The 57,671-nt window shown below is 60.6% G+C and carries 52 protein-coding genes and 1 pseudogene (1 of these 53 cut by a window edge); 29 read left to right on the top strand and 24 right to left on the bottom strand.

The window, feature by feature from the left end; translation table 11 throughout:
* The 3 genes from rsxB to BFP89_RS13700 all read left to right on the top strand — a co-directional run.
* Positions 1-164: the final stretch of an electron transport complex subunit RsxB gene (rsxB, locus tag BFP89_RS13710; protein WP_065886005.1), read on the top strand. 823 nt of this gene lie to the left of the window's left edge; 164 of the gene's 987 nt are visible here — the last part of the coding sequence; the start codon falls outside the window, past its left edge; the stop codon is at positions 162-164.
* Between the two features lie 69 nt (positions 165-233).
* Positions 234-872, top strand: a complete 639-nt coding sequence (gene nth / locus BFP89_RS13705) for an endonuclease III (protein ID WP_065886004.1) — start codon at positions 234-236, stop codon at positions 870-872.
* A gap of 107 nt (positions 873-979) precedes the next feature.
* Complete coding sequence (locus tag BFP89_RS13700) at positions 980-1,162, top strand: PA3496 family putative envelope integrity protein (RefSeq protein WP_065886003.1); 183 nt, start codon at positions 980-982, stop codon at positions 1,160-1,162.
* Between the two features lie 92 nt (positions 1,163-1,254).
* On the opposite strand, the gene BFP89_RS13695 is transcribed toward BFP89_RS13700, so the two are convergent.
* From BFP89_RS13695 to BFP89_RS13685, 3 genes are all read right to left on the bottom strand, one after another.
* A complete protein-coding gene (locus BFP89_RS13695; RefSeq protein ID WP_003188986.1) occupies positions 1,255-1,887 on the bottom strand; it encodes a response regulator transcription factor in 633 nt (210 codons plus the stop codon).
* A 628-nt stretch (positions 1,888-2,515) separates the two neighbouring features.
* A complete protein-coding gene (locus BFP89_RS13690) occupies positions 2,516-3,733 on the bottom strand; it encodes an argininosuccinate synthase (protein WP_065886002.1) in 1,218 nt (405 codons plus the stop codon).
* Positions 3,734-3,862: 129 nt separating this feature from the next.
* A complete protein-coding gene (locus tag BFP89_RS13685; RefSeq protein ID WP_065886001.1) occupies positions 3,863-4,771 on the bottom strand; it encodes a flagellar protein MotY in 909 nt (302 codons plus the stop codon).
* Positions 4,772-4,927: 156 nt separating this feature from the next.
* Here BFP89_RS13685 and pyrC point away from each other — a divergent pair, with 156 nt between their 5' ends.
* Complete coding sequence (gene pyrC, locus BFP89_RS13680) at positions 4,928-5,974, top strand: dihydroorotase (protein WP_065886000.1); 1,047 nt, start codon at positions 4,928-4,930, stop codon at positions 5,972-5,974.
* Positions 5,971-6,645, top strand: a complete 675-nt coding sequence (gene rnt / locus BFP89_RS13675; RefSeq protein WP_065885999.1) for a ribonuclease T — start codon at positions 5,971-5,973, stop codon at positions 6,643-6,645. The genes pyrC and rnt overlap by 4 nt, the downstream gene beginning before the upstream one ends.
* Before the next feature lie 258 nt (positions 6,646-6,903).
* Here rnt and BFP89_RS13670 read toward each other — a convergent pair whose 3' ends face one another.
* Complete coding sequence (locus BFP89_RS13670; RefSeq protein WP_057724790.1) at positions 6,904-7,506, bottom strand: peroxiredoxin; 603 nt, start codon at positions 7,504-7,506, stop codon at positions 6,904-6,906.
* A gap of 244 nt (positions 7,507-7,750) precedes the next feature.
* Here BFP89_RS13670 and BFP89_RS27490 point away from each other — a divergent pair, with 244 nt between their 5' ends.
* Positions 7,751-7,969 carry a bacterioferritin-associated ferredoxin gene (locus BFP89_RS27490; protein WP_083203330.1) on the top strand — a complete coding sequence of 73 codons (219 nt, stop codon included), beginning with the start codon at positions 7,751-7,753 and terminating at the stop codon, positions 7,967-7,969.
* Between the two features lie 200 nt (positions 7,970-8,169).
* Positions 8,170-8,640: a bacterioferritin gene (gene bfr, locus BFP89_RS13665; RefSeq protein ID WP_065885998.1), complete on the top strand. Its 471-nt coding sequence runs from the start codon at positions 8,170-8,172 to the stop codon at positions 8,638-8,640.
* 68 nt (positions 8,641-8,708) lie between these two features.
* Here the strand turns inward: bfr and grxD are convergent, their stop codons facing one another.
* Together grxD and BFP89_RS13655 are read right to left on the bottom strand one after the other, a co-directional pair.
* On the bottom strand, positions 8,709-9,047 hold the full coding sequence (grxD, locus tag BFP89_RS13660) for a Grx4 family monothiol glutaredoxin (protein WP_027604591.1): 339 nt from the start codon (positions 9,045-9,047) through the stop codon (positions 8,709-8,711).
* 99 nt (positions 9,048-9,146) lie between these two features.
* Entirely contained in the window at positions 9,147-11,255 is a 2,109-nt protein-coding gene (locus BFP89_RS13655; RefSeq protein WP_065885997.1) for a molybdopterin oxidoreductase family protein, read from the bottom strand.
* 362 nt (positions 11,256-11,617) lie between these two features.
* Here BFP89_RS13655 and BFP89_RS13650 point away from each other — a divergent pair, with 362 nt between their 5' ends.
* The 4 genes and pseudogenes from BFP89_RS13650 to BFP89_RS13640 all read left to right on the top strand — a co-directional run bounded on the left by BFP89_RS13650 (position 11,618) and on the right by BFP89_RS13640 (position 14,935).
* Positions 11,618-12,514 carry a methionyl-tRNA formyltransferase gene (locus tag BFP89_RS13650; protein ID WP_083208059.1) on the top strand — a complete coding sequence of 299 codons (897 nt, stop codon included), beginning with the start codon at positions 11,618-11,620 and terminating at the stop codon, positions 12,512-12,514.
* 103 nt (positions 12,515-12,617) lie between these two features.
* A pseudogene (locus BFP89_RS29350) lies at positions 12,618-12,809 on the top strand (hypothetical protein); the annotation flags it as partial.
* Positions 12,810-12,974: 165 nt separating this feature from the next.
* Positions 12,975-13,895: an ornithine carbamoyltransferase gene (gene argF / locus BFP89_RS13645; RefSeq protein WP_065885995.1), complete on the top strand. Its 921-nt coding sequence runs from the start codon at positions 12,975-12,977 to the stop codon at positions 13,893-13,895.
* A complete protein-coding gene (locus BFP89_RS13640; protein WP_065885994.1) occupies positions 13,892-14,935 on the top strand; it encodes an ABC transporter ATP-binding protein in 1,044 nt (347 codons plus the stop codon). The genes argF and BFP89_RS13640 overlap by 4 nt, the downstream gene beginning before the upstream one ends.
* Before the next feature lie 147 nt (positions 14,936-15,082).
* Here the strand turns inward: BFP89_RS13640 and ybaK are convergent, their stop codons facing one another.
* The gene (gene ybaK / locus BFP89_RS13635) at positions 15,083-15,553 is read right to left on the bottom strand and encodes a Cys-tRNA(Pro) deacylase (RefSeq protein ID WP_065885993.1); all 471 of its coding nucleotides are present in this window, start codon (positions 15,551-15,553) and stop codon (positions 15,083-15,085) included.
* Positions 15,554-15,878: 325 nt separating this feature from the next.
* On the opposite strand from ybaK, the gene BFP89_RS13630 reads away from it, so the two are divergent.
* From BFP89_RS13630 to BFP89_RS13580, 11 genes are all read left to right on the top strand, one after another.
* The gene (locus BFP89_RS13630; protein ID WP_065885992.1) at positions 15,879-16,733 is read left to right on the top strand and encodes an MIP/aquaporin family protein; all 855 of its coding nucleotides are present in this window, start codon (positions 15,879-15,881) and stop codon (positions 16,731-16,733) included.
* A gap of 76 nt (positions 16,734-16,809) precedes the next feature.
* Positions 16,810-18,315, top strand: a complete 1,506-nt coding sequence (gene glpK, locus BFP89_RS13625; protein ID WP_065885991.1) for a glycerol kinase GlpK — start codon at positions 16,810-16,812, stop codon at positions 18,313-18,315.
* 83 nt (positions 18,316-18,398) lie between these two features.
* Complete coding sequence (locus tag BFP89_RS13620; protein ID WP_057724781.1) at positions 18,399-19,154, top strand: DeoR/GlpR family transcriptional regulator; 756 nt, start codon at positions 18,399-18,401, stop codon at positions 19,152-19,154.
* Between the two features lie 277 nt (positions 19,155-19,431).
* Positions 19,432-20,970, top strand: a complete 1,539-nt coding sequence (glpD, locus tag BFP89_RS13615) for a glycerol-3-phosphate dehydrogenase (RefSeq protein WP_065885990.1) — start codon at positions 19,432-19,434, stop codon at positions 20,968-20,970.
* A 378-nt stretch (positions 20,971-21,348) separates the two neighbouring features.
* Positions 21,349-22,275, top strand: coding sequence for a glutamate/aspartate ABC transporter substrate-binding protein (locus tag BFP89_RS13610; RefSeq protein ID WP_065885989.1), 927 nt, complete (start codon positions 21,349-21,351; stop codon positions 22,273-22,275).
* A gap of 193 nt (positions 22,276-22,468) precedes the next feature.
* Positions 22,469-23,215 (top strand): amino acid ABC transporter permease, encoded by a 747-nt coding sequence (locus BFP89_RS13605; RefSeq protein ID WP_065885988.1) that lies wholly within the window; start codon positions 22,469-22,471, stop codon positions 23,213-23,215.
* Positions 23,215-23,886 (top strand): amino acid ABC transporter permease, encoded by a 672-nt coding sequence (locus BFP89_RS13600; protein ID WP_046071144.1) that lies wholly within the window; start codon positions 23,215-23,217, stop codon positions 23,884-23,886. Before BFP89_RS13605 ends, BFP89_RS13600 begins: the two co-directional genes overlap by 1 nt.
* On the top strand, positions 23,883-24,617 hold the full coding sequence (locus BFP89_RS13595) for an amino acid ABC transporter ATP-binding protein (RefSeq protein ID WP_065885987.1): 735 nt from the start codon (positions 23,883-23,885) through the stop codon (positions 24,615-24,617). The genes BFP89_RS13600 and BFP89_RS13595 overlap by 4 nt, the downstream gene beginning before the upstream one ends.
* A 165-nt stretch (positions 24,618-24,782) precedes the next feature.
* A complete protein-coding gene (locus tag BFP89_RS13590; RefSeq protein ID WP_065885986.1) occupies positions 24,783-26,684 on the top strand; it encodes a sensor histidine kinase in 1,902 nt (633 codons plus the stop codon).
* On the top strand, positions 26,681-28,018 hold the full coding sequence (locus BFP89_RS13585) for a sigma-54-dependent transcriptional regulator (protein WP_065885985.1): 1,338 nt from the start codon (positions 26,681-26,683) through the stop codon (positions 28,016-28,018). The genes BFP89_RS13590 and BFP89_RS13585 overlap by 4 nt, the downstream gene beginning before the upstream one ends.
* Positions 28,018-28,356 carry a GlpM family protein gene (locus tag BFP89_RS13580; protein WP_065885984.1) on the top strand — a complete coding sequence of 113 codons (339 nt, stop codon included), beginning with the start codon at positions 28,018-28,020 and terminating at the stop codon, positions 28,354-28,356. Before BFP89_RS13585 ends, BFP89_RS13580 begins: the two co-directional genes overlap by 1 nt.
* Positions 28,357-28,477: 121 nt before the next feature.
* On the opposite strand, the gene BFP89_RS13575 is transcribed toward BFP89_RS13580, so the two are convergent.
* From BFP89_RS13575 to BFP89_RS13550, 6 genes are all read right to left on the bottom strand, one after another.
* Positions 28,478-29,875 carry a sigma-54-dependent transcriptional regulator gene (locus tag BFP89_RS13575; RefSeq protein ID WP_065885983.1) on the bottom strand — a complete coding sequence of 466 codons (1,398 nt, stop codon included), beginning with the start codon at positions 29,873-29,875 and terminating at the stop codon, positions 28,478-28,480.
* Entirely contained in the window at positions 29,865-31,643 is a 1,779-nt protein-coding gene (locus tag BFP89_RS13570; RefSeq protein WP_065885982.1) for a sensor histidine kinase, read from the bottom strand. The genes BFP89_RS13575 and BFP89_RS13570 overlap by 11 nt, the downstream gene beginning before the upstream one ends.
* Positions 31,643-32,767 (bottom strand): GNAT family N-acetyltransferase, encoded by a 1,125-nt coding sequence (locus BFP89_RS13565; RefSeq protein WP_065885981.1) that lies wholly within the window; start codon positions 32,765-32,767, stop codon positions 31,643-31,645. Before BFP89_RS13565 ends, BFP89_RS13570 begins: the two co-directional genes overlap by 1 nt.
* 138 nt (positions 32,768-32,905) lie before the next feature.
* Positions 32,906-33,754: an alpha/beta hydrolase gene (locus BFP89_RS13560; protein ID WP_065885980.1), complete on the bottom strand. Its 849-nt coding sequence runs from the start codon at positions 33,752-33,754 to the stop codon at positions 32,906-32,908.
* Positions 33,751-35,145: an aspartate aminotransferase family protein gene (locus tag BFP89_RS13555; RefSeq protein ID WP_065885979.1), complete on the bottom strand. Its 1,395-nt coding sequence runs from the start codon at positions 35,143-35,145 to the stop codon at positions 33,751-33,753. Before BFP89_RS13555 ends, BFP89_RS13560 begins: the two co-directional genes overlap by 4 nt.
* Complete coding sequence (locus BFP89_RS13550) at positions 35,138-35,842, bottom strand: HAD-IB family phosphatase (protein WP_065885978.1); 705 nt, start codon at positions 35,840-35,842, stop codon at positions 35,138-35,140. Before BFP89_RS13550 ends, BFP89_RS13555 begins: the two co-directional genes overlap by 8 nt.
* 229 nt (positions 35,843-36,071) lie before the next feature.
* Between BFP89_RS13550 and BFP89_RS13545 the strand changes: the two genes are divergently transcribed.
* Positions 36,072-36,842, top strand: coding sequence for a MipA/OmpV family protein (locus tag BFP89_RS13545; RefSeq protein WP_065885977.1), 771 nt, complete (start codon positions 36,072-36,074; stop codon positions 36,840-36,842).
* A gap of 147 nt (positions 36,843-36,989) precedes the next feature.
* Here the strand turns inward: BFP89_RS13545 and BFP89_RS13540 are convergent, their stop codons facing one another.
* The 5 genes from BFP89_RS13540 to BFP89_RS13520 all read right to left on the bottom strand — a co-directional run bounded on the left by BFP89_RS13540 (position 36,990) and on the right by BFP89_RS13520 (position 41,050).
* Positions 36,990-37,394, bottom strand: coding sequence for an EamA family transporter (locus tag BFP89_RS13540; protein WP_065885976.1), 405 nt, complete (start codon positions 37,392-37,394; stop codon positions 36,990-36,992).
* Positions 37,391-37,771, bottom strand: coding sequence for an EamA family transporter (locus BFP89_RS13535; RefSeq protein ID WP_065885975.1), 381 nt, complete (start codon positions 37,769-37,771; stop codon positions 37,391-37,393). Before BFP89_RS13535 ends, BFP89_RS13540 begins: the two co-directional genes overlap by 4 nt.
* Positions 37,768-38,688, bottom strand: coding sequence for an arginase (locus tag BFP89_RS13530; protein WP_065885974.1), 921 nt, complete (start codon positions 38,686-38,688; stop codon positions 37,768-37,770). The genes BFP89_RS13535 and BFP89_RS13530 overlap by 4 nt, the downstream gene beginning before the upstream one ends.
* Before the next feature lie 634 nt (positions 38,689-39,322).
* Complete coding sequence (locus tag BFP89_RS13525; RefSeq protein WP_065885973.1) at positions 39,323-39,976, bottom strand: DsbA family oxidoreductase; 654 nt, start codon at positions 39,974-39,976, stop codon at positions 39,323-39,325.
* 54 nt (positions 39,977-40,030) lie between these two features.
* Positions 40,031-41,050, bottom strand: coding sequence for an alpha/beta fold hydrolase (locus BFP89_RS13520; protein WP_065885972.1), 1,020 nt, complete (start codon positions 41,048-41,050; stop codon positions 40,031-40,033).
* A 185-nt stretch (positions 41,051-41,235) separates the two neighbouring features.
* Between BFP89_RS13520 and BFP89_RS13515 the strand changes: the two genes are divergently transcribed.
* Together BFP89_RS13515 and metR are read left to right on the top strand one after the other, a co-directional pair.
* Positions 41,236-46,806, top strand: a complete 5,571-nt coding sequence (locus BFP89_RS13515; protein ID WP_256097351.1) for a dermonecrotic toxin domain-containing protein — start codon at positions 41,236-41,238, stop codon at positions 46,804-46,806.
* Positions 46,807-46,884: 78 nt separating this feature from the next.
* Positions 46,885-47,802, top strand: a complete 918-nt coding sequence (metR, locus tag BFP89_RS13510; protein ID WP_065886448.1) for a transcriptional regulator MetR — start codon at positions 46,885-46,887, stop codon at positions 47,800-47,802.
* 143 nt (positions 47,803-47,945) lie between these two features.
* On the opposite strand, the gene BFP89_RS13505 is transcribed toward metR, so the two are convergent.
* Genes BFP89_RS13505 through BFP89_RS13495 form a run of 3 tightly spaced genes read right to left on the bottom strand, consistent with a single transcriptional unit; the run spans position 47,946 to position 50,172 of the window.
* Complete coding sequence (locus tag BFP89_RS13505; RefSeq protein ID WP_065885971.1) at positions 47,946-48,452, bottom strand: GNAT family N-acetyltransferase; 507 nt, start codon at positions 48,450-48,452, stop codon at positions 47,946-47,948.
* Positions 48,449-48,862 (bottom strand): NUDIX hydrolase, encoded by a 414-nt coding sequence (locus BFP89_RS13500; RefSeq protein ID WP_065885970.1) that lies wholly within the window; start codon positions 48,860-48,862, stop codon positions 48,449-48,451. The genes BFP89_RS13505 and BFP89_RS13500 overlap by 4 nt, the downstream gene beginning before the upstream one ends.
* Positions 48,859-50,172: an HD domain-containing phosphohydrolase gene (locus tag BFP89_RS13495; protein WP_065885969.1), complete on the bottom strand. Its 1,314-nt coding sequence runs from the start codon at positions 50,170-50,172 to the stop codon at positions 48,859-48,861. Before BFP89_RS13495 ends, BFP89_RS13500 begins: the two co-directional genes overlap by 4 nt.
* A 224-nt stretch (positions 50,173-50,396) precedes the next feature.
* Here BFP89_RS13495 and BFP89_RS13490 point away from each other — a divergent pair, with 224 nt between their 5' ends.
* Together BFP89_RS13490 and BFP89_RS13485 are read left to right on the top strand one after the other, a co-directional pair.
* Entirely contained in the window at positions 50,397-51,365 is a 969-nt protein-coding gene (locus BFP89_RS13490) for a cytochrome-c peroxidase (RefSeq protein ID WP_065885968.1), read from the top strand.
* A complete protein-coding gene (locus BFP89_RS13485; protein WP_083208057.1) occupies positions 51,362-53,164 on the top strand; it encodes a DAHL domain-containing protein in 1,803 nt (600 codons plus the stop codon). The genes BFP89_RS13490 and BFP89_RS13485 overlap by 4 nt, the downstream gene beginning before the upstream one ends.
* Before the next feature lie 58 nt (positions 53,165-53,222).
* Here BFP89_RS13485 and BFP89_RS13480 read toward each other — a convergent pair whose 3' ends face one another.
* The 3 genes from BFP89_RS13480 to BFP89_RS13475 form a co-directional block, all read right to left on the bottom strand.
* The gene (locus BFP89_RS13480; protein WP_065885967.1) at positions 53,223-53,528 is read right to left on the bottom strand and encodes a HigA family addiction module antitoxin; all 306 of its coding nucleotides are present in this window, start codon (positions 53,526-53,528) and stop codon (positions 53,223-53,225) included.
* A gap of 8 nt (positions 53,529-53,536) precedes the next feature.
* Complete coding sequence (locus BFP89_RS27470; RefSeq protein ID WP_083208056.1) at positions 53,537-53,815, bottom strand: type II toxin-antitoxin system RelE/ParE family toxin; 279 nt, start codon at positions 53,813-53,815, stop codon at positions 53,537-53,539.
* Positions 53,816-53,986: 171 nt separating this feature from the next.
* Complete coding sequence (locus BFP89_RS13475) at positions 53,987-54,451, bottom strand: hypothetical protein (protein ID WP_065885966.1); 465 nt, start codon at positions 54,449-54,451, stop codon at positions 53,987-53,989.
* A 179-nt stretch (positions 54,452-54,630) separates the two neighbouring features.
* Here BFP89_RS13475 and BFP89_RS13470 point away from each other — a divergent pair, with 179 nt between their 5' ends.
* Both BFP89_RS13470 and BFP89_RS13465 read left to right on the top strand, forming a co-directional pair.
* Complete coding sequence (locus BFP89_RS13470; RefSeq protein ID WP_065885965.1) at positions 54,631-56,250, top strand: FMN-binding glutamate synthase family protein; 1,620 nt, start codon at positions 54,631-54,633, stop codon at positions 56,248-56,250.
* Between the two features lie 173 nt (positions 56,251-56,423).
* A complete protein-coding gene (locus BFP89_RS13465) occupies positions 56,424-57,554 on the top strand; it encodes an OpgC family protein (RefSeq protein WP_065885964.1) in 1,131 nt (376 codons plus the stop codon).
* The last annotated feature ends 117 nt before the right edge of the window (positions 57,555-57,671 follow it).

The following is a 57,671-nucleotide window of genomic DNA, read 5'->3' as shown; positions in this document are numbered from 1 at the left end:
CGAAGATCCAACTGGCAATGCGCCGGGCCGCATTGAAAAAGGCCCAGGATCAACGGGCTGACGAACAGCAACTGGCAAACTTGAGTGCCGCGCTGGACGCCGCCGAGCAGACGCTGCATGACGCCCAGGCCACTTGCGACGCCAGCGCCAACGGTAACGCCTGACCCACAACCGACGCTGCGCTGTGTATTGCTACAATTAAGTCGATAGCCTGCAAGGAAACGTCCCTCCCTATGAACGCTGCAAAACGCCTGGAAATTTTCCGCAGGTTTCACGAAGACAATCCGGAACCCAAGACCGAATTGGCCTACTCCTCGCCGTTCGAGCTGCTGATCGCCGTGATCCTGTCGGCCCAATCCACGGACGTCGGCGTCAACAAGGCCACGGCCAAGCTGTTTCCGGTGGCCAATACGCCGGAGACGATTTACGCCCTGGGTGTGGAAGGGTTATCGGCGTACATCAAGACCATCGGCTTGTACAACAGCAAGGCCAAGAACGTGATCGAGACGTGCCGCCTGCTCATGGAGCTGCACGCCAGCGAAGTACCGCAAACCCGCGAAGCCCTCGAAGCATTACCCGGCGTGGGCCGCAAGACCGCCAACGTCGTACTCAATACGGCGTTCCGGCAGCTCACCATGGCGGTGGATACGCATATTTTTCGCGTCAGCAACCGTACCGGCATCGCTCGCGGAAAAAATGTGGTGGAGGTCGAGAAACAGCTGATGAAGTTCGTGCCCAAACCCTATCTGCTCGATTCCCATCACTGGCTGATTCTTCACGGGCGCTATGTTTGCCAGGCGCGCAAGCCTCGGTGCGGCAGCTGCCGGATCGAAGATCTATGTGAATACAAGGACAAGACCTACGACGATTGAGGGTTGTCGGGTTTTGCCTATGAATCGATTGAAAAAATCTTTTTTACGCGTCCGTGGTTTATCGCTATAAGGAGCGCCAATGGCAGTCTTAGCCTGGAGTGAACCTTATGAGCACTGGCAAAGAACAACTGGAAGTAGATGACGAACCGGTGGAGCTGGAAGACGATGACGCGCCAGCGCCCGTCCCGGAGGTGGCCAAGACCAATTTGAGCAAACGCCTGATTATCGACAATCTCCTGGAAGAGCGACGCTTGCAAAAACAATTGGCCGATTACGACTTCGACCTCTGACCATCCGACAGCCAGCCGGAAGCCTCCCTGACGGAGGCTTTTTTTGTGCCGGATTTTACAGCGGTGTCAGAAGGGTGAACGCCCCCTCCTCCTCACACCAAGCCATTGCGCTGGGCCAGCTCTATCAGGTCGACGAGTGACCGGGCATTGAGCTTCAGCAGCAGGCGCGTCTTATAGGTGCTCACGGTCTTGTTGCTCAGGAACATACCGTCGGCAATCTCCTTGTTGGTTTTGCCACGGGCCAGCTGTTGCAGCACCATCATCTCCCGCCCCGATAAACGTTCCACCATGTCAGCCTCACTGGCGTTGCCCATGGTGGACCGCACCGAGTTGAGCGCCTGGTTCGGGAAGTAGCTGTAGCCGGAAAGCACCGCCTTGATGGCGCTCAACAACTCGGTCAGGTCCTGTTGCTTGCACACGTAGCCGGCGGCACCGGCCTGCATGCAACGCATGGAAAAATGACCAGGTGCCTGGGACGTCAGCACCAGCACCTTGAACGACACGGCTTGCTTGGTCGAGGCCAGCCGGCAAATAACTTCAAGGCCATCGAGTTTGGGGATTCCAATATCCAATATGACAATATCCGGCATATGTTCCCGCGCAAGTTGCAGCGCATCGACACCGTTATCAGTCTCGGCAACAACCTCATAACCATGACGCTCCATTAGCATGCGCACAGCTAGCCGAATGACGGGATGATCATCCACGATCAGCACTTTATTCATGAGAAAGTCCAATTTCGCTGTTCGAATTATTTAGAGAAAGCACAATAGCCTAGTCGCCTGCTAGTTGGCATAGCGTGCCCCCCCGAGCAACAGCAGGCAGAGACCCAACCCACAACAAGAAAGGAATTAGCCTACAAAAATTCGCCAACTTTAGTGTATTGGGCTTTATGGAACCCTTCAGACCTTTCCCTGCTCGTACATATTTTGAGTGAAATATCCTCATCCCGAGGCCTATGCCGTAAACGTTGCGCACAGCGCTCTCAGGAAATACCCCTTGCTTACCGTTGCGGCTTATACAAAGGGCTGAAAAAACCCCGTCAGCTTCAGTTCCATTTAACATATTTATATACATCCAATTTTCCTACAGAAAATTCCACAAATTACAGATCCTTTGCGCCTATATGAGTGAATTTTCTGTAAGACATGGTTCCTGTCTAGATGTAAAAAACCTTTCCGCAGGAGAGTGGATTTCTGAAGCTGAAAAAATCTCGAAAGACTTGAATAAAACGCTTAAACACATACCAAACATTTTTAAACGTTGCCCACGCCTGATTAATGTTTGTATGGGTATATTCAGGGCAAAAAAAAGCCCCTTGCATAAGGGGCTTTCTCACAACAGGCAAAACACTCAGAACAACTTGCGTCCCTTGTTGGCCGCGATGCGCATGCGCAAGGCGTTCAACTTGATGAAGCCGGCCGCGTCCGCCTGGTTGTAGGCACCGCCATCTTCCTCGAAGGTCGCGATGTTGGCGTCAAACAGTGACTCATCGGACTTGCGACCGGTCACGATCACATTGCCCTTGTACAGCTTCAGGCGCACCACGCCGTTCACGTGGGCCTGGGAGGCGTCGATCATCTGCTGCAGCATCAGGCGCTCAGGGCTCCACCAATAGCCGGTATAGATCAGGCTGGCATACTTGGGCATCAGCTCATCTTTAAGGTGGGCTACCTCACGGTCCAGGGTAATGGACTCGATGGCGCGGTGAGCACGCAACATGATGGTGCCGCCCGGTGTTTCGTAGCAGCCACGGGACTTCATGCCGACGTAGCGGTTCTCGACGATGTCGAGACGACCGATGCCGTGTTCGCCCCCGATGCGGTTCAGGGTCGCCAGCACGGTGGCGGGTGTCATCTCGACACCATCCAGCGCGACGATGTCGCCGTTGCGGTAGGTCAGTTCCAGATACTGCGGCTTGTCTGGAGCATTCTCCGGGGAGACGGTCCATTTCCACATGTCTTCTTCGTGCTCGGTCCAGGTGTCTTCCAGCACGCCGCCTTCATAGGAAATGTGCAGCAAGTTGGCATCCATCGAGTACGGGGACTTCTTCTTGCCGTGACGCTCGATCGGGATCGCGTGCTTTTCAGCGTAATCCATCAGCTTTTCACGGGACAGCAGGTCCCATTCACGCCAGGGCGCAATCACTTTCACGCCGGGCTTGAGGGCGTAGGCGCCCAATTCGAAACGCACCTGGTCGTTGCCCTTGCCGGTGGCGCCATGGGAAATGGCATCGGCGCCGGTTTCGTTGGCGATTTCGATCAGGCGCTTGGCGATCAGCGGACGTGCAATGGAGGTGCCGAGCAGGTACTCGCCTTCATAGACGGTATTGGCGCGAAACATCGGATAAACGAAATCGCGGACGAACTCTTCGCGCAGGTCGTCAATGTAGATCTCTTTCACGCCCATGGCTTGCGCCTTGGCACGTGCAGGTTCGACCTCTTCGCCCTGACCCAGGTCAGCGGTGAATGTCACCACTTCACAGTTATAAGTATCCTGCAGCCACTTGAGGATCACCGAAGTGTCCAGGCCGCCGGAATACGCGAGAACGACCTTGTTTACGTCGGCCATGCCATCACTCCACGGGGTTGTACGGAAAGGCAACGATTCTACCGATCAAAACCGCGAATTTACAGGGGCGCGACAGCAAATGAAGATAAAGCGACAGATTATGTCGAACGAGCGACCGATGACCGCGCCTTACGAGGTCGCAGCAGGGTTGCTCGGAGTTGCGGCCTGGGGTGCCGGTTTCTCGGGCGCCGCCACGCGTTCGAGCTGCACGTTGACCCGACGGTTGCGCGCTCGATTGGCGGCGTTGGTGTTGGGCGCCAAGGGGTAGCTTTCACCATGGAAACGCATCGTGATCTGGGATTCAGGGATGCCGTTGGCCTTGAAGTAGTCCACTACCGCCAAGGCACGGCGTCGTGAGACATCACGGTTGGTCAGGCGGTTGCCGCTGTTATCCGAATGGCCGTTCAGCTCGATATGGTTGACCGTAGGGTCGGCTTTCATGAACGCGACAATGACCGACAGTTTCTTCCGGGCCGCTGCATCCAGTTCGATGCCACCACCGGGGAAACCGACTTCCGTCTGTTTAACCTGATCGTAGTTCATCGGCAACAGCTTGGTAGTACACAACTGATAGTCGTTGTAGGCCTTGGAGAATTTCACCGGCAGCAGGCGAATTTCCGAATAACCGCCTTCGCGTCCGTAGTGCCGCACGGTCGGGCTGCGGCCTTCGAGCAAACCGGTGAACAGACGCCCGGCCTGGGCCTGAGAGCTGTTAAACAGCACATCACCACTGCCGACGCGTACCGCACCGAGGTTGATGTCGCCACGGCCCGGTTGCCAGGGCGCGGCGGCGGCCAGCAACGTGGCGGAGCCGGCACCGAGCGAACCACTGTAGGCTTTCAGGCGAAAGGTCGCCTGCTCGCCCGCCCGGCGCACAAACTCACCCGAGCCGAAATCGGTGATCGGCTGGGTCAGGCGGCACTCGAACTGATCGCCCTCCACTTTCCACTCAATATTCTCCAGGCGTGTCTGGAACGTGAGGGCCATCGCGGGCAGGCTGGCGAACACACTGAGCAGGGCTAGATAATGCTGGCGCACGGGAGGCTCCACTGGTTTCTACAACACTTCAAGGCGTCATACATCGTTAAGGCATACCCAGTGCTATCGGTTGCATCCTGCAAAACTTGATAGCGAGTGCCTGCACGAGTCTTTTCCGGTAGCATTCCCACCAGATTGACCCGCCTGGAATCCCCAATGTCCGACCGCCTGACCCTGCTGCGTCCCGACGACTGGCATATACATCTTCGTGATGGTGCTGTGTTACCCCACACCGTGGCCGATGTCGCGCGCACCTTTGGCCGCGCCATCATCATGCCTAACCTGGTACCTCCGGTGCGTAACGCCGAGCAAGCCGATGCCTATCGCCAGCGTATCCTCGCTGCACGACCGGCCGGCAGCCGCTTCGAACCGCTGATGGTGCTCTATCTCACCGACCGCACCCAGCCTTCGGAGATTCGCGAGGCCAAGGCCAGCGGTTTCGTGCACGCCGCCAAGCTGTACCCGGCCGGCGCGACCACCAACTCCGACTCCGGCGTGACCAGCATCGACAAGATACTGCCGGCCATCGAAGCCATGGCCGATGTGGGCATGCCGCTGTTGATCCACGGTGAAGTCACCCGTGGCGATGTCGACGTGTTCGATCGCGAAAAGATCTTCATCGACGAACATATGCGCCGCGTGGTCGAGTTGTTCCCGACCCTCAAGGTGGTGTTCGAACACATCACCACCGCAGACGCCGTGCAGTTCGTCACCGAGGCTTCGGCCAACGTCGGCGCGACCATCACCGCACACCACCTGTTGTACAACCGCAACCACATGTTGGTGGGCGGTATTCGGCCGCACTTCTATTGCCTGCCGATCCTCAAGCGCAACACCCACCAGGTGGCGTTGCTGGATGCCGCGACCAGCGGCAACCCGAAGTTCTTCCTCGGCACCGATTCCGCGCCCCACGCCCAGCACGCCAAGGAAGCCGCCTGCGGTTGCGCGGGATGCTACACCGCGTTTGCCGCCATCGAGCTGTACGCTGAAGCGTTCGAACAACGCAACGCCCTGGACAAGCTTGAAGGTTTCGCCAGCCTCAACGGCCCGCGCTTCTATGGCCTGCCGGCCAATACCGACCGCATCACCCTGGTTCGTGAAGACTGGACCGCCCCCGCCAGCCTGCCGTTTGGCGAGCTGACCGTTATCCCGCTGCGCGCCGGTGAAACACTGCGCTGGCGCCTGCTGGAGGAAAGCAAGTGAGTGAAGACCATTACGATGAAGACCAGGAACACGGCGGTGGCGGCGGTTCGCGCCACCCGATGGCCGAGCGTTTCCGCGGCTACCTGCCTGTCGTTATCGATGTAGAAACCGGCGGTTTCAATTGCGCCACCGACGCGTTGCTGGAAATTGCCGCGACCACCATCGGCATGGACGAGCAGGGCTTTGTGTACCCGGATCACACCCACTTCTTCCGCGTCGAGCCGTTTGAAGGGGCCAACATCGAAGCAGCGGCCCTGGAGTTCACCGGCATCAAGCTCGATCACCCGCTGCGCATGGCGGTGAGTGAAGAAGCGGCGCTGACCGACATCTTCCGTGGCGTACGCAAGGCGCTGAAGGCCAACGGCTGCAAGCGCGCGATCCTGGTGGGGCACAACAGCAGTTTCGACCTGGGCTTCCTGAACGCCGCCGTGGCGCGGCTGGACATGAAACGCAACCCGTTTCATCCGTTCTCCAGTTTCGACACCGCCACGCTCGCCGGCCTGGCCTATGGCCAGACCGTGCTGGCGAAAGCCTGCCAGGCCGCCGGCATCGACTTTGACGGCCGCGAAGCTCATTCGGCGCGCTACGACACCGAAAAGACCGCCGAGCTGTTCTGCGGCATCGTCAATCGCTGGAAACAGATGGGTGGCTGGGAAGACTTCAGCGACTGAGACTCGTCCCGCCAGGTCTATAGGAGCGAGCTTGCTCGCGAAAAACGTCAACGATAACGCGTGCTTGCTGAATGAACACGGTGCCTGTGAGGTTTTCGCGAGCAAGCTCGCTCCTACATGGGTTTAGGGCTTGCGGCGTTTCAGTGACGTATTTATGGGCTGATACAGCGCAATCACGCGCAAGTCGAATCGTCGCACCGCCCCGCCCATAAAAAAACCGGCCCTCACAGGCCGGTTTTTTTCTACCTTGAATCCGGCTTACAGCTTGCCGGCGTTCTCGGTCAGGTAAGCCGCCACACCTTCGGTGGAAGCGGTCATGCCTTTGTCGCCTTTTTTCCAGTTGGCAGGGCAGACTTCGCCGTGCTCTTCGTGGAACTGCAGCGCGTCGACCAGGCGAATCAGCTCTTCCATGTTACGGCCCAGCGGCAGGTCGTTGATGATCTGCGAACGCACAACGCCCTTGTCGTCGATCAGGAACGCGCCACGGAAAGCCACACCGCCTTCGGACTCTACGTCGTAGGCCTTGGCGATATCGTGCTTCATATCGGCAGCCATGGTGTATTTGACTTTACCGATGCCGCCATCGTTGATGGCCGTGTTGCGCCAGGCATTGTGGGTGAAGTGGGAGTCGATGGAAACGGCGACCACTTCAACGTTGCGTGCCTTGAAATCGTCCATGCGGTGATCCAGAGCAATCAGCTCGGATGGGCAGACGAAGGTGAAGTCCAGCGGGTAGAAGAACACCAGGCCGTATTTGCCTTTGATGGCTTCAGACAGTTTGAAGCTGTCTACGATTTCGCCATTGCCGAGGACGGCAGGTACGTCGAAATCCGGGGCTTGTTTGCCGACGAGTACGCTCATTGGATATCTCCTGATGAAGGGGTGACGATTGAAGTAACAGGACCAGCGTCGAGTCTGCCGTGTATTGGCGACAGACCTGTGACGCGGTCACGCTTCGTGAAGATCGACCATCATACACCGAAAAAACCGTTCGTCAGCGCGCAGGCAATACCCAAGGGACAGTCGACGAAACTACTTTGACAATCATTCTCGTTAACATTAAGATCCATCGCACTTAAGCCCTAAACCCGCGACGGTTCTCCTTATGTATGTGTGCCTCTGTACTGGCGTCACCGACGGACAAATCCGCGAAGCAATCTATGAAGGTTGCTGCAGCTACAAGGAAGTGCGTGAAACCACCGGCGTTGCCAGCCAGTGTGGAAAATGCGCATGCCTCGCCAAGCAAGTGGTGCGGGAAACCCTTACGCAGTTGCAGACAGCTCAGGCTGCGGCACCGTATTCAGTAGAATTTACACACGCTTAAATAGGCGTGTTTTAAAGAACCGGACCCTGGGTCCGGTTTTTTTATGCCTGCAATTCAATTAGTTAGCGTCAAGACGCGGAACACAAACATTCTTATTCCGATTAATTTTCATTTATTATTCAATAACTTAGGTTTGACACCGGGATTGTCGCCGCTCAAACTCCGCCCATACACAGCTATTACAGGGCAGGACCCCAGTCATGAAAGGCGACATCTCAGTCATCCAGCAACTCAACAAAATCCTTGCCAATGAACTGGTCGCGATCAATCAGTACTTTCTGCATGCACGCATGTACGACGATTGGGGCCTGGAAAAGCTCGGCAAGCGCGAATACAAAGAATCGATCAAGGCCATGAAGGACGCCGATGCGCTGATCAAACGTATCCTGTTCCTGGAAGGCCTGCCGAATGTGCAGGACCTGGGCAAGCTGAATATCGGCGAGCACACCCAGGAAATGATCAGCAGCGACCTGGGCTTTGAACGCAAGAGCCACAGCGACCTCAAGGCCGCCATCGCTCACTGCGAAGCCACGGGCGACTATGGCAGCCGCGAATTGCTGGAAGATATCCTTGAAGACCAGGAAGAACACATCGACTGGCTGGAAACCCAACTGGGCCTGATCGACAGAGTCAGCCTGGAAAACTACCTGCAATCGCAGATGGGCGAATAACCCCAAGCGTTCAGGTACAAAAAAGCCCCGCTCTCTCACGAGAAGCGGGGCTTTTTATTGCAAGCCAATCAAGCGTCGGTCTTGGCTGCCGCGTTTGCTGCTGCGTCTTTGATCAGCGCCTGCAACGAGCCATCAGCTGCCATTTCAGTGATGATGTCGCTACCGCCGACCAGTTCACCGGCTACCCACAGCTGCGGGAACGTCGGCCAGTTGGCGTACTTTGGCAGGTTCGCGCGGATTTCAGGGTTTTGCAGGATATCCACGTAAGCGAACTTCTCGCCACACTGCATCACAGCCTGGGAAGCCTTCGCGGAAAAACCGCACTGGGGAGCGTTTGGCGCGCCTTTCATGTAAAGCAGAATGGTGTTGTTGGCAATCTGCTCTTTGATCGTTTCGATGATATCCATGGAACACCTCTGCAGGAACTTTGCGACTCACGGGTCGGCACGGTGGCGCATTGTAACGCAAAAAACCTGCAGGATGCTCGGGCGCGCCGACAGCCAACCTCAAGCAGCCGAAACGTTCACCGGTACGCCGTTGAGCGCCGCATTGCCCGACAGCTCGTCCAATTGCCGCTCGTCGGTCAAGTCGTTGGCACTCGCCCCGGGCTGGCCGCTGGCGATGCTCATCTGCACACCCGGGCGCCCGTGCCCCCAGCCGTGGGGCAGGCTGACCACGCCAGGCATCATATCGGTGCTGGCCACCACCTCGATTTCGACCATGCCGATGCGCGAACTGACCCGCACCCGCTGACCGTCGCTCAATTGCCGACTGGCAAGGTCGTCGGGGTGCATCAGCAGTTGATGGCGCGGCTTGCCCTTCACCAGCCGGTGATAGTTATGCATCCAGGAATTGTTACTGCGCACATGGCGACGGCCAATCAGCAGCAGTTCGTCAGCCACCGGTTGCGGTTGCGCGGCAAAGCGCGCCAGGTCAGCCAGGATCACAGCCGGCGCCGCCTGCACCTTGCCGTCGACGGTTTTCAGCCGCTCGGCCAGGTTGGGCTTGAGCGGCCCCAAGTCCACGCCATGGGGATGATCGGCCAGCATCGCCACTGACAGCTTGTGCGCAGAGGCATCGCCGTAAGTCCCGGCGCGCAGTCCAAAGTCGATCATCTGCGCGGGCGGCATCGTCGGTTTGAGCACCACGCCGGTATGCGCCGCAAACGCCTTGGCCAGGCCGACGAAAATTTCCCAGTCGTGCAGCGCACCGTCAGGCTTGGGCAGGATCGCGCGGTTGAAGCGCGTGACATTGCGCACCGCGAACATATTGAAAGTGGTGTCGTAGTGATCGTTCTCCAATGCCGATGTGGACGGCAGGATCAGGTCGGCATAGCGCGTGGTCTCGTTGATGTAGAGATCGACGCTGACCATGAACTCCAACCCCTCCAGCGCCTGCTCCAACTGACGGCCGTTGGGCGTCGACAATACCGGGTTGCCGGCCACCGTCACCAGGGCGCGGATTTGCCCTTCACCTTCGGTGAGCATTTCCTCGGCCAAGGCAGACACCGGCAGCTCGCCGCCGTATTCAGGTCGCCCGGATACGCGGCTTTGCCAGCGGTTGAAATGCCCGCCTCCGGTCGACGCCACCAGGTCCACCGCCGGCGTGGTACACAAGGCGCCGCCCACGCGATCCAGATTGCCGGTGACCAGATTGATCAACTGCACCAGCCAATGACACAGCGTGCCGAATGCCTGGGTCGAGACGCCCATACGCCCATAACACACAGCCTTGTCCGCTGCGGCGAAGTCACGCGCCAACTGGCGGATCTGCTCGGCAGGCACCGCGCACTGACGGCTCATGGCCTCGGCGGTAAACCCGGCGATCGCCTGGCGCACGCTTTGAAGCCCCTCAACCGGCAAATGGCTGTCGCGGGTCAACCCTTCTGCAAACAGCGTGTTGAGCAGCCCGAACAACAAAGCGGCATCGCCGCCGGGGCGCACGAACAGATGCTGATCGGCAATCGCCGCCGTTTCACTGCGTCGCGGGTCGACGACCACCACTTTTCCGCCCCGGGCCTGAATCGCCTTGAGACGTTTCTCAACATCGGGCACGGTCATGATGCTGCCATTGGAGGCGAGCGGGTTACCGCCCAGGATCAGCATGAAGTCGGTGTGGTCAATGTCCGGAATGGGCAGCAACAGGCCATGGCCGTACATCAGGTGACTGGAGAGGTGATGGGGCAGTTGGTCCACCGAGGTTGCGGAGTACCGGTTACGAGTCTTCAGCAGGCCAAGAAAGTAGTTGCTGTGGGTCATCAGCCCGTAGTTGTGCACGCTGGGGTTGCCTTGATACACGGCTACCGCATTCTGCCCATGCCTGGCCTGGATGCCCGCAAGGCGTTCGGCGACCAGCGCAAACGCGTCTTCCCACGGGATCGGTTGCCACTCGCTGCCCACGCGCAACATGGGCTGGTGCAGGCGGTCCGGATCATTCTGGATATCCTGCAATGCCACGGCTTTGGGACAGATGTGCCCGCGACTGAAGGTGTCCAGCGGGTCACCCTTGATTGAGGTGATCGACAGGCCGCCGTCGTCGTCTCGGGTGGTTTCCAGAGTCAGGCCGCAGATGGCTTCGCACAGGTGGCAGGCACGGTGATGGAGAGTCTTGGTCATGGCCAGTCTCTTTTATAAGGGCTTTGTTCAACTATGGGCCGCGCCTGCGCGGTGCGCCAGCAACGTTCGCGCGGTGAATCGACAGCTATAGGCAAGCGCATGGCTAAGCGTGAGCAAATGCTTCAGAAACTTCCCATAGGCGCCCCTGCGCATTGCCTTGCGCTGCTTGCGACGCAGAAGGCTTTCGAGCCGATCCCCCCGTCGCCCCCCCCCCATCCCCGCTATCAAAATTCATCCCTGGCCCAAGAATTGGCCCAGGTATCTACGGCGTCCTGCCGAAACGAACGAACGCAACTAACTTTGCCAATGCTAAAAATTGTGGCTATCTTCGCCGCCTACCCTATCCCCGTGGAAGGATTGCAATGATAGCCACAACTCTTACACCAATGCTGACCCTGTTTGTCATGACTGAAAAAGGGCTGGCTTTTACCGAACAGGCTGTTTCCCAGTTCAAAAGTATTATCGCCGAGGTGGTCATCGGACAAGATTCGGCACTCACCAACGATTACTCCGCTGAAATCGCCGGTGTATGCGATAGAGCTGGCGTCAAACACACCCAGCGCAAAGACTTTCAAGGACTCTCCACTGAATACGCCATGGCCATATCTTGGCGATGGCTAATAGATCACCCAGCACAGAAGCTGATCGTTTTCCATGACTCACTGCTCCCGAAATACCGAGGGTTTGCGCCATTGGTCAATGCGCTGATCAACGGAGAAAGCAGGATCGGGGTGTCGGCAATCTTCGGCGCCAGCGAATATGATCGTGGCGACATCATCCATCAGACATCCGTGCCTATCCGTTACCCGATCACCATTGCTGAGGCGATCACAGCTGTAAACGAATGCTACCTGCATTCAGGTCTGGCGGTGCTGGAAGCGTTGTCCAGTGGAGAGCCATTGAAGGCTAAAGCACAGGACCATAGCGAGGCGAGCTATAGCCTGTGGCGAGACGACGAGGATTATCAAATTGACTGGACCCAGTCGGCCAGACGAATTCGACGCATGATCGATGCAGTCGGCAACCCCTATCGCGGCGCGTTCTGCCGGGTAGATGGTGTCCCGGCTCGCATCCTTGCAGCTGAAGAGTTGGACGATGTGCAGATAGAGAATCGAACAGCCGGGAAAGTGATATTCGTTGAAAATGGCACGCCTGTTGTCGTTTGCGGAACCGGCCTCCTAAGAGTTACCGCTTGCGTATCCGACGATGGTGGCGCGCCCCTGATACCACTTGCCAAGTTTCGTGCGCGGTTCAGTTGATAGGTGTTATCACACAATCCGCACCTTACCGCTGTCGTTACTGATGCCTGCGTCCAGTGGTATCAGCCCTAGAATGGGAGTCGACCGGCGTTCGCCGCAATGCCACGCCACGATGTGCTTGATGGCGAACATGGATACCGCGTTCATTGCAAACCAGCTTGGTCACAGTGTACAAATGTTGCTCTCGACCTACGCGAAGTGGATCAACTGCGCATCCGACTGGGCCGAACTGAACAAGCTGAGAATGTACAAATTGGCCCGGTTGTGGCCCATCGCACCAAAGGCGTCTGGCTAGAGCCCCTAAAAATAAGCCTCCTATTGGTAAGACGCGACATTTAATGTCAATATCGCGCCTTCCCCTATTTCGTCGCCCCGTGCGGCTTTCGCCGCAGGTCTCGCCCGTTGTCACAATAAACAAGGCTTTGAGTATCTGCGGTCTGTTGCAAAAAGGTAGTTAATGATGAGCGCAAGGCACTTTCTCTCCCTGATGGATTGCACGCCCGAAGAGCTGGTCAGCGTGATCCGTCGAGGCATTGAGCTTAAAGACCTGCGTAACCGCGGCGTACTGTTTGAGCCTTTGAAAAATCGCGTGCTCGGGATGATTTTCGAGAAGTCCTCGACCCGCACCCGCCTGTCCTTCGAAGCCGGCATGATTCAGCTGGGTGGCCAGGCTATCTTCCTGTCGCCACGCGATACCCAATTGGGCCGTGGCGAGCCGATCAGCGATTGCGCCATCGTGATGTCGCGCATGCTCGACGCCGTGATGATCCGTACCTTCGCCCACAGCACCCTGACCGAATTTGCCGCCAACTCGCGCGTGCCGGTGATCAACGGCCTGTCCGATGACCTGCACCCGTGCCAGTTGCTGGCCGACATGCAAACCTTCCTCGAACACCGCGGCTCGATCCAGGGCAAGACCGTGGCCTGGGTCGGCGACGGCAACAATATGTGCAACAGCTATATAGAAGCGGCCATCCAGTTCGACTTCCACCTGCGCATCGCCTGCCCCGAGGGTTACGAACCCAGCGCCGAGTTCATGGCCAAGGCCGATGGCCGTGTGCAACTGCTGCGCGATCCGAAAGACGCGGTGGTCGGCGCCCATCTGGTCAGCACCGACGTCTGGACCTCCATGGGCCAGGAAGACGAAACCGCCAGGCGCCTGGCCCTGTTCGCGCCATTCCAGGTGACCCGCGCCCTGCTCGACCTGGCCGCGCCGGACGTGTTGTTCATGCACTGCCTGCCCGCCCACCGTGGCGAGGAAATCAGCCTGGACCTGCTCGACGATCCGCGCTCGGTCGCCTGGGACCAGGCCGAAAACCGCCTGCATGCGCAAAAGGCCCTGCTCGAATTCCTCGTGCCGCCGTCGTACCACCACGCATGAGCCAGCCATTACTGCTGAGCCTGCGCAATCTGGCATGCGGCTATCAAGATCAACGGGTGGTGCAGAACCTCAACCTGCACCTCAACGCGGGCGACATTGGCTGCCTGCTCGGCTCCTCGGGCTGCGGCAAGACCACCACCCTGCGCGCCATTGCCGGGTTCGAGCCGGTGCACGAAGGCGAAATCAGCCTGGCGGGCGAAGTGATCTCCAGTGCCGGTTTCACGCTGGCACCGGAGAAACGTCGTATCGGCATGGTGTTCCAGGATTACGCGTTGTTTCCTCATCTGAGCGTGGCCGACAACATCGCCTTCGGCATCCGCAAGCACCCGCACAAAGAGCGTGTGGTCGCCGAGTTGCTGGAACTGGTCAACCTCAAAAACCTGGGCAAACGCTTCCCCCACGAGCTTTCCGGTGGCCAGCAACAACGCGTCGCCCTCGCCCGCGCCCTGGCGCCGGAACCGCAATTGCTGCTGCTGGACGAACCCTTTTCCAACCTGGATGGCGAACTGCGGCGCAAGCTCAGCCATGAAGTGCGCGACATTCTCAAGGCGCGCGGCACCAGTGCGATCCTGGTCACCCATGATCAGGAGGAAGCCTTTGCCGTCAGCGACCATGTGGGCGTTTTCAAGGAGGGTCGTCTTGAACAATGGGATACGCCCTACAACCTCTATCACGAGCCGCAGACGCCGTATGTGGCCAGCTTTATCGGCCAGGGCTATTTCATTCGCGGCCAGTTGAGCTCGCCCGAGTCCGTCAGCACCGAGCTGGGCGAGCTGCGTGGCAACCGTGCCTATACCTGGCCGACCGGTGGCGCGGTGGATGTATTGCTGCGACCGGATGACATCGTCTACGCGCCGGACAGTGCGCTGAAAGCGCGGATTGTCGGCAAGACCTTCCTCGGCGCGTCAACGCTATACCGCCTGCAACTTGCGACCGGCGCGCAGCTGGAGTCGATTTTTCCCAGCCATGTCGATCAGCAGGTCGGCGCGGATGTGGGCATTCGAGTGGCTGCCGAGCATCTGGTGCTGTTCCAGGCGTAAGCAGCTACCTGAAAAAACCGGGTTAATCCTGTAGGAGCGAGCTTGCTCGCGAAAAACTCACAGGCACCGCGTTCATTCAGGAAGCACGCGTTATCGTTGACGTTTTTCGCGAGCAAGCTCGCTCCTACTGGCATTAGGGCGAGCCCATCAGGCCCGGCCAATCGGCGCGAACCTGGCTTGGGTATGCTCAGCCAACACATCGGCCGGCAGCTCTACTTCCAGCCCGCGCCGGCCAGCACTGACAAAAATCGTCGCAAACGGCTGCGCGCTCACATCGATGAACGTGCGCAAACGCTTCTTTTGCCCCAAGGGGCTGATACCGCCCAATAGATACCCGGTGGAACGCTGCGCGGCCGCCGGGTCAGCCATTTCGACTTTCTTGACGCCTGCTGCATTCGCCAGGGCTTTGAGATCAAGACTTCCGACGACCGGCACCACCGCCACCAGCAATTCACCCTTCTCACTGCTGGCCAGCAACGTCTTGAACACCTGCGCCGGGTCGAGGCCCAATTTTTCCGCGGCCTCCAGGCCATACGACGCCGCCTTGGGATCATGTTCATAACTGTGGATACGATGTTCGGCGCGAACTTTTTTCAACAGGTCCAAGGCAGGCGTCATGTGGGCTCCGAAAGATCAAACTGACCGTCGATTCTAGGCCAAGCCTGCGCAAAACGCTCTAGTACAGTCGCTCAAGCGCATACACGGCTGACTGATTCGATGATCATTCACCACACCAATAGTTCTTAAATGACCAACCGTTCACTTTCGACCTTTGACAGCGGTCATTCTTGTCTATATTTTTTCGTTTCCGAATGCTGTAGGAATAACTCCCCAGTACTCGAGCAGTAAGCCGTGACCAGGATGGGGATCCTTGCCACGGTGAAAATCGCGCAACCGCCCGTTGAGGCAGTGCGCCAGACAAGAACAACAACTGAGGTTTTCCATGACAACTGCTCTTCAACAGCCCTCACTTTCGAGCCAATGCATGGCCGAATTCCTCGGCACTGCGCTGCTGATCTTCTTCGGTACCGGATGCGTCGCTGCGCTCAAGGTCGCGGGTGCCAGCTTTGGCTTGTGGGAAATCAGCATTATCTGGGGCGTCGGCGTCAGCATGGCGATCTACCTGAGTGCCGGTATTTCCGGGGCTCACCTCAATCCGGCGGTGAGTATCGCCCTGTGCATTTTCGCCGATTTCGAAAAGCGCAAACTGCCCTTCTATATCCTCGCCCAAATCGCCGGGGCCTTCTGTTCCGCCGCACTGGTGTACACGCTCTACAGCAATCTTTTTTTCGATTACGAACAAACTCACCACATGGTGCGTGGCTCCCAGGCCAGCCTGGAATTGGCCTCGGTGTTCTCCACCTATCCCCATGCGCTGCTGAGCACGGCCCAGGCGTTCCTGGTGGAAATGGTCATCACCGCGATCCTGATGGGCGTGATCATGGCCCTGACGGACGATAACAATGGCCTGCCAAGTGGCCCGTTGGCTCCGCTGCTGATCGGCCTGCTGATCGCGGTGATTGGCAGCGCCATGGGCCCGCTGACCGGCTTTGCGATGAACCCGGCGCGGGATTTCGGGCCCAAGCTGATGACCTTTTTCGCCGGCTGGGGTGAAATGGCCTTTACTGGCGGCCGCGATATTCCCTACTTCCTGGTACCGATTTTCGCGCCGATTGTCGGCGCATGCCTCGGCGCTGCCGCGTATCGCGGGCTGATTGCCCGTCATCTGCCGAGCGCCGCACCTGCTATAGCTGAAACAACTGACACGGCTGTCAACGGCAAGACCCGTATTTCCTGAAAGCGCCAGCCAGGGTCCCTGCCCTTCGTGACCCCGGCTGATTTTTGACTTCCTTATTTCGTCCAAGGCAATTGACATGACCGACCTTCAGAATAAGAACTACATCATTGCCCTTGATCAGGGCACCACCAGTTCCCGGGCGATCATCTTCGATCGCGACGCCAACGTGGTCTGCACCGCCCAGCGTGAATTCACCCAGCATTACCCGCAAGCGGGCTGGGTCGAGCATGACCCGATGGAAATTTTCGCGACCCAGAGCGCGGTGATGGTCGAAGCACTGGCGCAGGCCGGCCTGCACCATGACCAGGTCGCCGCCATTGGCATCACCAACCAGCGTGAAACCACCGTCGTGTGGGACAAAGTCACCGGCCGCCCGATCTACAACGCGATCGTCTGGCAATGCCGCCGCAGCACCGAGATCTGCCAGCAGCTCAAACGTGACGGCCACGAGCAGTACATCAATGACACCACCGGCCTGGTCACCGACCCGTACTTCTCCGGCACCAAGCTCAAGTGGATCCTCGACAACGTCGAAGGCAGCCGCGAGCGTGCGCGTAACGGCGAACTGCTGTTCGGCACCATCGACAGCTGGCTGATCTGGAAATTTACCGGCGGCAAGACCCACGTCACCGACTACACCAACGCCTCGCGCACCATGCTCTTCAACATCCACACGCTGGAGTGGGATGCGAAGATGCTGGAGATCCTCGACGTACCGCGCGAAATGCTGCCGCAAGTGAAGTCGTCGTCGGAAATCTACGGCCGTACCAAAAGCGGCATCGCCATCGGCGGCATCGCGGGCGACCAACAGGCGGCACTGTTCGGCCAGATGTGCGTCGAAGCCGGCCAGGCCAAGAACACCTACGGCACCGGTTGCTTCCTGCTGATGAACACCGGCGACAAAGCGGTGAAATCCAGGCACGGCATGCTCACCACCATCGCCTGCGGCCCCCGTGGCGAAGTGACGTATGCCCTGGAAGGTGCGGTATTCAACGGCGGCTCCACCGTACAGTGGTTGCGTGACGAGCTGAAGATCATCGCCGATGCCACCGACACCGAATACTTCGCCGGCAAGGTCAAGGACAGCAACGGCGTGTACCTGGTGCCCGCGTTCACCGGCCTGGGCGCGCCGTACTGGGACCCGTACGCCCGTGGCGCACTGTTCGGCCTGACCCGTGGCGTACGCGTGGATCACATCATTCGTGCCGCCCTGGAGTCGATTGCCTACCAGACCCGCGACGTGCTCGACGCCATGCAGCAGGACTCCGGCGAACGCCTCAAGGCCCTGCGCGTGGACGGCGGTGCGGTGGCCAACAACTTCCTCATGCAGTTCCAGGCCGACATCCTCGGCACCCAGGTCGAGCGCCCGCAAATGCGCGAGACCACCGCACTGGGCGCGGCCTACCTGGCCGGCCTGGCGTGCGGCTTCTGGGGCAGCCTGGATGAGTTGCGCGGCAAGGCGGTCATCGAGCGCGAGTTCGAACCGCAACTGGACGAGGGCGCCAAGGAGAAGCTCTACGCCGGCTGGCAAAAAGCGGTCAGCCGCACCCGTGACTGGGAGCCGCACGAAGGCGCTGAATAAGCCGACCGCAGGTTGTAACTGGCAGGGAGCGGATTCCTGCGTCATCATGGGCCACTTTTGTATGGCAGCCCAAAGGACGCCCCATGAATCTGCCTCCCCGCCAACAACAAATCCTCGAACTGGTCCGCGAACGCGGCTACGTCAGTATCGAGGAAATGGCGCAGTTGTTCGTTGTCACCCCGCAAACCATCCGCCGCGATATCAACCAGCTGGCGGACGCCAACCTGCTGCGCCGCTACCACGGCGGCGCGGCCTATGACTCCAGCGTCGAGAACACCGCGTACGCCATGCGTGCCGACCAGATGCGCGATGAAAAGCAGCGTATCGGCGAAGCCATTGCGGCGCAGATTCCCGATCACGCGTCGTTGTTCATCAATATCGGCACCACCACCGAATCCATCGCCCGTGCGTTGCTCAATCACCATCACCTGAAAATCATCACCAACAACCTCAACGTCGCCACCATGCTCAGTGCCAAGGACGACTTCGATGTCTTGCTGACCGGCGGCAATGTGCGGCGTGACGGCGGTGTGGTTGGCCAGGCCAGCGTCGATTTCATCAACCAGTTCAAAGTCGACTTTGCGCTGGTGGGTATCAGCGGCATCGATGAAGATGGCAGCCTGCTCGACTTCGACTATCAGGAAGTGCGGGTCTCCCAGGCGATTATCGCCAATGCGCGGCAAGTGATCCTGGCGGCGGACTCCAGCAAATTCGGGCGCAATGCCATGATTCGCTTGGGCCCGATCAGCCTGGTGGACTGCCTGGTCACCGATCAGCAGCCGGTGCCGGCGCTGGTGCAGGTGTTGAATGAACATAAGGTTCGTCTGGAAGTCGTTTAGCGCCTGGCCGGTCCCCATCGGGGGCAAGCCCCCTCCCACATTTCAATGGCGTCGCACATCCAAGTGTGGGAGGGGGCTTGCCCCCGATGACGATTTATCCAACCCCCTCTTTCTTCAGCCAAGCCCAGGCTCATGTTCACAAATTTTCCTTTCCCCGCCCTTCGATGAGTTTTTTCAATCGAAGTCGGCTGGCTGTGCCCGCATTTATCAGCTACCATTTTCGCAAATGAACATTAATGTTCGAATTCCAATACGAAAAGATCGCGAGGCCAAGCCGATGAACCCTTCTACCTTGCCTGCCCCACCGCTTGCCGAAGTCTATGATGTCGCCGTTATCGGCGGCGGGATCAATGGCGTCGGCATTGCAGCAGACGCGGCCGGTCGCGGTTTGTCGGTATTCCTTTGCGAAAAGGACGACCTGGCCAGCCACACCTCTTCAGCCAGCAGCAAACTGATCCACGGTGGCTTGCGCTACCTGGAGCACTACGAGTTCCGTCTGGTACGCGAGGCCCTGGCCGAGCGCGAAGTGCTGCTGGCGAAGGCGCCGCACATCGTCAAGCAGATGCGCTTCGTGCTGCCGCACCGTCCGCACCTGCGCCCGGCCTGGATGATTCGTGCCGGCCTGTTCCTGTATGACCACTTGGGCAAGCGCGAGAAACTGGCCGGCTCCAAAAGCCTCAAGTTCGGCGCCGACAGCCCGCTGAAAAGCGAAATCACCAAAGGCTTCGAATACTCCGACTGCTGGGTCGACGACGCCCGCCTGGTGGTGCTCAATGCCATGGCCGCACGCGAGAAAGGCGCCCATATCCACACCCAGACCCGCTGCATCAGTGCACACCGCAGCAACGGGCTGTGGGAAATGAACATGGAACGTGCCGATGGCAGCCTGTTCTCGATCCGCGCCCGTGCGCTGGTAAACGCCGCAGGCCCGTGGGTCGCCAAGTTCATCAAGGAGGATCTGAAGCTGGATTCGCCTTACGGTATCCGCCTGATCCAGGGCAGCCACCTGATCGTGCCGAAACTCTACGAAGGGGCGCATGCGCACATTCTGCAGAACGAAGACCAGCGCATCGTCTTCACGATTCCGTACCTGAATCACCTGACCATCATCGGCACCACCGACCGTGAATATACCGGCGATCCAGCGAAAGTGGCTATCACCGAAGGTGAAACCGACTACATGCTCAAGGTGGTCAACGCGCACTTCAAGAAACAGCTGAGCCGTGACGACATCGTCCACACCTATTCGGGCGTACGTCCGTTGTGCAACGACGAATCGGATAACCCGTCGGCCATTACCCGCGACTACACCCTGTCGCTGTCCGGCGGCATAGGCGAGGCACCGATCCTGTCGGTGTTCGGCGGCAAGCTGACCACGTATCGCAAGCTGGCTGAATCGGCCATGGCGCAACTGGCGCCGTACTTCACGCAAATGCGCCCAAGCTGGACCGCCAAGGCCAGCCTGCCCGGCGGCGAAGACATGACCACGCCAGAAGCCCTGGCCGAGGCCATTCGCAGCAAGTTCGACTGGCTGCCAGGCGAAATCGCCCGTCGCTGGTCGACCACCTACGGCAGCCGCACCTGGCGCCTGCTGGAAGGTGTGCAGACCCAGGCCGATCTGGGTGAGCACCTGGGAGGCGGGCTCTACACCCGCGAAGTCGATTACCTGTGCGCTGAAGAATGGGTGACGCAGCCTCAGGACGTGCTGTGGCGCCGTACCAAGCTGGGCCTGTTCACCACGGCGGCGGAACAGGACAACCTGCAACGCTACCTGTCCCGGGTTGAACAGAACCGCAGCAAGATCGAAGCGGCCTGACCCCCTCCCGACACTGTAGGAGCGAGCTTGCTCGCGAAAAACCCGAGAGCGCCGCGTTTATCCAGAATAACCGCGGCGCTGTTGCGTTTTTCGCGAGCAAGCTCGCGCCTACCGTCAGCGGGTGTGACATTCGGTTTTCCGAACGTTATACGTCCTCTCTATTCGGTTAGCCGTACCTGCGATGCAGACAGCGACTGTCACACAAAGTTAATTTCCATGTAATTCAATACGTTAAGCTTTTGTTTTCGGTATGGCACGACTCATGCTCTACACTTCCTGACGATTGCCCGAGACGCCTCAGGAGCCGTCAAGGCATTCGCTGTACAAGAGAGCCGTTCCGCTGGCTTCATAAAAAAAACAAATGTCGAGGAAGTATTGATGCGCATCGTTCCCCATATCCTGGGCGCAGCTATCGCTGCTGCTCTGATCAGCACTCCAGTTTTCGCCGCCGAACTCACCGGCACGCTGAAGAAAATCAACGACTCCGGCACTATCACTCTCGCTCACCGCGACAGCTCCATCCCGTTTTCCTATATTGCGGATGGTTCGGGCAAGCCTGTCGGCTACTCCCATGACATTCAGCTGGCCGTCGTTGAAGCCCTGAAGAAGGACCTGAACAAGCCAGACCTGAAGGTCAAGTACAACCTGGTGACCTCGCAAACGCGCATCCCGCTGATCCAGAACGGCACTGCGGACCTTGAGTGCGGCTCGACCACCAACAACGCCGAACGCGCCCAGCAAGTTGACTTCACCACCAACATCTTCGAAATCGGCACCCGCCTGCTGGTCAAGAAAGACAAGGAAGGCAAGCCGTCCTACGCCGACTTTGCCGACCTGAAAGGCAAGAACGTCGTGACCACCGCCGGCACCACGTCCGAGCGCATCATCAAGGCGATGAACGCCGACAAGCAGATGGGCATGAACGTCATCTCCGCCAAAGACCATGGCGAATCCTTCCAGATGCTCGAAAGCGGCCGCGCCGTAGCGTTCATGATGGACGACGCCCTGCTGGCCGGTGAAGAAGCCAAGGCCAAGAAGCCGGACGACTGGGTCATCACCGGTACTCCGCAGTCCTTCGAAGCCTATGCCTGCATGGTTCGCAAAGGCGACCCGGACTTCAAGAAAGCCGTGGATGACGCCATTGTCAGCCTGTACAAGTCCGGCGAAATCAACAAGATCTACGCCAAATGGTTCGAAAGCCCGATCCCACCGAAAGGCCTGAACCTCAACTTCCCGATGAGCGACAAGGTCAAGGAGCTGATCGCCAACCCAAGCGACAAACCAGCGCCAGAAGTAAAAATCTGATACCTGACTAAGCTTATCCCCTGAGGGAGCCACCCTTCCCTCAGGCGTCTGTTACTACCTGCTGGCTTTAACTTGGAACACTCGACCTGGCGGTTTTCGAGCCGATCGTGTGTGCCTGGCGTTCAACGTCAGGTGGGAAATGGCATTCCCCAAGCGGGTGCTTGTACATCGATCGATTTCGGGGGAGACCCTAATGAATTACAACTGGGACTGGAGCGTGTTCTTCAAGTCCACCGGCGTTGGCAGCGAGACTTATCTCGACTGGTACATCGCCGGCCTGGGCTGGACCATCGCCATCGCTGTCGTGGCATGGATTGTCGCCTTGCTGCTGGGCTCCATTCTGGGAGTCATGCGCACCGTGCCAAACCGCCTCGTAGCGGGCATCGCGACCTGCTACGTGGAACTGTTTCGAAACGTGCCGCTGCTGGTTCAGCTGTTTATCTGGTACTTCCTGGTACCCGACCTGCTGCCGCAGAACCTGCAGGACTGGTACAAGCAAGACCTCAACCCGACCACCTCGGCCTACCTGAGCGTCGTCGTGTGCCTGGGCCTGTTCACCGCCGCCCGTGTGTGTGAGCAAGTGCGCACCGGCATCCAGGCGCTGCCCCGTGGCCAGGAAGCCGCAGCCCGCGCCATGGGCTTCAAGCTGCCGCAGATCTACTGGAACGTGCTGCTGCCCCAGGCCTACCGCATCATCATTCCGCCGCTTACCTCCGAATTCCTCAACGTGTTCAAGAACTCCTCCGTGGCGTCCCTGATCGGCTTGATGGAACTGCTGGCACAAACCAAACAGACCGCCGAGTTTTCGGCCAACCTGTTTGAAGCCTTCACCCTGGCCACGCTGATCTACTTCACCCTGAACATGAGCCTGATGCTGCTGATGCGCGTGGTCGAGAAGAAAGTCGCAGTGCCCGGCCTGATCTCCGTGGGGGGTAAATAATGGACTTCGATTTCAGCGGCATCATCCCCGCGATCCCGGGCCTGTGGAACGGCATGGTCATGACCCTGCAACTGATGGTCATGGGCGTGGTCGGCGGCATCATCCTGGGCACGATCCTGGCGCTGATGCGCCTGTCGTCCAGCAAGCTGCTGTCCCGCGTGGCCGGCGCCTATGTGAACTACTTCCGTTCGATCCCGCTGCTGCTGGTCATCACCTGGTTCTACCTGGCGGTGCCCTTCGTGCTGCGCTGGATCACCGGCGAAGATACGCCGATCGGCGCGTTCACTTCGTGCGTCGTGGCGTTCATGATGTTCGAGGCGGCGTACTTCTGTGAAATCGTGCGGGCCGGCGTGCAGTCGATCCCCAAGGGACAGATGGCTGCCGCTCAGGCGATGGGCATGACCTACGGCCAGACCATGCGCCTGATCATCCTGCCCCAGGCGTTCCGCAAGATGACGCCGCTGCTGCTGCAACAGTCGATCATCCTGTTCCAGGACACCTCGCTGGTCTACACCGTGGGCCTGGTGGACTTCCTCAACTCCGCCCGCTCCAACGGCGACATCATCGGCCGCTCCAATGAGTTCCTGATCTTCGCCGGTGTCGTCTACTTCATCATCAGCTTTTCCGCCTCGCTGCTGGTCAAGCGTCTGCAAAAAAGGTTTGCCGTATGATCTCTATCAAGAACATCAACAAGTGGTATGGCGACTTCCAGGTGCTGACCGACTGCAGCACCGAGGTTAAAAAAGGCGAAGTGATCGTGGTGTGCGGGCCGTCCGGCTCGGGCAAATCCACGCTGATCAAGTGCGTCAACGCGCTGGAACCGTTCCAGAAGGGCGACGTCGTCGTGGACGGCACCTCGATTGCCGACCCGAAGACCAACCTGCCGAAACTGCGCTCGCGCGTGGGCATGGTGTTCCAGCACTTCGAGTTGTTCCCGCACCTGACCATTACCGAAAACCTGACCATCGCGCAGATCAAGGTGCTTGGTCGCAGCAAGGAAGAAGCCACCCAGAAGGGCCTGCAACTGCTTGAGCGCGTAGGCCTGTCGGCCCATGCCCACAAACACCCGGGGCAACTGTCCGGTGGTCAGCAGCAACGTGTGGCGATTGCCCGCGCCCTGGCCATGGACCCGATCGTCATGCTGTTCGACGAGCCGACCTCGGCGCTGGACCCGGAAATGGTCAACGAAGTGCTCGACGTGATGGTGCAACTGGCCCACGAAGGCATGACCATGATGTGCGTGACCCACGAAATGGGCTTTGCGCGCAAAGTGGCCGACCGCGTGATCTTCATGGACGCCGGCAAGATCATCGAAGACTGCCCGAAAGAAGAGTTCTTCGGCGACATCAGCGCCCGCTCCGAACGTGCGCAGCACTTCCTTGAGAAAATCCTGCAGCACTAAGTAAAGCTTCCCCTGCCGAAACCGGGCCAATGTGGGAGGGGGCTTGCCCCCGATAGCGGTGGATCAGTTAAAGGTGTACCGACTGACACACTGCTATCGGGGGCAAGCCCCCTCCCACAGTGGACCACACAGGCTGGCAGCGCTGGTTGACCCAAGGCATCTGTGATGAAATGCGACCCCACTCAATATCGCGCCGCGCCGCCATCACTTGCCGTGAAGCCTCGTCTGATACGCCAACTGTTCCTGCCGCCGTTGATCATCGCCCTGATGATCGGCCTGGGTTTTATCGGCTTCTGGGTCAGTGAGTACTACGGCATCCGCACCCTTAGCGACAATAGCGGACGCCAGCTGGAGCTGCATGCCCGCACCGTCGAAAGCGAACTGAGCAAGTACACCTACCTGCCCAGCCTGCTTGAGCTCGAATCCAGCGTTTCCCTGCTCCTGGCCGATCCCAGCCAGGAAACCCGCAAGACCGTCAACGATTACCTCGAAGGCCTGAACCGCCGCAGCCGCAGCCGGGCCATCTACGTCATGGACACCACCGGTCGGGTACTGGCCACCAGTAACTGGCGCGACGCCGACAGTTATCAGGGTGAAGACCTGTCCTTTCGCGCCTATTTCCAGAACGCCGTACGCGGCCAGCCCGGGCGTTTCTATGGCATTGGCAGCACCAATGGTGAACCCGGCTATTACCTGGCCCACGGCCTGGAAGAGCACGGCAAGATCATCGGCGTCGCCGTGGTCAAGGTGCGCCTGGAAGCGCTTGAGGAACGCTGGCAGCGCGCGCGCCTCGAAGCCTTCGTCAGTGACGAAAACGGCATCATTATCCTGTCCAGTGACCCGGCCCGCCGTCTCAAGGCGGTGCGCCCCCTGAGCGATGACACCCGGGACCGCCTGGCCCACAGCCTGCAATATTACTGGGCGACCCTGAGCGCGCTGGAGCCCCTGGCCCGCGAGCGCTTGAACGAAGGCAGCGAAAAGCTGACCTTCCCGGCCAACAGCGAAGTGGTCAGCGACAAGCACGAAGTCAGCTACCTGGCGCAAACACGCCCGTTGAATGACACGCCGTGGAATTTCACCCTGCTTACCCCGCTCAATGACCTGCGCCGCGCCGCCATCAACCAGGGCATCCTGGTCGCCGTCGCGTTCGGCCTGGTCGCGTTTTTGTTGATTGCCTGGAACGAGCGGCGCAAGGTCATCGCCACCCGCCTCGCCGCGCGCGAAGCCCTGCAGGAAGCCAACAGCCAGTTGGAGCGACGGATTGCCGAGCGCACCGCCGACCTGCGCGCCAGCAACGATCGCCTCAAGGGCCAGATCCGCGAACGGCGCCAGGCCGAAGAGACTTTGCGCCACGCCCAGGACGAGCTGGTGCAGGCCGGCAAACTCGCGGCAATCGGCCAGATGTCCACCAGTATCGCCCACGAATTGAATCAACCCCTGGCCGCGCTGCGCACCCTGTCCGGCAACACCGTGCGCTTCCTCGAGCGCGGAGCCCTGGACACCGCGAGCGCCAACCTCAAGACCATCAACGAACTGATCGACCGCATGGGCCGCATCACCGCCAGCCTGCGCTCGTTTGCCCGGCGCGGTGACGACCAGGGCGAGGCGAGCCTGGCCAAGGCCGTGGACGCCGCGTTCCAGGTGCTCGGCGCGCGCCTGGACAGCGTGCCGCTGGCCGTGCACCGTGAGTTCGCCAATGTCCAGTTGCAGATCGACCAGACGCGCCTTGAGCAGATCCTGGTCAACCTGATCGGCAACGCCCTCGATGCTATGCAGGCGCAACCGGCGCCGCAGTTGTGGCTCGAAGGCCACAGTGCCGAGGGCAAGTATCGTCTGTTGGTACGCGATAATGGCCACGGCATCGACCCCGAGGCGCGCAAGCATCTGTTCGAGCCGTTCTTTACCACCAAACCCGGCGAGCAAGGCCTGGGCCTGGGCCTGACCTTGTCTGCAAGCCTCGCGGCGGCCACCGGCGGCAGCCTGGCGGTGGAACATCCGGCCAGTGGTGGTACCGCGTTTGTCCTGAACCTGCCGTTGGCGGGCGCCGAAAAAGTTGAGTCGACATGAATATGCAAGCCCAAGCCCTCACTGTTCTGATCGTCGAAGATGACCCCCATGTGCTGCTCGGTTGCCAGCAAGCCCTGGCGCTGGAAGACATTCCCAGCGTTGGCGTGGGCAGCGCCGAAGAAGCCTTGACGCACATCGGCGAGAACTTCGCCGGGATTGTCATCAGCGATATCCGCCTGCCGGGCATCGATGGGCTGGAGTTGCTGACCCGCCTCAAGGCGCTGGATAAAAGCCTGCCGGTGGTGCTGATCACCGGGCATGGCGACATTTCCATGGCGGTCGGTGCCATGCGCAACGGCGCCTACGATTTCATGGAAAAGCCCTTCTCCCCCGAGCGCCTGGTGGACGTTGCCCGCCGCGCCCTGGAGCAGCGCGGGCTGGCGCGGGAAGTCTGGTCGCTGCGTCGCCAGCTGGCCGAGCGCGACTCATTGGAGGGTCGCATCATCGGGCGCTCACCGGCCATGCAGGCCCTGCGCGAACTGATCGCCAACGTCGCCGACACCTCGGCCAATGTGCTGATCGAAGGCGAAACCGGCACCGGCAAGGAGCTGGTCGCGCGTTGCCTGCATGACTTCAGCCGGCGCCATTCCCACCCGTTCGTCGCACTGAACTGCGGTGGGTTGCCGGAGAATCTGTTCGAAAGCGAGATATTCGGCCACGAAGCCAACGCCTTCACGGGCGCCGGCAAGCGCCGCATCGGCAAGATCGAACACGCCCATGAGGGCACGCTGTTTCTCGATGAAGTGGAAAGCATGCCGATCAACCTGCAGATCAAACTGCTGCGGGTGCTGCAGGAACGCACCCTCGAACGCCTGGGTTCGAACCAGAGCGTGGCCGTGGACTGCCGGGTGATCGCCGCCACCAAGTCCGACCTCGACGAACTGAGCCGCGCCAGCCTATTCCGCAGCGACCTGTACTACCGGCTCAATGTGGTCACCCTGGAACTGCCGCCCCTGCGCGAGCGCCGTGAAGACATCCTGCAGTTGTTCGAACACTTCCTGCAGCAATCCTCGCTGCGCTTTGATCGTACCGCGCCGGAACTGGACAACCAGACCCTGTCGAGCCTGATGAGCCACGATTGGCCGGGCAACGTACGCGAACTGCGCAACGTCGCCGAACGCTTCGCCCTGGGCCTGCCCGCGTTCAAGAAAAGCGGCACGGGCGGCAGCACCCAGGGCCTGGCCTTTACCGAAGCGGTGGAAGCGTTCGAGCGCAACCTGCTCAACGATGCCCTGCAACGCAGCGGCGGCAACCTGACCCAGGCCAGCCAGGAACTGGGGATGGCCAAGACCACGCTGTTCGACAAGGTCAAGAAATACGGGTTGAGTCACTGATGGATCTATTTCTGAAAGCCGCGCTTGGCGCTGCGGTAGTGCTGATATTGGCGGCACTGGCCAAGACCAAAAATTATTACATCGCAGGCCTGGTGCCGCTGTTTCCCACCTTTGCGCTGATCGCCCACTACATCGTCGGCAAGGGCCGCTCGGTGGAGGACCTGAAGACCACGATACTGTTCGGGATGTGGTCGATCATTCCGTACTTTGTGTACCTGGCCACCTTGTATGTGGTGGTGGATCGGATGCGACTGGAGGCGTCGCTGGCAGTCGCGGCGGTGGCGTGGCTGATAGCTGCAACCGTACTGGTCAGCGTGTGGGTACGCCTCCACTCCTGACACACCAAAGTCCAACTGTGGGAGGGGGCTTGCCCCCGATAGCGGTGGGTCAGTTGAAGATAAGGTGACTGACACACCGCAATCGGGGGCAAGCCCCCTCCCGCATGTTAACCACGCTGTGTCAGCGAACTATTTTGTCGACCTGAATGCCGAGCTTCTTCAGGCGGTACCAGAAACTGCGCTCTGAAATGCCGATGCGCTGCGCCGCTGCGGCCTGTACGCCGTTGCTCTCCTGCAAGGCCGCCAGGATGTACGACTTCTCCACCTCCGCCAGCGCCGCATCCAGGTCCTGCGGTACACCCGGCCCATCGGCCAGGATTGTCGCCGCGCCGGCCTCGGCGGGCCTGGAGGCGAACAGGTAACCCGGCAAATCGATATCTTCGATCACCGGCGACGCCGCCACGATGGTCGCCCGCTCCACGCAGTTTTGCAGCTCGCGGATATTCCCCGGCCAGTGGTACGCCGCCATGGCCTGCAAGGCTTCGGGGCTGAACCCGCTGATGCGTTTACCGGCGGTCGCGCTGAGGGTGCGGGCGAAGTGCCGGGCCAGGGGCGCGATATCTTCCACACGCTCGCGCAGGGCCGGCAGCGGGATCGGGAAGACATTCAGGCGGTAATACAGGTCTTCGCGAAACTCCTTGTTGGCCACGGCGTCCAGCAGGTTCTTGTTGGTGGCGGCGATCACCCGCACGTCCACCTTGCGTTCGCGGGGGTCGCCCACCGGCTCGATAACCCGTTCCTGCAAGGCGCGCAGGATCTTGGCCTGCAAGGCCAACGGCATATCACCGACCTCATCGAGGAACAGCGTGCCCTTGTCGGCCTGCATGAAGCGCCCTACCCGGTCGGCCACGGCGCCGGTGAACGCGCCTTTGCGATGACCGAACATCTCGCTTTCCAGCAAGCCTTCAGGAATCGCCGCGCAATTGACCGCCACGAACGGCTGGTCGGCACGGCTGCCGTGCTTGTGAATGGCGCGGGCGACCATTTCCTTGCCGGTACCGCTTTCGCCGGTCAGCAGGATGGTTGCGCTGCTGTCGCGCACCGAGTCCACCGCTTGCAGCACTTTGCGAAACGCCGGGCTGTCGCCCACCAGGCTGTCGAACTGGGCGTGCTCATCCAGCTCGGCGCGCAGCCGTGCGTTATCGCGCATGATGTCGCGAAATTGCAGGGCCTTGGCCACAGTGATGTCGAGCTCGTCGATGTCGAACGGCTTGGCAATGTAGTCGTAGGCGCCATTGCGCATCGATTGCACGGCATTTTTCACCGTGCTGTAGGCCGTCATCACGATCACCGGCACGTTTGCATAACGCTGCTTGATCTCGGCCAGCAACGCCGGCCCGTCCATGCCCGGCATGCGCCAGTCGCTGATGACCAGGTCGATGTCTTCCTGCTCCAGCACTTTGAGCGCGTGCAGGCCATTGCCGGCGGTAAACACCTGGATGCCGTTCTGGCTCAGGGCGGACGACAGCAGTTCACAGAGCTTGGGCTCGTCATCGACCACCAATACGTTATGCGTCATGCCCGTCCTCATACTCGCCGTTGTCTTCACCGTTAGCCGGAATGTACAGGTTGAAGGTGGCGCCGGCATCTTTCTCGGTGACGCACTCGATGCTGCCGTCGTGACTTTCCATGATCGAATAGACTTTGGCCAGGCCCAGGCCTGTGCCCGAGGCCTTGGTGGTGACAAAGGGCGTGAAGATGCGCTCGACCATATCCGCCGGGATGCCCTCACCGGTATCGGCGATGCTGATCACGGTATTGTCACCCGCGCTGCGGATACCCAGGGTGAGGCGCCCGCCTTCGGGCATCGCGTCGATGGCGTTGAGAATCAGGTTGAGACAGGCCTGCTTGAGCTGCTTGGCGTCCGCGTAGATCGTGGCGTCGGGCGCCTGGTCGTCAATCTGGGCGTCGATGTTGTGGGTGCTCAATTCCGGGGCGCAGAAACCGAGGATTTCCTCCACCAGCGCGCGTGCCGGTTGCAGGACGCGCATCGGCGGATTGGGCTTGGCGAAATCGAGGAATTCAGTGATCAGTTCGTTGATCCGGCTGACCTCGCTGATGACGTACTCCAGGTGGCGCTTGTCGGTGTCCGGCAGGTCGGCGCGACGATGCAGCAGTTGGGTGGCGGTCTTGATGATGCCCAGCGGGTTGCGGATTTCATGGGCCAGGCCCATGGCGACTTCACCCAGGGCATGCAGGCGGTCACGCCGGCGTAGCTGGGCTTCCAGATGATGCAATTCGCCCAGCCGTGCAGTCATGTGGTTGAACGTGCTGCTCAGTTGCGCCAGTTCGTCGCCGCCGCTGACCACGACGCGGTGCGTGTAGTTGCCGGAGATCACCGCGTTCACGCCCTGGGACAAGTCACGCAGGGGCTGGGTCAAGCGTCGCGACACCCACATGCCTGCGGCCAGCGACAGCGCCGAGCTGACCAGGAAAATCAGCAGGAACAAATTGCTCTGGTTCACCAGCCCCACCAGGCTCGTGTGGCGCAGCAGGCCGCTGAAGATCACGCCTTGCAGCTCGCCGTCGTCGTTGAATATCGGCCAGTACAAGCCGCTGTACTGAGTGGTGAACTGCTCGCTCGGCTGCCGGGTGCTGCGCAGCTCGGCTTCGACGTCTTTGGGAATGCGCGACGGGTGATTTTCGAAACGCTGAGTCGAGAATATCTCGGAAAATCCCGACGGGTTGGCCAGGTACAAGCGCAGGTCGAGGGAATGCACGTCGGCCACGCTGGTGAGGAAACTGCTGTCCAGGTAAGTCGCCACCAGCAGCAGATAATCGACCCCATCGCGGGTGGTCTCAAAGGTCGACACCACCAGGCCTGTGCTCACACCGGCCACCTGTATGGTCTGCAACACCGCATTGCTGGTCAGGCTGATCTGCTTGACGATATCGTCGGCGGCGGTGCTGAACAGCACCTTGCGGTCGCTGGTACGAATCAGTGCCACCACGTCGATGTCGGTGGCGCTGGCGATGTCGGCGGTGAGCTGGTCATGCCGTTCAGCCTGCCTGGATGAGGGCGGGCTGGCGTAGCGCAGGAACAGCTTGGCCATGCGCGCGTTATCGTGAAGGATGTCGCCGATCTCGTCCTTGACGATCTTGGTCGACTCCTGCAGCCAGATGCGCACGTTACTGTCGAAAATCTGCGACAGCGTGGTGGCGGCCAGTTCCGCCGCGATCATGGTCGGGATGACGCTGACCAGCCAGAAGGCCAGCACCAGCTTGCGCTGCACGCTCCAGCGTGAAATGGCAAAGGGGCGGGCTTTCTGGCGGGTCTTGGTAATCATCAGGTTTCGCTTATCGCAGCAGCCATGGCAGGGTCGGAACGGTCCGGTCGGATAAACAGTTTTACAAGCGCGAGCAGGCCGTTGACCAGCCGATTGCGGTGGCGGAAAAACAGGCTGTTGCCCTGGAACTGGCATCCCAGGCGCAGTTTACTGGCATAACCGGCCTGGCCGCATTCGTACAGCGCAATATTGTGTTGAATACAGTAGTCGACATTGGTCAGCCAGCTGCGAAAGTACAGGTTGTACTCACGGCTGAACGTGATGTCATGCCCGAAAAACTTGTCGATCAGCCGATGCTCGTCAAGCAGCATCAGGTTGAACGCCACCAGGTGCTCGTCCACCCAGTAAAGAACACACACCGCACGCTCTTGCAGTTGCTCGAGAATCCCCGTGAAGTAACCGGCGGGCAGGCGCTCGAACTGCAAGTCCGCGCGCGTGAGCGTCGCTTCATAGAGGCGCATCACCTCGGGCAGCACGTCATCGATGTTGTGCCGCCACTCCACCCGTGGCCCCGGCGCACGCAGTTTGCGCCGCAGGTCCTTGCGGGTGGATTTGCCCAGCGAGCCCAGGTAGGCATCCACCGAACCATAGGGTAGCGGCAACACGCCGGTGGGCAGGCTCGGCATGCTTTGAAAGCCTGCGGCGCGACAACTCTGGGCCCAGTGCGCATCGTGGGTCGGTGCGTCCTTGACCGCCAGCAGGCCGATGCCGAACCCGTCGGCATCGCGCCGTGCCGCGATGAGCAATTGCTCGAGCAACAGGGGCCTGCGCCCCTCGGGCACGTGGCTGGCGACCCCCGCGTCACACCGTTCGGCCACCGGCGAGCCGAGCGCGTACAGGGCCAACTGCAAGGCCCCCGGCCATAGGCGTTGCAAGCGCTCGGTCAAGCGTTTGCCAACCCCGGACACCGTGGTGTCGAGGCGATAATGGGTCATGAACGCGGCCGCCACGGCCACCAGCGCTTGATCTTCGTAGACGGCCAGGTAACGCCACTGGAAGTCATCGATCGCGGCGTTTTCCACGGCGAGGTAATAGTCCCAGTCCTCCAGGGCACCGGGAAAACAGTCATTCCAGGCGTCGCGCTGGATAGCCCGGATAGACGGGTAGGCTTGGGTGGTTATCACAGTTTTTCCTTATCAACACCGCCCCTGCTGCAGGAGCGAGCGTGCTCGCGAAAATCGCGCAGAGACCGCGTTCAGCCTGGCAGTACGCGTTATCGGGAACGACCTTCGCGAGCAAGCTCGCTCCTACAGGTAAGCGAATCAGGCCACACGATTGAGATGCATCGAATGCCGCTCGACAAACTCGGCGCTCAACTCGATCACACGGCGGTATTGCAGGTCGACGGTAATCATGTGATAGCAGTTATCCAGCAGAATCTTGGTCACCGGGCCACCGAGGTGGCGCTCCACGTAATCGGCGTTCCAACGGCTGGTGATGTCGTCCTCGATGGAGTGCAACACCAGCGCCGGTGCCTTGATCGCCGGCATGCGCTTCTTGACCACGGCGTTGAGGCGATGCAACTCGCGCACGGTGACGCCTTCCATGGTCAACAACCCCGCCTCGCTGCTCTCGCCCTCCTTCATCTGCCGCTCGACGACGGCCCGCAGGCGCTCGTTCTTGATGCCGTAGGGCGGCTTCTCCTCGAAGCTGCAAACGTGCACGCCGAACGGAATCTTCATCAGCAACGGCGTGAGAAACGCCAGCTTGTTGATGCTCCAGCCGTCGTACTTCAAGGTGGTGGAATACATCAGCAGCCCCGCGACCTGCCCCGGGTGCTCGGCCGCCACGTACATCGACATCACCGCACCCATGGACAAGCCGCCGACGAACACCTGCGCGTGACGCCGCTTGACCTGTACGAAGGTCTTGCGCACCCCTTCGTACCAATCGCGCCAGCCGGTGGCCTGCAGGTCGCTGTTATCGCCGCAGTGCCCGGCCAGGGTGGGCACGTACACCGTGCAATTGCCCGCCTTGACCAGCCCCCTGGCGACCTGGCGCAATTCCGTCGGAGTACCGGTCAGGCCGTGAATCAACAGAATCCCGACCGGACCCTCACCGAGAACGAAGCCGGCACCGCCTTCACCGAGGTCGATCTCGCCGATACTCACCGGTTGGTCGCTCGCACCAGCAGTTGCTCGAGCAGCTTCAGGCCCAGGTCGATTTCCGGGTAGCTGATTTCCAGGGACGGTGCCAGGGTGATCACGTTCTTGTAGTAACCGCCCACGTCGAGGATCAGGCCGAGTTTTTGGCCATCGACCACCATGTCGCCTTTCATGCCTTCCTCGACCATGTAGTCCAGGGTCGCCTTGTCCGGGGCGAAGCCATCCGGCCCGCAGATTTCGCAGCGCAGCGCCAGGCCCAGGCCGTCGACATCACCGATGATCGGGAAACGTTTCTGCAAATCCTGCAGGCCTTCAAGGAAGTATTTGCCCTTGGCCATGACCATTGCGCCGTAGTCGATTTCGCTGGTCATCTTGAACATTTCCAGGCCCACCGCCGTGCCCAACGGGTTGGAGGCGAAGGTGGAGTGGGTCGAGCCTGGCGGGAAGATCTTCGGGTTGATCAGCTCTTCCCGGGCCCAGATGCCGCCCAGCGGGTTGAGGCCGTTGGTCAGCGCCTTGCCGAACACGATCACGTCAGGCTGCACGTCGAAGTGCTCGATCGACCAGAGTTTGCCGGTGCGGTAGAAGCCCATCTGGATTTCATCCGAGACCATCAGGATGCCGTGCTGATCCAGGACGTGCTTGAGTTCGCGATAGAAGTTCATCGGCGGGATCACGTAGCCGCCGGTGCCCTGGATCGGCTCCACATAGAACGCCGCGTATTCGCACTGGTTGGTTTTCGGATCCCAGACGCCGTTGTATTCGGTCTCGAACAAACGCGCGAATTGCTGCACGCACTGGCTGCCGTACTCTTCCTTGGTCATGCCTTTGGGGCCGCGGAAGTGATACGGGAACGGAATGAAGTTGGCGCGCTCGCCAAAGTGGCCGTAACGGCGACGGTAGCGGAAGCTCGACGTAATCGACGAGGCACCGAGCGTACGGCCGTGGTAGCCGCCTTCGAAGGCGAACATCAGGCTCTTGCCGTTGCTGGCGTTGCGCACCACTTTCAACGAATCTTCAATCGATTGCGAACCGCCGACGTTGAAGTGCACGCGACCGTCGAGGCCGAATTTTTTCTTGGCGTCGACCGCGATCATTTCCGACAGCTCGATCTTGCCTTTGTGCAGGTACTGGCTGGCGATCTGCGGCAGCGTGTCGATCTGCTGTTTCAACGCATTGTTCAGGCGCGGGTTGGCATAACCGAAGTTGACGGCCGAGTACCACATCTGCAGGTCGAGGTAGGCCTGGTCTTCGGTGTCCCACACGTAGGAGCCTTCGCAGCGACTGAAAATGCGCGGCGGCTCGATGTAGTGAACGGTGTCGCCGTAGGAACAGTACTTGGCTTCTTTATCCAGAAGGATCTGGTCTTCGGCGGTGGCGATGCGGATATCAGACATGATGGAAGAGGTCCTGAGTGTCGGAAGAGGTATTGAAAGTCGCGGCGTTGGCGGCGATGCCTTGCGGCAGTTGCGCCAGCAGCGCAGGCACCTCGGCAAAGGTGTCAAAGCGCGCATGAGGAATCTGGTGGGCGACGCAATACTCGGCGAGGCTGCCCTTGGCGAACACGAAGTCGGCGGTGGAGGCCACGCACATGTCGGATTTGCCATCGCCGATCACCAGCACGCGCTTGTTGCCCGGCGTGGACTTGCACTTGCAGTTGCCGGAAGCGGCGCGGCAGGCATCGCTGGCGTACGGAAAGTCGATGCGCCAGCTGTTCTGGTCGATCTGGCGCAGGCGGTTGGCGAGGATCGGCAGCAAGGTCACGTAGTTACGCGACAGAATGCGTGCGATGCCTTGCTCGATGCCGTCGCTGACCACTTCGATGGTCGCGCCCAGGCCCATGACGTGATCGACGAAATCCGGGAAGTCCGGGTCAATCTCGACGCTGTCGAAATACGCCAGCAGTTCACTGGGGGTGGCCTTGATCAGCGCCAGCTGGCGGCTCAGGCATTCGCGTGAACCGATATGTCCATCCAGCCATTGCTGTTCGATGGTTTCCCACTCGGGGCCGGCGAAGCGCTGGAGGACGTTGTCGATGACATCGGTGGGGGTGATGGTCCCGTCGAAGTCACACACGATATGCCATTGGATCATTGCGTCTACCTTTGGAAAGAGGCGCGCTGTATGCGCTTGCATTACCGGTAGAGCAGGGAGCGTGCCAACAGGCCAGGGCCCAGCGGGGCTGGGGCTTTCTCAGGGTTTGCAGAGGATATGGGTTCGGCGAGCTACAATTTTTGTAGCTTGCTACAAACAAGATGAGTGCTTGCGCGCGAGGCGGCGTCTGCGCGTTCATGCGCGCATGAACTCATCAGGAAAGCGCGCCATGTCCACCTTCACGTCTGTCGTATGCGCAGGGTTTCTCGGGCTGTGCGGCCTCTCCAGTGCCGCCTGCGCGCAAGGCATCAGCGGCGACGTGGGCGCCGGCCTCAGCTACCAGCCCCATGACCCGACGGGCAGCCGCTACGAAACCCGCCCCGTGCCCTACCTGGACCTGGACTGGGGCGACGTCAGCCTGGGCACCGATGACGGCTTGACCTGGAGCGCGTTGAACGCCCATGGCATCACCGCCGGCCCGTATATCAATTACCTGTCGGGGCGTACGTCCAACGGCGCGCTGCAAGGTCTGCGCAATGTGTCGGACATGGCTGAGGTCGGCGGGTTCGTCCAATACGCCCCGGCCGATTTCTGGCGGGTCTACGCGCAGGTGGGCCAGGCCGTGGGTGGTGGGCATACGCAAAGTGGCGCGCTCGGCAAACTGGGCGGCGAACTGGGCTATCCACTGGGTAGCGGGATTATCGGCAGCACCGGGCTGGTCGCGCATATTGCCGATGCACGCCAGGCCAATACCTTCTTCGGCGTGGACAACCACGAGGCCGCCGCCACCGGCTTTCGGCCCTACACCGCCAGCGGTGGCGTGCAGAGCGTGGCGCTGAGCCAGAGCTTCGCGTTCCCGGTGGCAACGCACTGGTCATTGCTGACCAGCGCCAGTTGGGTCCACCTGGTCGGTTCGGCAGCCAAGAGCAGCATCGTCAGGCAGGCCGGCAGCGTCAACCAGCGCCAGGTGCAGACGGCGATCAGCTACAGCTTCAATTAAAAGCCACCACTGATCTACCTGATGTATAGAGATCAACATGTGGGAGGGGGCTTGCCCCCGATGAGGGAGTGTCAGTGAGTGCATCTGCGACTGACCCACCGCCATCGGGGGCAAGCCCCCTCCCACATGTTCAACCGAGCTGGACGGTCAGTTCTCTTCTCCCTCCGCCAACAGCGCAATCCCCGCCACAATCACCGCCACACCCACCCAGTGCAAGACGCTGATGTGCTCCCCCAGCCCCAGCCAGGACCCCAGCAACACCGCCACAAACACCAGCGAACTCAGCGGAAAGGCCAAAGACAAACTGCTGCGCCGCAGGATCAGCATCCACACAAAAAAAGCGCCGAGATAACTGGCAATCGCCGCCAGAATCCCGGGGTTGCGCGCCACCTGCGTCAGCCACTGCCAGTTGAAATCCATCTGGCCCAATTGATCACCGGCCACCTTGGTAAACAGTTGCCCGGCACTTTCAGTGGCGATCAACAGCGCCCACAGCACCAACGTGCCAAGACGCCCATGCAGCCAGCCCGTATCGAGGGTTTGCGTACTCATGCCTGGCCTCCCGCAATCGCCACCAACATCACACCGAAAGTAATCACCAGCGTGCCCAGCCAACGCCGTCGGCTGACGGTTTCCTTGAGCACGACCCTGCCCGCCAGCACCACCAGGCAATAGGCCAACGCCGCCAGCGGAAACAGCAGGCTCAACGGCGCGCGGGACAAGGCTTCGAGCCAGACGAAAAACTCGATCACGTAGGCCCCGACGCCGGCCCAGAGCAGCGGCGCATTGAACACCTGGCCCCAGAACGCGCGCAGGCGAAAACCGCCCTCGAGTTGCGGTAAACGGTCCACGCCCAGCTTGAAACACAACTGGCCAATCACATCGAGAACAATGGAAAACGCCAGCAACAGCACCACGGTCAGGGTCACGGGAACAGCTCCTCAAACAGGTCGATCAAGGCTTCATTGGTCGCCGCATTGCGCTGCAAATCCTGCGCGCTCCAACGCTCCGGCGGCGGCTGGTCGGACTTGGCCTCCCAGCGCTTGAAAGCGTTGCTGAAGGCCGGCGCCGCAAACTCGCCGCACACGTCGATGCCAAGGATGCGTTTATGCGCCGCCAACGCCCGCAGGGCCTGGAGCAAGTGGCTCAGGCGCATGCCACCCTGGTCCCAATTGGTGGCGGCGTCTTCGCTGGCCAGTACGTCTTTGTCGATGGTGATCCAGATTGCTTCGGTGGGCAGGCTGGCGATCATCTCCTTGAGGAAGGCCGCCCAATCCAGCTCCGCCAGGTTGCGCCAGTGCAGGTGGTTTTCCTGCTGTTGGTGCCCGGCGCCATCGCCGATCCGGCCCCACACCTGCGACGGCGGGTGCTGCCAGGGAAACAGCTGCAATTGCCCGCGCTTGAGGGCGCCAAGGTTACCGCCGCGCAGTTGCGGGTTATGCAGGTCGTCACTGCAAGGCCCCAGGGTGACGATGCGTTTGATCGCCGGCATTTTCAGCGCGCGGTTGACCCACGATCCACAGTGACGCTTGGGCGCAAAGCGCACCCAGTCGGGGTGGTTGTCGAAGTGGATAAGGCTGACGGGCTCCTTCAGGTCGGCCAGGAACGCCGGCGTGAGGTGGTGGTAGTCGCCGGAGCCGACGAACAGGATTTCCGGGCGTGCATTGCTGGGCCGTGGCCGTTGGGCCAGGCGCTCGACAAAGCGCTTCCAGGTTTTTTCCGTGGACCACAGGCGCAGTTTCGGGCCCAGGTCCAGCAGGTCGAGGCGCGTCGCCCGGCCGCTGGCCAACCGCCGGGCAATCGGCGCCTGACCGGTGAGGCTGTGGTCGAGGTCAAGAATGTTCAAGGTAATGTTTCACCCCTAATGGCAGCGCCCAGCCGCAGGCCGGATGGGCTTTAGGGGGTCAATGCAAGGGGCGGGCCAGCGAAATATTCAAATCTGCACAGATCCAAATGTGGGAGGGGGCTTGCTCCCGTCACGGCCGCACAGCCAACGCGTGTCTACCTGACGCTCCGAGGTCCAACTGTGGGAGGGGGCTTGCCCCCGATGGCGGCCTCTGGGCCGACCAGGATGCTGGATTGGACCGGGTACATATCCGTTTCTGCGGTCACGGCTGCTTAGGGTTCCGCCCTTACGGCGGCTCACTTTTGAAAAGCGCAAAAGTAAGCAAAACGCTCTTGCCCCACCACTCGGCACCTCGCCTGGGCTCGGTGTGCCCGAACGAAGGCTTGAATCCGTGGGCCGCCGCAATGGGCCATCCATGGCCCAGTGCGGCTAACCCGGCGTCCTGCCGGGTTACCCACGGATTCAAGCCTGCGTTCGGCCAGCGTGGTTTAACGGGGCGCCTGAGATCAAAAGCAGATCAAGATCAAGAGCGGCTCGCTGCGCATCGTGGTTAGCGTTGGGCGCTGCTGAGTTGTGTGGATACCTATGCTTATCGGGGGCAAGCCCCCTCCCACATTTTGATCGGTGTCCGGCTCTAGTTTTTGGACTCAGTGATGATCTGACGAATAGCGCCAACAAAGGCTTCGGCCGGCTGGCCACCGCTGACCGCGTACTGGTCGTTGAACACGATGGTCGGCACCGAGGTCACGCCGCGGGTCAACCACAATTTCTCCTGCTCACGCACCTCGGCGGCATATTCGTCAGAGGCAAGAATTTCAGCGGTGCGCTGGGCGTCCAGGCCAACGCTTTGGGCGATGATCGCCAGGGTTTTGTGGTCGGAAGGGTCCTGGCCGTCGGTGAAGTAGGCCTTGAACAGCGCTTCCTTGAGGTTGTACTGCAAACCTTCCAGCCCGGCCCAATGCAACAGGCGGTGCGCGTCGAAGGTGTTGTAGATGCGGCTTTGGCCGTCGGTACGAAAGGCAAAGCCCAACTCGGCGCCCATGTCGCGGATGCGCGCGCGGTTGGCCTGGGACTCTTCGGCGCTGGAGCCGTATTTCTCGCTGATGTGCTCGACGATGTTCTGCCCTTCAGGGGGCATCTTCGGGTTCAGCTCGAACGGCTGGAAATGAATCTCGGCCTGCACCTCGGCGCCAAGCTGATCGAGTGCCTCGGTCAGGCCGCGCAGGCCGATGATGCACCAGGGGCAGGATACGTCGCTGATGAAATCGATTTTCAGGGGAGTACTCATGGTAGGCAACCTCGCTGGCGTTAATGCGGCGCAAAGCGACACGATACACCACCTCTACAGCAGCTTCGAACGCGCCTCCACGTCAACCCGCGCCCAGTGCGCCGCATCGTCGCGGTGGGCCTGCAGGTAAGGCAGCACCGCCGCCAGCAACGGCGCCTTGAATGCTTCCTGAAAACGATGGGCCAGGCCCGGAATCAATTTCAGCTGGCTGCCCTGGATATGCGCGGCCAGATGAACGCCATGCATCACCGGCAACAGCGGGTCGGCGGTGCCGTGCACCACCAGGGTCGGTACGCGCAACTGGTTGAGCAGCGGCACGCGGCTCGGTTCGGCGAGGATCGCCATGATCTGGCGCTTCACGCCTTCAGGGTTGAACGCGCGGTCATAGGCCAGCGCCGCCTGATGCAGCAAGGCCTGGCGGTCATCCTTCACCGTCGGGCTGCCCAGCGCAGCGAGCAGGTCGGCTTGCTGCTCCAGGGCGACTTCGCGATTGGGCGCGCTGCGCCGCGACAACAACTGCACCAGCGCCGCATTCGGGGCGGGCAGGCCCTCGGCGCCGGAGCTGGTCATGATCAGCGTCAGGCTCTCCACCCGTTGCGGCGCCATCGCCGCCAGGTGCTGGGCGATCATGCCGCCCATGCTTGCACCCAGCACGTGGAATTGCCGAATCTGCAACGCATCCATCAAGCCCAGGGCGTCGTCAGCCATGTCGGTCAGCGTGTAGGGTGCCGCCACCGGCAGGCCGAGCTTGTAGCGCAGCACTTCGAAGGTCAGGTTGGCACTGGCCGGGGTCTGGCGCCAGGTTGACAGGCCCACATCGCGATTGTCATAGCGGATCACCCGGAAACCCTGCTCGCACAGGGCGACCACCACTTCATCCGGCCAATGGATCAACTGCCCACCCAGGCCCATTACCAGCAGCAAAGCAGGGTCGGACGCACGCCCGATACTCTGGTAGGCGATGCTCACCTGAGCCAGGTCGACCGTTTGGGTCGGGACATTGACATCACATCGAGAAGCCGCAAAAGACGGCAGGCCGAACAACAGAGCGGCCAGTAAAAGCAACACACGCATGAAAAACACCGAAACGCAGAACCCCAGTAGAGCGCGAGTCTGATGAACTTTGTTCAAGCGCGCTGCCACAGTTCGATGACAGTTTGATGAAGAGTGCCCAGCGGTCAGTCGATAGCTATATGCAGCCGACCGGTCGGCGCGTCGACCTCTAATAGGGCTTTGGTCTTCTAGAGCGAATCAGTCCCATGCTTGCTTCCATTGTCCTGCCTGCAGCGACACACCCATTATTGCAACCGACCATCGACGCGCCTCTGTTTTCGGACGCCACGCAACGCCTGCAGGATTGCCGGTCCGAGCTGCTCACCCTGATGGCCGGTATTCCAACGCTGCGTAGCACGATCAACCTGATGCTCCACGAGCAGCTTCAACTGGACGGTGAACGCGTGACCCTGGTGTTCCCCGCCACCGAGCAACGGGGGCGTAGCCGGATAGCCCTGACCGATGCTTGCCTCTACATGCAACAACACCCGGCATTGGACACCACGCACGTGCCGCAGGCCAGCGTGGTCGACCTGCCACCGGCCCATGCATTGGCGCAGTACACCGTCGCCATGCTGCTCGATGAACTGAAAGTCCTCGACCTTGAGCAAAGCCTGGATGACCAGTGGCTGCGCTACTGGCGTACGCAGCGCGCGCCTCATTCGCCGGTCACTTGCTACAAGCGGGTCATAGAGCTGTACCGAATTCACATCGAAGCCAGCGCCGAGCGCGCGCTCGCCGAGGGGCAGGTCCACACCGAAGTCCTGGACCCCGTGTTCTCGCTGCTCTATCCAGGGCCGGCCACGGCGCAGGCGCCAACACGCTACACCGAGCACGTTTTTCTCAAACCCCACGGCGCCCACGCCATCGCCCTGCCCGGCGCCTGGGTATTGAGCCTGGATACAGAACCGCCGGTCAGCCAATTGCTGTACCTGCCGACACAGGTGCCGGCATGGCAGGCATTCAGCAGCCGTGGGGCCATGGAGCGCTCGGTACTCGACCGCCAGCAAGCGCTGTTCGGCAGCACCGAGGTCGATCCTTTGGCAAGGGTCGAATACAAGGTCAACAGCAACCCGCTGGAAATGGGCATCACTCTCTGGTTGAAGCAGTTGACCGAGGAACAGTACCAGGACGCTATCCGCCCGCTAGCGAACGTGCCGCTGCACGACGCATTCCTGGCCCTCCAACACGTCGACGGGCTTGATGCCCAGCGTAAAACCCGATCGCTGTTTGCCGCGATGCCCGCACCGCCGGAATCGGCTGCCGACCCCCTGATCACTGCACACCTCCCTCAATTCGGCCTGCTGCACAACGGTGTCGATAGCCACCAGCGCAAGGCTTTAATGCAACACCACCGTCATGCGCTGGAAAACCTGCTGGGCAATGACACGCCAACGAGTGAGCGCTGGCAGTCATTCAAGCAACAATTGGACGCCCTCAGGGTGCAACAGCACGCCGCTGAAACGGCGGCGCGCGCCATGCTCAATCGAGCACCGCTGGATCTCGACGCGCTCAACAGGCACTACACAGCGCTGTACCAGGCTCGTTTGCAAGGTTTGCGGATCGAGGCGCGCATCCAGCGCACCCTGGCGCAGATCAGTGAAGACGAACTGCACCTGATCGAAAGCGCTCTGGCCTCCCCCGCGCCTGACGTCGTCGCGCTGACACTGTCGGTCACTCAAGCCGACCATTCAACGCCAACCCGTACCGAACTCAATGGGCCACTGGTGTGGCTCCCACCCCGGGACGAATCGACGCCAGGGCCCCATGACGGCGTGCATTTCATTTATTGGCCCGGCAGCGACGGCGGCTTGCAGCGCTTCGATTCGCGCCAGGCCCTTGAAGAAAGCGTATTCGGCATACAACCCCAGGATAAGCAACTGGCCCTGCAGTTCACCACGCTCACCCGGAACCCGTTCGACCATAGCCTCAGCAGCCAACAGCTTGCCTTTGAAGACCAGGCCGCGCGCATACGTCAGGCCTGGCCAGGCGATGAACACGCCTCACAACGTGCCGCAGCGCTTGAAAAGCTGCGTGCGCAAACGCTGCCGGGCCTGTTGATACCCGATAACTCGGCGCGCGAGGCGGCGTACCTGTTGCTCATCGAGCAGCACAATGCTCGCCTGCTGGCCGAACAACTACCGTCATGGCTGGGCGCCCAAACCGTCGAAAAACGCGAGGCCCTCAAAACGCTCCTGCGCGCCTACGTACCTGCGTTGAAACGTGCGCAAGCGCTGCTGGAGCGCTCCCTGCCACCGCGCGACGTGTTCGTGAGGCGCAAGATCGACGCGCGTATACGCAAGGATTTCGCCATCCAGAAAGGCTTTACGCTCCAACTGGAGATGCCCGACTCGGTGGAGCAGCGACGCGACACCATCGCCGGCTCCGCGCCGGGCACTGCGGTCAAAATCATTGACGTGCCCAGTGCCAAGCGCAGCAAGGTATCCGTGGACGATCTGGCGCTACGCAACCTCGATGCCGATCTGAGCCTGCGCCTGGGGTTCGTGAGCGTCGAAGTGACAGCCGACGCCGTCGACGAAGGTGACACCTTAAGGGCAGGCGTCACAAAGCGCTATCTGGCGAATCTGGTCACCGACCTCGACCTGGCCAAACAATACGAAGCCCGTATCCTCGAAGCCTTCAAGGGTGCCCCGGGGGAATCCATCCATCAAAAGCGCTACCGCCGCGAATGCCTGGTGGAGCCGTGGCGCCTGATGCTCAACATACAAGGCCTGTTGGCGCGCATGCAGAACCACATCAGCGCCGACGCACTGCAACTGCTCCAGACCGCCATCGATGCCGACACCCAGGCCGCCTGGAACGCAGACGGCAAACGCATCCGCCTGCTACCGGCCCACCTCAGTGCCGGCGGCGCGGATACACGCCAGCAAAGCCAGATCACGCTGTCGGGCATCACCTTCATCGAAGAACAAAACTCGGGCAACACCTTGCTTTACCTGCCCGACGCACCTGACGAACGCTACCTGCGCAGTTATGCCAGCCTTGAGCAGGCGCGCATTGCCCTGTTCGAACTGTGCCGGCTCGACACCATGGTGCAATACGTGGCGGGACGTGCGGTCCAGGGCGATGTGCGGGCACACGTCCAGCGCATCGACCACGCCACCGTCAAAGGCTACGACGCGATGATTCAGGCAGGTTTTCCCTGGCCAACCACCACCACTCTGGCCACCCACCAGTTGGACGCCCACATGGGCCGTCTGCTGGAGGCCCATCGAAAGGAGGCGCGCTCCAACGACGACCTGGCCCATGAAAAATACGCGCTCCAGAGTGGCAAGGTATTCAACGGCATCAAAATCGCCCTGTCGTTCATCCCCTTTATCGGCACGGCAGTGTCCCTGGCAGACGCCACCACCAGCCTGTATCAAGCCGTGGCTGCATTCAGGCGCGGTGACACCGCGCATGGCATCGATCAATTGGCTTCGGTATTCGAATGCCTGGTGTATGCGGCCATGGATGCGCTGGCGATTGCCGCTGTACCCAACGCGCGTGGCAGCGCGGCGCGGCAACTGAATGCCGCCCACCAACTTAAACAGGGCGTCGGCCTCAGCGTCTGGCGCGCCATGAAATCACGCCAGGGCGCGACTGCCCGACAACGCTTTGCCGGCTATGAACACCCCGGCATCCTTGAGGCCGGCAGCCTGCAACCCGTGCAGACCGGGCCCTATCGCCACACGCTGCGCCATACCTCAGGCGAACATTACATTCTGAGTGAAGGCCGCCCTTTCAAGGTCAGGTTCGACGCCACCACCCACGAAATGCGATTGGTTGCCCAAGGCAAGTATTACGCCCCGGCCATTGCCCTGGATCAGGCCCTGCAATGGGATACCTATGGGGCCCTGCATGGCGGCCACCTCACCGGTTATGGCGGCGGCAGCCGGCGGACAAGAGGTGGCGCGTCGCGGGCACAGGCGAACGTCCCGGCGGCTGTCGCCCGGCAACTGCCTGCGGCGGCGCTTGAGGTCAACATGCAGCGCCTCGGCCTCGGCCAGTCACTGCTAAACCAGGCGCGTGACTTTTATGGCCAGGTCACCACGACCACCCACCACCTCAAGAAATTCACCACTGACTATCCGGACCAGTCCACCGTCGCGCCGCAAAAGCTGGCGGACAGTAAAAACCTGGACATCGCGCTGAACAGGGACATTGATAACGGCAAGAAAATGCATGCGTCGTTCGAAACGGCCAAGCAACAGCACGTGCATATTCGCGACCTCGACTATGCCGAGGAACTGAACAGAACAGCGCACATCGTCGCGGATCGCTTGAATCATCTGATCCAAAATGCGAAAGACCGGGCCAGCGTTCTTATTGACCGGACAATCGAGATCACCGGCCAACTGAACGACTCATCTCACACCCCTGGCTTACGTCAAGCACTGGCCCGTGAAATCAGACAGTGTCGCCTGGACTTGCTGGACGAGCTGGACACGATAGAGCGCTCGATGAAAGACATGGGCCAGTGGGTCAAGCACATCACCGCCAGACACACACGCACGGAGATCTCCTCCTACTTGAATGCCTGGAAACACCGTTTTACCGACCTGCGCCTGGCCAGCATGAGAAGCAGTAATCTCATGCAGGCGCTCACTCTGCGCACGGACACGATGACCATTGACTGGCTGTTCCAGGAGGTCGCCGTGCATCAATCCAGGAGCAAGTTCGACCGTGCGCTGACCACGCACATGACCCTCAACGAGACCAATATCAGCCGGGTAGAACGCAACCGGGTATTGCACAACTGCATTAACGTCTACGAAGAACTGTCCCGTGACCTGAGCGCCTGGAACGCAAGCTCGCCGAACCATTTCGACAAAAGCTTTCTCACGCGCCTGCAAGACGACCTTGAACGCCTGATCCGAAAAGCTCAACGTGCAATCAAAAAACCCGTCTCCGAACCAAAGCCGACCGCCACGCACGCCGTCTTCGAAACCGAAGACGGGCAATTATTGATCGGCACCGAAAAACCGGCGGGGCAACAGTCCCCCAGGCAGTTCATCATCAGCGACGCAGACGGCGCACCCGTTGAAGTCTGGGACAAGATAGGCGATGGCAACACCTATCGCCTAAACACGCTCCAGAGCCGCCCGGTAAGCGCCCCGCTGCCGCTGCCGAGCGACATCAACAGCGTCGTCGCAAATGCCCAGGCGCGCTTGAGGGCAGCGGACACCTTCGAAAACCATGTTCGAAGCTACAAGACCATGGAGCCGGTCAACCTCGAGCACAGGCTGGTCACCGAAGCCAAAGAGCTCAGGTCCCGCGCCAACAATGTGCAACGCCTGGACGCCGAGCACCCGATTATCGAACAACTGCGTACCCGCGCCAGCGCACTTGAGCAGGCCGGGGAAGGCCTGAGGATCCAGCGCAGCCTGGAAAGCAAAACCCCCACCGAAGGCTACCTGGATTACCTGATCGGCAAGGGCCGGGTGGTGATTCGCAAGAAAGGCCCCCGCCAGAAGCTCAGGGATAAACGCCCGGATGGGCAAGATGACTATCTGCAGGAGTATGAGGTGTACGACACCGGCAAACAGGGGCCGGCCGACAAACCGATCTGGTACGCGCATTTTCACTATGACGCGCCGCATTCACCTTTCGACGGTTTCTCCAAGGCACATTTGAAGCGCCACGATCAACAGTACCTGGGCATGAAATGGCAAGCCGCCAGGACGGGGGCCGGAGCGACCTTTGCGGACACAGCCATCTGGCGCGGCAATATCGACAAGCCCTTTGCACGCGCGCACTTCCAACCACTGGGGTGAACCGAATGGCGCGAGGGCCAACATGAATACGGCTCAATGTCTTATCATTGCGCATAAATTTAATTCATGGAGACCACCGTGCTCGAAATCCGCCACCTCAAGACCCTGCACGCGTTGCGCGAAGCCGACAGCCTGGTGGAGGCCGCCGAGCGTCTGCACCTGACCCAGTCCGCGCTGTCCCACCAATTCAAGGAGCTGGAAGAGCGCCTGGGCATGCAGTTGTTCGCGCGCAAGACCAAGCCCGTGCGCTTCACCAGCGCCGGCCTGCGCCTGCTGCAACTGGCGGACGCCACCCTGCCCTTGCTGCGCGGCGCCGAACGCGACATCGCGCGGCTGGCTGGCGGTACGGCAGGGCGCCTGCACATGGCCATCGAATGCCACAGCTGCTTCCAGTGGTTGATGCCGACCATCGACCAGTTCCGCGATGCCTGGCCTGAGGTCGAGCTGGACCTCGCCTCCGGCTTTGCCTTCGCGCCATTGCCGGCACTGGCGCGTGGCGACCTGGACCTGGTGGTGACCTCCGACCCGCTGGAACTGCCGGGTATCTCCTATGTGCCGCTGTTCACCTACGAAGCCATGCTCGCCGTGGCCAATCAGCACGCGCTGGCAAACAAGGCGTACATCGTGCCCGAAGACCTGCTGACTGAAACCCTGATCACCTACCCGGTGGAACGTGACCGCCTGGACATCTTCACGCGCTTCCTGGAACCGGCCGACGTCGAGCCCGCCCAGGTGCGCACCTCGGAGTTGACCGTGATGATGATGCAATTGGTGGCCAGCGGCCGTGGCGTGTGCGGCATGCCGCACTGGGCGCTGCATGAATACAGCTCACGTGGGTATGTGAAGGCCAAGCGGCTGGGCGAGAAAGGTTTGTTCGCCACGCTGTATGCGGGGATTCGGGAAGACATGCTGGATGCGCCGTACATGCGCGACTTTTTGCTGACGGCCAAGGACACGTCGTTTTCCACCCTGGATGGGGTCAGTGCAGTGCGCTGAGCGCCGCCGGCAAACAGGTGGGGCTTGCCCTGATGTTGTAGGAGCGAGCTTGCTCGCGAAAAACTCACAGGCACCGCGTTCAATCAGGAAGCACGCGCTATCGTTGAGGTTTTTCGCGAGCAAGCTCGCTCCTACAGTGGGTATCAGTGATCGGTCAATTCGCGCCACAGGTGGATCTTGTCGAAATACTCATCCCCCACCCGCACCGCCAGCGGCTCCAGGCCGTACTGGATGAACCCGCAGCGCTGGTAAAGCGCAAGCGCTGCCTCGTTGCCGGCAGTCACCGTCAGTTGGATCAATTTCAGGCGTGGATGCCGGCGGGCTTCCACCAGCGCCGCCTCTACCAGTTGCCGGCCCAGGCCTCTTTGCTGATAAGCCTGGGTCACGTACATGCCGAACAGGGTCACTTTGTGCCGCGCCTTTTCCCGAGGCTCGAATGCCAACCCGACAATACCCGCCAGTTGATCGCCCTCGAAGGCGCCGAGCAGCCGATCCAGCGGGCTGTCGAGGCGTTTTTCCCACCAGCTCAACGGCATCGCTGCGCGCTCGGCAACGCTGGAGGTGAACGCCTGGGGATAAGCGCCGTAAGCCTCAAGCATCAACGCGCGATAGGCTTGCGCATCGTCGGCGTCCAGCGGGCGAATCATCACGCGCCAGCCAGCGAGTCGCGATAGAACGGCAGGATCAAATCGCGCGTCAGAGGCGCCAGGTGCAGACCACCGTCGCCCGCGGGATCGATCCAGCGTATTTCTTCAATTTCAGCGGCCGGGGTGACCGCCACGTCGATGTGCAACTGGAACAGCTCGGCCTGCACGGTGAAGCCCGGTTCGTTGGCGGCGGGCGCAGAGAACTGGCCGAGGTACAGCGCTTGTGCCGGGTCGATGTGCAGGTTCAGTTCTTCATGCAGCTCACGGGCGAGCGCCTCCACGGCTTGCTCGCCAGGGTCGATCTTGCCGCCCGGTTGCATGAAGGCCAACGTGCCGCGCTTGCGCACCAGCAACGTTTGGCCCTCTTTATCGATCAGGACGGCGGCGGCGATGCGAATGGTTGAGTGGCTCATGCAGGAAGGGTTATCTCGTCAGGTTGCTTGATAAATACGCTGTATTTTGCCCCCTCCATCGCCTCGAATGCGATCAGTTTGTCCACCAGCGGCAGGTTCAGCACCTTGCCGGCGTTGAGCAATAACATGCCATTGTCGGCATTGAGGTTGCGCGCCAGCACCATACCGTCCTCCAGCTCGCGGGTGGTAAGGACTTTGACCGTGGGATCACCCAGTGTCACATCGCTGAGAAAGGTGGCGCAGGCCTGGACAAAATCCTCGACCAATTGCGGGTCATACAGGCGCCCGGCGTACTTGCGGATATACAGCAGCGCTTCGTCGCTGTTCAGGTGCCGCTCCAGGATCAGGCCCTTTTGCAGCTCGATGAAGTCCACGGCCAACTTCAACAGCCGCGAACCCGGCGGGATCGCGTCGCCCTTGAGGTGGTCGGGGAACCCCGAGCCGTCCCAACGCTCCTGGTGATGCCGAATGATGCGCGCCGCGTCCTTCATCGGCTCCAGGGTCATCAGCAACGACTCGCTCTGGGTCGGGTATTCGCGATACAGCTCGCGGTCGGTGCTGTGCAGCCTGTCCGAGGGCGCAACCATCATGCTGTCGTTCCAGCTCAACTTGCCGATGTTGTACAGCGCGGCGGCCATGGTCAGGTCGCGCGTGTCGGCTTCATTGATGGATTGGGTGGTGCAGTACACGCGGACCAATTCGATCAACGCGCGGTTGGTCTGCTTGTCCTTAGGCAAGCGCAGGTTGGCCAGCAGGGAAAACACTTCGGTACCGGTCACGTAGCTGCGCTTGAGCTCGTCGTAGGCCAGGTCGAGCATGTCGGCGGTCTGTTGCAACTCGGCGGTGCGCGCCGTCACGCGTTTTTCCAGCGTGGCGTTGAGCGCCTTGAGCTGGTCGTTCTGCGCATGGGTGAGACGCTCGAGCCGCTGGTGTTCGAGGGTTTGCTGCAGGATCAACTGCAACTCTTCGTCATTCCAGGGCTTGCTGATGTAGCGGTGAATCTGGCCGTCGTTGATCGCCTTGACGATGGTGCTCAAGTCGGCATAACCGGTGAGCAGAATGCGGCGGGTGCCCGGGTACAGACGGTGGACCTCGGCCAACAGTGTGGCCCCGTCCATACCGGGCATGCGCGCATCGCTCATCACGAGGTCGATGGGCCGGGTCGCCATGATCTCCAGCGCCTGGGCACCGCCGGTGGCCAGCACGACGTCATAGGGCTGGCTGCGCAACAGGCGGCGCAGGCTGTTGAGGATCGACTCTTCATCGTCGACCAGCAAAACGGCAGGCTTGGTAGCGAGTGGTTCATCCATGGCGACTCTGCCTTCAAATTAAATCAAATTAAGCTCGATGGAACCGGTGTGCCGGGCCTGTCCAGGCCGAGCGCGCGAAAACGTTGTTGATTTGACGCCAACTCACCGTCGATATCAAGCGAGCTCGGCTATGCTGTGGTCAGGGCAAGTCGCCAGCATGGACGACAGTGGGCAGCACGCTACCGACGCCAATCACCAGGCCCCGGGCCGCAAGGAGTGCTCGCTTGAGCAACGTTTCAATCGCTTTCCCCGGCTTTGTTTTCGCGTGGTGCCTGGGCATCGCCGCGCCGCTGGCGGCCGCACCGCTGAACGAGGCGCTCAAGCCTTTGCCGACGGCACCGGTGCTGGACCCGGCCAGGGTGGAGCTGGGTCGCCAGTTGTTCAACGAGCCGCGCCTGTCGGCCAACAACCGGTTGTCCTGTGCAAGCTGCCACCGGCTGGAAGCCGGCGGTGCCGACGACAAACCGTTCTCCCTCGGCGTTGACGGCAAACCGGTGGCGCTCAACACCCCTTCGGTGTTCAACGCCAGCCTGAACTTCAAGCAGTTCTGGGATGGTCGGGTAGACACGCTGCAGGCCCAGGTCGAACAGGTCGTGACCAGCCCGGTGGAAATGGGCAGCGATTGGCAGACCGTGGTGCGCAACCTCTCTGCCCTGCCCGCCTACCAGCGCGCATTCAGGCAGGCGTACCCCGACGGCGTCAGCGCCGCCAATGTGCAAAACGCACTGGCGACTTACGAGCGCACCTTGCTGACGCCCAATTCGCGATTCGATCAGTACCTGCAAGGCAACACCGGGATATTGACCACTCAGGAAAAGTACGGCTACCAGCGCTTCAAGGACTACGGCTGCATCGCCTGCCACCAGGGCGTGAATATCGGCGGCAACATGTTCCAGAAATTCGGTGTGATGGGCGACTACTTCAAGGCGCGCGGTAATCCGTTGGAGTCCGACCTCGGACGTTACCTGCTGACCCGGGACGAAGACGACCGTTACGTGTTCAAGGTGCCCAGCCTGCGCAATGTGGCCGTTACCGCACCGTATTTTCACGACGCGTCGGCCAGCACGCTGGAAGAAGCGGTCGATGTGATGTTCAAGTACCAACTGGGGCGTAATCCGACCCACGAAGACAAGGACCTGATTATCCGATTTCTCAAGACCCTGACCGGCGAACGGGCGGGCAAGCCGTTATGAAACGCCTGACCCGCCTGTATCGCCGCCGCGCCAGCCAACTATTGCTGGGCCTGATGACGCTGTTCCTCGCCTCCACCCTGGTGTTTTTGTACCTCAAGTCGTCCCGCGACCAAACCGCCATCTATACCCAGTCGCGGGACCTGATCCGCCAGCTCCAGCAGCTCAATGCGCAATGGGACAGCGAAGTGCTCAAGGCCCGTATCGCAATCACTCACGACTACGACCCCCTGGTCATGCCGCTGACGGAGATGAACCGCCTCTGGGCGGAACTTGAGAGCCGCGCTACCGACCACGGTGCTACCGACCTGTCGGGCTGGCAAGCCGGCCAGGCGGCCTATCAGGCGGCCATCCAGGAAAAAGCCCGGCTGGTGGACCAGTTCAAAACCCACAACGCCGTGCTGCGCAACTCACTGGCGTTTCTGCCAACCGCCGAAGATGACATCCAGGCCCAATTCAACAGCATTGACAATGAACGCCGGCTGCAGCTGCAGGACGTGGCCACCGACACCTACGACCTGCTGCTCAGCAGCCTGGAATTCGCCCAGGTCACCAGCGACGAGCGCGCCGCCGATATCCTGGTGGGCCTGGGCAAACTGGCGATCAACAAACAAAGCCTGCCCAGTGAGTTCCAGGCGCCGGTGGATATCCTCAGCAACCATATTTCGCTGATCCTGCGCGAACAGCCGGTGGTCAACAGCCTGCTCGAGCGGATTGCCGCCGTGCCTGTGGCCGAGCGCCTCGACGCGCTGACCACCCACCTCAATCAGGACCAGCAGGCCGCCGACCTCGTCGAACATCGGTACCATCGCTACCTTTTAGTGTTCTCGACGTTACTGGTGGTGCTGTTGCTTTACCTGGCCGTGCGCCTGCAGCGCAGTTTCGCCGAGATCAACCGCGTCAACCGTGCCTTGCAGTCGGCCAACGAAACCCTGGAGCAATTGGTGGAGCAACGCACCCAGGCGTTGCAACTGGAAATCAACGAGCGCAAGCACCTGGAAAGCCAACTGGTGCAGTCCGAAAAGCTCGCCTCATTGGGGCAACTCGCCGCTGGCGTCGCCCATGAGATCAACAACCCGATGGGCTTCATTTCATCCAACCTCAGCACCCTCGAGCGCTACTTCAACCAACTGCAACAGATGCTCGAAGCTTATCGACACAGCGAAGCGTTGATCCCGCAACAGGACCCGCGCGACCGGCTCGAGGCATTGCGCGCAGAGCTGGAACTGGATTTTCTCAAGGAGGACATTCCGCTGCTGATCCGTGAGTCCAAGGATGGCATTGGCCGCGTGGTACAGATCGTCAAGGACCTGAAAAACTTCTCGCGGGTGGATAACGACCAGACCTGGCAGTTCGCCAACCTGCAATACGGCATCGACTCGACGCTGAACATCGTCGCCAGCGAACTCAAGTACAAGGCCGATGTGATCAAGCACTACACGCCACTGCCGGACATTGAATGCCTGGCCTCGCAGCTCAACCAGGTGGTAATGAACCTGGTGATCAACGCCGCCCAGGCCATGGGGCCGGAGCGCGGTACCATCACCATCAGCAACGGCGTGGACGGCGACACGGTCTGGCTGCAAGTGACGGACAACGGCTGCGGCATTGCCGCCGACACCGTACAGAAGATTTTCGACCCGTTCTTCACCACCAAGCCGGTGGGCGAAGGCACCGGGCTGGGGCTGTCACTGTCCTACGGCATCGTCAAGAAACACCGGGGGAATATCTCGGTCAGCAGTGAGCTGGGCAAGGGAACAACGTTTCGCGTGGTGCTGCCGATCCGGCAGACGGCGGCGTAGGGCACGCCGCCAAAAAAACCGGATTGCTCACCGGTCTTGAACTGACACGGCTATCGCATCATGCGCAATGCGCAACTTTCTCGACTTCCTTGCAGATCTGAGCGCCCTTGGCAATTTCCGCAGTACGCAAATCATAGGCGGTCTGCAAGTTCAGCCAGTACTGCGCGGATGTTTCCAGTGCAGCCGCCAAACGCAACGCGACATCTGCGCTGATACTGCGACGCATCAATACGATGTCATTCACCGTGGGCGCGGATACGTGCAGCGCCCTCGCGAGCGCTGCCGCAGTCAGGCCCAGCGGCTCCAAGTATTCTTCCTTGAGAATTTCTCCAGGATGTACGGGACGCATGCCATTCTTAAACATGATTCACCTCAGTGGTAATCCACAATTTCAACGTTTTCCGGACCATGAGGCCCCCAAACGAAACAGACCCGGAACTGACCATTGATGCGGATACTGTGCTGCCCTTCTCTGTCACCATACAACTGTTCCAACCTGTTTCCTGGCGGTGACCGCAAATCGGCGAGGTCAACTGCCGCATTAAGCATGCTCAACTTTCGTTCCGCCACAGAAACGATGGCAGACCAACGCCGGGTTCGGCCGGTTTCAAAAAGGGTTCGTGTATCAGCGCATTTGAAGCTTCTTATCATCGCTTAATGCTTAACGTTATTCGTTAATGAATGACTTTACATGGCTTTCTCGAATATTCAACTGACACGGATATACGGCGACGAGCGGTTTGGGAAAACAGTCAAAAAAAGCCGCTTTGGGAACCAGAGCGGCCTTTGAGGAGCGTCGCGCAGTGGCCGATAAAACCGTTGTCACGACTTTCTGGCGCGCAACGCGGTAGCCAGGCCCACGGCATCCGACACCTCGTGCAAGCCGGTTTTGACGGCGCCCGGCGTGGCCTCGTTCTTTCTCACCGCATCGAAGTAGCCTCTGGCGACGGCCTTGTAGTCCCCAGTGGCCGCGCCGACCAGCGCCTGGTCAAAGCCATCTGTACAGGTCTTGTTGAACCCGGCCAGTGCGCCACTGACAGCGCTCTCGCCATTGGACTTGGCCTTTGCAATGCCCAGCAACACGTTACTCATGCCAGGGATAAACCACAGGTTCTTGCCGGCCTCGGCGGCGAACCGCTGAAATTTTCCCGGTTGAGTGCCGTCGCGGTTCACATGGTAAGCCTCGTGCCGAGTGGGCGCGGTCCGCTGCCCGAGCTGAGCGACAGGCTGTTGGGGCAGGCCTTGATTGATAGGGAAATGGCCGGAAACAGCAGACGAGATCGGCATGAGTGATGACTCCAGAGGCAGGGGAAAGCGGGCGTCCTGCACCGATAGTGGCTACCTTTCAGCCAAAGGTTCCATGGCGTGCGCCTGCCGCGACAGGGCCTTCAATCCTTGTCGCGTGTTTGGATACGGGCGCAGAATGCCGGATCGACCTGAAGAGTCCGAACCAAGGAAAAAACCGTATGAGCCTGTCGTTACTAAGCCGTTACGCGTTCTTTGCCGCATGCGTCATATTCACCCTGGCCAGCCTGCCCTTTATCCAACACGAATGGCTGTGGCCCGTCACGCTGGTCACCGGGCTCCTCAGCCTGATCGGCATTTTCGACCTGCTGCAAAGTCCCCACGCCGTGCGCCGCAACTACCCGATCCTGGGCAACATTCGTTATCTGGTGGAAGCCATCCGCCCGGAAATTCGCCAGTACCTGCTCGAATCCGACAGCGATGCCCTGCCCTTCTCCCGGGCCCAGCGTTCGCTGGTGTATTCGCGCGCCAAGAACGAAACCGCCGACAAACCTTTCGGCACCTTGATCGATGTGTATCAGGCCGGCTTCGAGTTCATCGGCCACTCCATGCGGCCCGCACCGTTGAGCGACCCCAGCGCCTTTCGCGTGATGGTCGGTGGCCCGCAGTGCACACAGCCGTACTCGGCGTCGGTGTTCAATATTTCGGCGATGAGCTTCGGCTCGCTCAGTGCCAATGCGATCCGGGCGCTGAACCAGGGCGCCAAACTGGGCAATTTCGCCCATGACACCGGCGAAGGCAGCATCAGCCCCTACCACCGCGAAAACGGCGGCGACCTGACGTGGGAACTGGGCAGCGGCTACTTCGGCTGTCGCACCAGCGACGGCCGTTTCGACCCGCAACGCTTCGCCGTGCAAGCGCAGGACCCGCAAGTACGCATGATCGAAATCAAGATGAGTCAGGGCGCCAAGCCCGGTCATGGCGGGATTTTGCCCAAGCACAAAGTCACCCGGGAAATCGCCGACACCCGTGGCATCCTGATGGGCGAAGACTGTATTTCACCGTCGCGCCACAGTGCATTTTCCACGCCCATCGAGCTGATGCACTTCATCGCCCAACTGCGTGAGCTGTCCGGCGGCAAACCGGTGGGTTTCAAGTTCTGCCTGGGCCACCCGTGGGAATTCATGGGCATTGCCAAGGCCATGCTCGAAACCGGCATCCTGCCGGACTTCATCGTGGTCGACGGCAAGGAAGGCGGTACCGGCGCCGCACCCGTGGAGTTCACCGACCACATTGGCGTGCCGCTGCGCGAGGGCCTGCTGTTCGTGCACAACACGCTGGTGGGCCTGAACCTGCGCGACAAGATCAAGCTCGGCGCCAGCGGCAAGATCGTCAGTGCCTTCGACATCGCCAGTGTGCTGGCCATCGGCGCCGACTGGGCCAATTCGGCGCGCGGCTTCATGTTCGCCATCGGCTGCATCCAGTCGCAGTCCTGTCACACCAACAAATGCCCGACCGGCGTGGCGACCCAAGACCCGCTGCGCCAACGGGCGCTGGTGGTGCCGGACAAGGCCCAGCGGGTATTCAACTTCCACCGCAACACCCTCCATGCCCTGGCGGAAATGCTCGCCGCCGCCGGGCTTGATCATCCGTCGCAGCTGTCGGCCAAGCACTTGGTGCGCCGCATGTCGGCAACCGAGATCAAATTGTTCTCGCAGTTGCATGTGTTCCTCAAGCCGGGCGAGTTGCTCACCGGCGAGGTGAACGGCGAGTTCTATTCGCGGATGTGGCAGATGGCGCGGGCGGACAGCTTTGAGCCGCATGAGGTGGCCGCTGCCTGATTCATCCAGTGAATGCCTGCCCGGATGCCGGGCAGGCCATCGAGACATTCGGTAATACCCAGCCTTTGCAATTGCCTACAAATACCGCCAACCTGCGCCCGCCCGACGCGCGCATACGAAAACGCCCGCGCTCGTTAATCTATATTCAACAACTTGTTCAAGAGCCCGCAGCCATGCTGAACGGACGCGACCCGCGCATCGATTTTTTTCGGGGCCTGGCGTTGATCTTCATATTCTGGGATCACGTGCCCCACAACCCCCTGGCCCATGTCACCGTGCAGAACTTCGGGTTCAGTGACGCCGCCGAAATCTTCGTCTTCCTGGCCGGCTACGCGGCGGTGCTGGCGTACGGCAAGATCCTGCAGCGCGATGGCTACTTCATTGCCTGCCTGAAAATCCTGCGCCGGGTGTGGACGCTCTACGTGGTGCATATTTTTCTGCTGGCGCTGTTGATGGGCATCGTGATTTTCGCCAACAGCCATATCGAAACCCGTGACCTGGTGCAGGAGATGGGCCTGGAGTATTTCCTCAACAATACCCAGCAGGCCCTGGTCGATGAGTTGCTGCTGCGCTTCAAACCCAACCTGACCGACCCGTTGCCGCTGTATATCGTGCTGATTCTCAGCCTGCCCCTCACGCTGCCCTTGCTGTTGCGTGTGCCGAGGGTGGCAGTGGCCATTTCTGTGACGGTCTACCTGCTGGCGCCCTGGCAGGGCTGGAACCTGCCGGCCAGCAACGGCGGGGTGTGGTATTTCAACCCGATCACCTGGCAATGCCTGTTTATCCTTGGCGGCGCAGCGGCCTTGCGTGCGGCGCGCCCGGTTGAACAGCGCCCGCTGCTGCGTCAACCGTTGTTCATCGCGGCGGCGGCTTATGTGGTGACGGCGTGCGTGATCACCCTGTCGTGGCGCTGGCCCGACGTGCACGATGCGTGGATGCCGCGCCTGCTCGGCGAATGGCTGTACCCCATCAGCAAGACCGACCTGTCACCCGTGCGCTTGCTGCACTTCCTGGCGCTGGCCTATGTCACCGCGAAATTGCTCCCCGGTGTCGGCTGGACGCAACAGTGGCTGGCACGGCAACTGGCGCGAATGGGCCGCTACTCCCTGGAAGTATTTTGCCTGGGCGTGGTCCTGGCGCCGTTGGCGGACATGGTCAACGCGCTGACCGGCGATACCTTCGCCATGCAGGTATTCACCGCGCTGGTGGGGGCCGCGATGATGATTGCGTTTGCCGCGTGGCTGGACTTCAACAAGCAACTGGATCAGCGCAGGGCCACTGCGCTTCAGCCGCCGGCTGTCTAGCACAACGCTGTAGCGCCCAACCGTAACCACGATGCGAAGCGAGCCGCTCTTGCTCTTGATCTGCTTTTGATCCTAGGCGCCCCGTTAAACCACGCTGGCCGAACGCAGGCTTGAATC

The sequence above is a fragment of the Pseudomonas sp. 31 R 17 genome (assembly GCF_900004915.1).
GTDB lineage: Bacteria > Pseudomonadota > Gammaproteobacteria > Pseudomonadales > Pseudomonadaceae > Aquipseudomonas > Aquipseudomonas orientalis_A.
Note: the sequence above shows the minus strand (reverse complement) of the source record. Positions and strands in the feature narration are given on the sequence as shown.

Coding starts and splice junctions, on each gene's coding strand:
- BFP89_RS13695 (WP_003188986.1), bottom strand. CDS start 1,887: ATGAATAAAGTGCTGATCGTGGATGATCATCCCGTCATTCGGCTAGCT.
- BFP89_RS13580 (WP_065885984.1), top strand. CDS start 28,018: ATGGATCTATTTCTGAAAGCCGCGCTTGGCGCTGCGGTAGTGCTGATA.
- BFP89_RS13525 (WP_065885973.1), bottom strand. CDS start 39,976: ATGAGTACTCCCCTGAAAATCGATTTCATCAGCGACGTATCCTGCCCC.
- ybaK (WP_065885993.1), bottom strand. CDS start 15,553: ATGACGCCTGCCTTGGACCTGTTGAAAAAAGTTCGCGCCGAACATCGT.
- BFP89_RS13480 (WP_065885967.1), bottom strand. CDS start 53,528: ATGTTTAAGAATGGCATGCGTCCCGTACATCCTGGAGAAATTCTCAAG.
- BFP89_RS13540 (WP_065885976.1), bottom strand. CDS start 37,394: ATGAGTACGCAAACCCTCGATACGGGCTGGCTGCATGGGCGTCTTGGC.
- BFP89_RS13670 (WP_057724790.1), bottom strand. CDS start 7,506: ATGAGCGTACTCGTCGGCAAACAAGCCCCGGATTTCGACGTACCTGCC.
- BFP89_RS13655 (WP_065885997.1), bottom strand. CDS start 11,255: ATGACCAAGACTCTCCATCACCGTGCCTGCCACCTGTGCGAAGCCATC.
- nth (WP_065886004.1), top strand. CDS start 234: ATGAACGCTGCAAAACGCCTGGAAATTTTCCGCAGGTTTCACGAAGAC.
- BFP89_RS13605 (WP_065885988.1), top strand. CDS start 22,469: ATGAATTACAACTGGGACTGGAGCGTGTTCTTCAAGTCCACCGGCGTT.
- argF (WP_065885995.1), top strand. CDS start 12,975: ATGAGCGCAAGGCACTTTCTCTCCCTGATGGATTGCACGCCCGAAGAG.
- BFP89_RS13475 (WP_065885966.1), bottom strand. CDS start 54,451: ATGCCGATCTCGTCTGCTGTTTCCGGCCATTTCCCTATCAATCAAGGC.
- BFP89_RS13470 (WP_065885965.1), top strand. CDS start 54,631: ATGAGCCTGTCGTTACTAAGCCGTTACGCGTTCTTTGCCGCATGCGTC.
- BFP89_RS13465 (WP_065885964.1), top strand. CDS start 56,424: ATGCTGAACGGACGCGACCCGCGCATCGATTTTTTTCGGGGCCTGGCG.
- BFP89_RS13550 (WP_065885978.1), bottom strand. CDS start 35,842: ATGATCCAATGGCATATCGTGTGTGACTTCGACGGGACCATCACCCCC.
- BFP89_RS13700 (WP_065886003.1), top strand. CDS start 980: ATGAGCACTGGCAAAGAACAACTGGAAGTAGATGACGAACCGGTGGAG.
- BFP89_RS13585 (WP_065885985.1), top strand. CDS start 26,681: ATGAATATGCAAGCCCAAGCCCTCACTGTTCTGATCGTCGAAGATGAC.
- BFP89_RS13650 (WP_083208059.1), top strand. CDS start 11,618: ATGATAGCCACAACTCTTACACCAATGCTGACCCTGTTTGTCATGACT.
- BFP89_RS13595 (WP_065885987.1), top strand. CDS start 23,883: ATGATCTCTATCAAGAACATCAACAAGTGGTATGGCGACTTCCAGGTG.
- BFP89_RS13640 (WP_065885994.1), top strand. CDS start 13,892: ATGAGCCAGCCATTACTGCTGAGCCTGCGCAATCTGGCATGCGGCTAT.
- BFP89_RS13485 (WP_083208057.1), top strand. CDS start 51,362: ATGAAACGCCTGACCCGCCTGTATCGCCGCCGCGCCAGCCAACTATTG.
- BFP89_RS13555 (WP_065885979.1), bottom strand. CDS start 35,145: ATGTCTGATATCCGCATCGCCACCGCCGAAGACCAGATCCTTCTGGAT.
- BFP89_RS13495 (WP_065885969.1), bottom strand. CDS start 50,172: ATGGATGAACCACTCGCTACCAAGCCTGCCGTTTTGCTGGTCGACGAT.
- BFP89_RS13500 (WP_065885970.1), bottom strand. CDS start 48,862: ATGAGCCACTCAACCATTCGCATCGCCGCCGCCGTCCTGATCGATAAA.
- BFP89_RS13610 (WP_065885989.1), top strand. CDS start 21,349: ATGCGCATCGTTCCCCATATCCTGGGCGCAGCTATCGCTGCTGCTCTG.
- BFP89_RS13520 (WP_065885972.1), bottom strand. CDS start 41,050: ATGCGTGTGTTGCTTTTACTGGCCGCTCTGTTGTTCGGCCTGCCGTCT.
- glpD (WP_065885990.1), top strand. CDS start 19,432: ATGAACCCTTCTACCTTGCCTGCCCCACCGCTTGCCGAAGTCTATGAT.
- BFP89_RS13570 (WP_065885982.1), bottom strand. CDS start 31,643: ATGATTACCAAGACCCGCCAGAAAGCCCGCCCCTTTGCCATTTCACGC.
- BFP89_RS13575 (WP_065885983.1), bottom strand. CDS start 29,875: ATGACGCATAACGTATTGGTGGTCGATGACGAGCCCAAGCTCTGTGAA.
- BFP89_RS27490 (WP_083203330.1), top strand. CDS start 7,751: ATGTATGTGTGCCTCTGTACTGGCGTCACCGACGGACAAATCCGCGAA.
- BFP89_RS13620 (WP_057724781.1), top strand. CDS start 18,399: ATGAATCTGCCTCCCCGCCAACAACAAATCCTCGAACTGGTCCGCGAA.
- BFP89_RS13600 (WP_046071144.1), top strand. CDS start 23,215: ATGGACTTCGATTTCAGCGGCATCATCCCCGCGATCCCGGGCCTGTGG.
- BFP89_RS27470 (WP_083208056.1), bottom strand. CDS start 53,815: ATGATAAGAAGCTTCAAATGCGCTGATACACGAACCCTTTTTGAAACC.
- grxD (WP_027604591.1), bottom strand. CDS start 9,047: ATGGATATCATCGAAACGATCAAAGAGCAGATTGCCAACAACACCATT.
- BFP89_RS13590 (WP_065885986.1), top strand. CDS start 24,783: ATGAAATGCGACCCCACTCAATATCGCGCCGCGCCGCCATCACTTGCC.
- BFP89_RS13515 (WP_256097351.1), top strand. CDS start 41,236: ATGCTTGCTTCCATTGTCCTGCCTGCAGCGACACACCCATTATTGCAA.
- BFP89_RS13545 (WP_065885977.1), top strand. CDS start 36,072: ATGTCCACCTTCACGTCTGTCGTATGCGCAGGGTTTCTCGGGCTGTGC.
- BFP89_RS13690 (WP_065886002.1), bottom strand. CDS start 3,733: ATGGCCGACGTAAACAAGGTCGTTCTCGCGTATTCCGGCGGCCTGGAC.
- bfr (WP_065885998.1), top strand. CDS start 8,170: ATGAAAGGCGACATCTCAGTCATCCAGCAACTCAACAAAATCCTTGCC.
- pyrC (WP_065886000.1), top strand. CDS start 4,928: ATGTCCGACCGCCTGACCCTGCTGCGTCCCGACGACTGGCATATACAT.
- BFP89_RS13630 (WP_065885992.1), top strand. CDS start 15,879: ATGACAACTGCTCTTCAACAGCCCTCACTTTCGAGCCAATGCATGGCC.
- glpK (WP_065885991.1), top strand. CDS start 16,810: ATGACCGACCTTCAGAATAAGAACTACATCATTGCCCTTGATCAGGGC.